The organism is Kitasatospora sp. NPDC004745, assembly GCF_042873275.1.
Taxonomy (GTDB): Bacteria; Actinomycetota; Actinomycetes; order Streptomycetales; family Streptomycetaceae; genus Kitasatospora.
In genome coordinates, this window is sequence record NZ_JBIALK010000014.1 from 1 (window position 1) to 54967 (window position 54967).

Sequence of the window (54967 nt, forward strand, 5' to 3'; positions counted from 1 at the left end):
GGCCGGCCTCACCAAGTAACACCCCCCCAAGCACCACCGCCACGGCGCCGCCGCACCCCCACCACGAGGGGCGCGACGGCGCCGTTCGCACGCCCGCCCGCGGGGGCTCAGCGCGGGGCGCTGGTGATGACCGCGAACGGGGCTCCGAACGGGTCGAGCAGCATCGCGATGCGCCCCACGCCCGGGGCGTCCATGACCGGGATGATCACGGTGGCGCCCGCCCCGACGGCGCGGGCGACGGTGCCGTCGCAGTCCTCCACCTCGACGTAGGGGTGCCACTCGGAGCCGGATCCGGCGTCCAGCTGCTCCTGTCCCAGCTGCAGCATGCCGCCGTGCATGGTCCGCTCGCCGCCGCCGGCGGGCCCGGCGATGGTGTAGGCGACGCCGCCCCCCATCGGCATGTCCCGGGTCTCCCACGCCAGGACGCTGCGGTAGAAGGCCTTCGCCGCCGGGCCGTCGGTGGTGTACAGCTCGATCCAGCTGACGCTGCCGGGTTCGTTGAAGAGCTCCAGGCCGTCGGTGTCCCGCGGCTCCCACACGGCGAACTCGGCGCCCGTCGGATCGGTGAAACCGGCCATCCGGCCGGCCGTGAACACCTCCACCGGCGGGAAGCGGACGGTGCCGCCGGCCTGCTCCACGGCCCGGGCGGTGGCGTCGGCGTCGACGCTGCGGAAGTACACCGTCCACGCGGAGCTCGCGCCCTCCTCGGTCAGCGGGCCGACGGCGGCGACCGTCCGGCCGTCCTTGCGGAGGAACCCGTAGCCCCCGGCCCCGGGCCCAGCGGAGGCGAACTCCCAGCCGAACACGGCCCCGTAGAAGGCGACGGCGGCATCGACGTCGGGCGTTCCCAGGTCGAGCCAGTTCAGCCCGCCCGGGGTCTGCGTGGAGGTCAGCATCAGGTGCTCCTGTCGCGTGTGGTCCTGCTCCCGGGCCGGCGGGGCCCGGGAGTCCGGACCCAGCCTGGCAGCGGGCGGCGGCCGGGGGCGTGTACCGGACGCCCCCGGTCATCCGTTCGGCCGGTTCCCCGGCGGGAGCCCGGCCGACCGGGAGCGCCCGTCGCCGCGGTCAGGGCGACGGCGGCCGCTGCAGCCCCCGGAGGAGCAGCTCGACCAGGCGTCGGGGGTCGTAGCGCGGGTCGTCGTCGCGGCCGATGCAGAGGTTGCCGATGCCGCGCATCAGTTCGTACGGCTCGATGCCGCGGTCGATCTCGCCGGCCTCGGCCGCGGCGTCGAGTAGCCGTCCGCAGACCGGGACCAGACGGTCGAGGAAGTAGGCGTGGAGGGCCTCGAACCCGCTGCTGTCCGACTGCAGCGCGCCGGCGAGCCCGTGCTTCGTGACCAGGAAGTCGACGAAGAGGTCGGCCCACCGGCGGAGGGCTGCGAACGGGGAGTCGGCGGCGGTCAGCAGCTCCGGACCGGCTTCGGCGCAGGCCTCGACCTGGTGGCGGTAGACGCCGACGACGAGATCCGCCCGGGTGGGGAAGTGGCGGTAGATCGTCCCGGTCCCGACGCCCGCCCTGGCCGCGATCTGGCGGATCGGCGCGTCGACGCCGGAGGTGACGAAGACCTCGGCGGCGGCCGCCAGCAGTGCCTGCTGGTTGCGCAGCGCGTCGGCCCGCTTGCCGCGGGCCGGCACCTCCCCGGACTGGCCTGTCGTGGGCACTCCGCTCTCCTTCCGGCGGTCGTTGACTAAGCGGAACGATGTTCCGTATCGTAAGTGGAACAGCGTCCCGCTTAAGCCTAGTCGAAGCGGACGCCCCTGCCTTCCCCTGCCCTCCCGGCGTTCTGCCCCCCTGCCATGCCCCTGCCTGACTGCCTGACTGACTGCCCTGACTGCCTTCCCGCCCTCCCGCCGCCGACCGAACGGGGCCGACGGCCGAGGCCACCGAACGGAGACCCGCACGATGAGTGAACCGACCCTCCCGACCCGCACCCCCGCCCCGCCCACCCCGGTCCTCTCGGTCAGTCCGGTGCTGCTGCCGGCGCCCGACCGGGCCGTCGACCTGGAACTGCGGGTCTCCGCGCCCGTGACCGGGAACGACCTGCCGGTCATCCTCCTCTCCCACGGCCAGGGCTACTCGAACCACCTCTCCTCACTCAACGGCTACGCGCCCCTCGCCCATGACTGGGCGGCACACGGGTTCGTCGTGATCCAGCCCACCCACCTCAGCTCGACGACGCTGAGCCTCGACCCGGACGCCCCCGGGGCACCCCTGTACTGGCGCTCGCGCGCCGAGGACATGACCTTCGTCCTCGACCGGGCCGACGCGATCGAGGCCGCGGTCCCGCAGCTCCTCGGGCGCGTGGACTGGACCAGGGTCGCCGTGGCCGGCCACTCGATGGGCGGCCACACCGCGAGCCTGCTGCTCGGCGCCCGGCTCACCGATCCCCAGACCGGTGCGGAGGTGGACCTCGCCGAGCCCCGGATCACGGCGGGCGTACTGCTCGCCGCGCCCGGCCGGGGCGGTGACGCCCTCACCGCACCCATCGCCGAGAACCTCCCCTTCCTCCTGACCACGGACTTCTCCACGATGACGACGCCCGCCCTCGTGGTCGCCGGCGACAAGGACGACTCCGCCCACCTGACCGTCCGGGGCGCGGACTGGCACGCCGATCCGTACGAGCTCGCCCCGGGCCCCAAGGCCCTGCTCACCCTGTACGGCGCGGAGCACGGGCTCGGCGGGATCTCCGGGTACGACGTCGCCGAGACCACCGACGAGAACCCGGGGCGGGTCGCGGCGGTCCAGCGGCTCACCCGGGCCTACCTCCGCACCGCGCTCCACCCCGGGGACCCCGCCTGGCAGGAAGCGCGTGACGCCCTGGCGGCCGGGCCCGGGGAGCCGCTCGGGCGGGTCGACGTCAAGTAGCGGCTCCCCGCGGCGCACCGGGTCGGGCGGGTGGGCCGACCCGGTGCACAGCCCGTCCCGGCCCTCCGCCGCGGCCGGAAGGCGGCGGTCGGGACTCTCTGGAATCCTGGCGGTGACACGCCCACCCGGCCCACCCTGAGGAGCCGACATGTCCGGACTGTTCGAGGCGAGCGTCGAGGTCGACCGGCCCGTGGAGGAGGTCTTCGCGTACCTCGCCGACGGCCGCCACGACCCCGAGTTCAGCCCCCGGGTCCTGGAGATCACGAGGACCCCGGACGGCCCGACCGCCGTCGGGACGGTCTTCCGCAGCAGGGTGAAGGACGCCGGGGTGAAGACCTCCCGGGAGTTCCGCATCACCGGCCTGGAGGCGCCGCACACGATCCGCTGGAGCGAGCAGAGCACCAACCTCATCACCGCCGAGGGCGGCTACGACCTCGAGCCCTTGCCGGACGGCCGGACCAAGGTCCGCGTCTTCAACGTGCTCGAAGGCCACGGACTCGGCAAGGTCCTGCTCGGCCCGGCACTCCACGCGGCCCGCAAGGACGCCCCCGACTTCGGCCGCCGGATCAAGGAGGCCGTCGAGCGGTCCTGACCCGGCCACGTCCGCTCACCGGCTGATCCGTCGACCTGCTCGGCCGCTCGGCCGATCACCTGTTCAGCCGCTGAGCGGCCCGGCGCCCTCCGGGAAGCTGAGCAGACCGACGAGGTGACCGTCGTGGTCCACCACCGGCCACGCGTCCAGGCCACGGGAGCGCATGGCGGCGGCGGCCGCGCCGGCGGGCATGTCGACGGTGGCGAACGGGGCGCGGTCGAGGACGATGTCGCGGACCGGCGTGCGTTCGGTGTACCAGGACCGGGCCTGGAACGGCGCGAGGTGCAGCCGGGTCAGCAGCCCGGCGCAGCGCCCGTCGTCGTCGCGGACGAGCAGGTGGTCCGCGCCGGAGCTCTGCAGGATGTCCATCGCGGTGTCGACCATGACGTCGTCGCTGATCTGCAGTTCCGGGCGCTGCATGAGGTCGCCGACCGTTGCGCCGGTCGAGGGCTGTTCGAGGGTGTCGGTCACGGGCGAAGTCCTTCGTGTCGGGTCCGCCGGCGTCGGCGGTGATCGGGGCACGGACGGCGGGACGGCTGACGGCGTTCGACGGACCCTAGGGGTACCGGCTGCCGCCGCCGTCGGAACCGGGCACGGCCGCCGGGCGGCGGACCGAGCGGGCCCGGTCGCCGCGGCGACCGGGCCCGTCGGCGCGCTACGCGGTGCGGGTGGCGCGCTCGGGTGCCCGGCGGCGGCCCCCGGAGCCCTGGGCCTCCCGGGTGTCGCGGCCGGCGGCGGCCCGGGGGCTGCGTCCGGTGCCGGCGGGGCGTCCGCGGTGGCCGCGGCTCGTGGCCGCGTTGCGGCGGGGGCGTTCGACGACCGGGTCGGGGATGACGACGGGCACGCCGGTGGGCACGCGGGCGCCGGTGATGCGGGCGAGCTCCTCGTCGCCGGCGGTGACCCTGGTGGTGACGGGGGTGATGCCGGCGGTGGCCATCAGGCGGGCCGTCGCGCGGCGCTGGTTGGGCAGGACGAGGGTGACGACGGTGCCGGACTCGCCGGCCCGGGCGGTGCGGCCGCCGCGGTGCAGGTAGTCCTTGTGGTCGCTCGGCGGGTCGAGGTTGACGACGAGGTCGAGTCCGTCGACGTGGATGCCGCGTGCGGCGACGTTGGTGGCGATCAGCGCGGTCACCTGGCCGGTGCGGAACTGTTCCAGGGTGCGGGTGCGCTGGGGCTGGGACTTGCCGCCGTGCAGGGCCGCGGCCTTGACCCCGTTCGCGAGCAGGTCCTCGACCAGGCTGTCCGCGCCGTGCTTGGTGTCGGTGAACATGATCACCCCGCCCTCGCGGGAGGCGATGTGGGCGATCGTCGCGTTCTTGTCGAAGTTCTGCACCTGCAGCACGTGGTGCTCCATGGTGCTGACCGCAGCCGCGGACGGGTCCACCGAGTGCGTGACCGGGTCCTTCAGGAAGCGCCGCACCAGCCGGTCGACGTTGCGGTCCAGGGTGGCGGAGAAGAGCATCGTCTGCCCGTCGGCGGCGACCTGTTCGAGGAGTTCGGTGACCTGGGGCAGGAAGCCCATGTCGGCCATCTGGTCGGCCTCGTCGAGCACCGTGATGCCGACCTCGTCGAGTCGGCAGTCGCCGCGCTGGATCAGGTCCTTGAGCCGGCCGGGGGTGGCCACCACGACCTCCGCCCCGCGGTTCAGCAGCCAGGCCTGGCGGCTCATCGACGTCCCGCCGACCACGGTCGCCAGCCGCAGGTGGACGGCCCGGGCGAACGGGCCGAGGGCGTCGGTGACCTGCTGCGCGAGCTCGCGGGTGGGCACCAGCACCAGGGCCAGCGGGCGGCCCGGTTCGGCCTTCCGGCCGGCCGTGCGGGCCAGGACGGCGAGGCCGAACGCGATGGTCTTGCCGGACCCGGTGCGGCCGCGGCCCAGCACGTCGCGTCCGGCCAGCGAGTTCGGGAGCGTCGCGGCCTGGATCGGGAACGGCGCCGTGACGCCCTGCCGGGTCAGGGTGGAGAGCAGGGCCTTGGGCATCTCCAGCTCGTCGAACGCCTCGACGGCCGGGAGCGCCGGAGTGGTGCTCACCGGCATCGAGAACTCGCCCTGGGGGGAGCCACCTTGACGGCTGCTCCGGCCGCCGCCGGACGGCCGGTCCCCGTAGAAGGAGCTGCCGCGGGAGCGGGAGTCGGCGTTCTGGTACGAGGAACGGGTGGAGCGGGTGGGACGGCCGGAGCGATTCATGCGGTTCATGCGGAACCTTCCTCAGGGCGGCGCGTCACGAGGAAGGCTCCGTGGCGCGGGGCGCCGGTGGAGACCGCAAGGGAACGGGCCGGGAGTGTGACGGGCTGGGCCTGGACGGTGGAACCGTGCGGCACGTCACCTGCGATCGGCGCCCGCCGAAAGGAGCGGGAACGGAGAACCCGGACCGTGGACCGCCGCGACGGGGCGCCGACCCGGGCGCGGAGCCGTGCGGCTCGCGAGGGGATGGCGGCGGGTGACGGAGTCAAGGGCTTGAATGGCCGGGATGCGTCGTGACGCGAATGCCGAGGGGCCCGCACCGGGCATCGTGTACGCGGTGCGGGCCCCTCGCTGCTGGGCGGGTGCCGTGGCAGAAGTACTACAGCGGGCGGATGTTCTCGGCCTGCGGGCCCTTCTGGCCCTGCGTGACGTCGAACTCGACCTTCTGGCCCTCGAGCAGCTCGCGGAAGCCGCTGGCGTTGATGTTCGAGTAGTGGGCGAAGACGTCCGGGCCGCCACCCTCCTGCTCGATGAAGCCGAAGCCCTTTTCCGCGTTGAACCACTTCACAGTGCCATTAGCCATAGAGAAATCTCCTTAGAGGGGCTGTCCGGAGCACGCACGGCGCGTGCTCCGAGTCGCCGCGATGAGCGCCCACCCGGGGAAGAGCCGGGACACAAAAATGCGCCTGCGAAATACATCAGCAGGCGCACACAAAGTTCATGGGAACCACTACTGCAACTGATAACGACTCTAGCAGGCCCGGGCCCGGAACGCGTGAACATTCCACCCCGGGTTCCCGGGAGCCCTCCCCGGCCCGGCCCTCGTCCCGGCCGTCAGGGACCACCCGTCCGTGCCGGCCGGGACGGCGGGGTGGCCGACGCCGATCCGCGAGCGGTCGGCCTGCCGCGCGACCGGGCTCTCCGGGCCGAGCTGCCCCCGGTCACGAACGGACGAGGATCTTGACGGCGCCGTGACGTCAACACGCTGCTGTTGCACCAGGTCTTGGCCGAGCCGAAGTGGGCGGAGAAGCTCGGCGCGGAGGAGCGGCGCGGCCTGACTGCGCTGTTCGGGTCCAACGTCAACCCGTACGGCACATTCCGCCTCGACATGGACAAGCGGATCGACTTCGGCCTACCGCTCTCCGTGCCGCACCCCCGTACCCCTGCGGACGCCGGCGACCGGCCCCGGGCGGAGAAGCGATGAGTGCCAGCGCCGCCCGGGTGAGGAACCCGTTCACCACGATCACGTCACTCAGGCCGCGGCGCGTTCAGCGAGTGGGCGGCGCCGCAAGGCGGTGTCGGTCAGTGATCGCGGAGGGAGGGAGGCGTACGGGTTGTACAGGTTCACCCCGGGCGGCACGATCTCGTCAATCCGGTCGAGCGTCGCGTCGTCGAGGGTCAGCGTGGCGCCCTTGAGGAGACCCTCCAGCTGCTCCATGGTCCGCGGCCCGATGATCGCCGAAGTGACGGCCGGGTGGGCCACGGTGAAGGCCACGGCGAGCTCCGGAAGGGTGCAGCCGATGCTCGTCGCGAGTTCGACGAGCTGCTCGACTGCGTCGAGCTTGGCGGCGTTCGCCGCAATCGCGGGATCGAAGAGTGCCGGCCGGATCGCGGCACGGCCGGTTTCCAGGTCGATCGGCTGGTTCTTGCGGTGCTTGCCGGTGAGGAACCCGAAGGCGAGCGGACTCCAGACGAGTGCGCCCATGCCATGGCGCGCGACGGCGGGCAGAAGCGAGGCCTCGATCCCGCGGGCCAGAATCGAGTAGGGCGGCTGGGTGGTGCGGAAGCGCCCGAGGCCGCGCCGCTCGGAAACGTGGTGTGCTTCGACGATCTCATCGGCCGGGAAGTTCGAGCAGCCAAAGGAGCGGATCTTCCCCTGGTGCACGAGGTCGCTGAGCACGGACAGCGTCTCCTCGATGTCCGTGGTGTGGTCGGGGAAGTGGACCTGGTAGAGGTCGATCCAGTCGGTGTTCAGACGCCTCAGGCTGTCCTCGACCGCCTTGAGTATCCACCGCCGCGAGTTGCCACTGCGGTTACGGCCCTCGCCCATCGAGAAGTGCACCTTGGTGGCGAGCACGATGTCGTCACGGCGCCCCCGCAGCGCCTTCCCCACGATTTCCTCCGACTCGCCCTGTCCGTACATATCGGCGGTGTCGACGAAGTTGATCCCCTGGTCGAGGGCGGCGTGGATGATGCGGACACAGTCGTCGTGGTCGGAGTTACAGCCGTCCTGGAACATCATCGTCCCGAGGCAGTGGACGCTGACCTCGATACCAGTTCTGCCGAGGGTGCGGTAGCGCATGGTGATGCTTCCTTACTGGGTCAACCGATGAGGCGGACCGACAGAGCGTCGATCGCACGAGGCACCCTAGGAACTAGAGTCCCCTCTAGATCAACCCCCGATCCCCCCGGATACCCTGGTGGCATGGTTGCGGTCACAACAACTCTGAGCATCGGAGAGGTCTCCGAGCGCACCGGCTTGAGCGTGCACGCGCTGCGCTTCTACGAGCACGAGGGCCTCTTCATCAACACCGTGCGACGCGGACCTGGCGGGCGCCGCGTCTACGGCCAGGAAGACGTGGCCTGGCTGAACGTCTGCATCATTCTCCGCGCCTCAGGCATGCCCTTGACCGCGCTCCGCCGGTACGCCGACCTCGTCAGAGACGGCGCAGGCAATGAGGAACAGCGACTCGCGCTCATGCGCGAGCACCAGGAGCGCGTCACCACCGAGATCGGCAGGCTCACTGAGTCCCTGGACCTGATCAGGTTCAAAGTCGGAGTGTATGAGGACCTTGTCGACCAAGGCAGCGCCGCCGCCCACCGATGTCACGCCCCATCCCCTTCGGCTCACGAAGAACGCACGCCATTGCTTCGCCACAAAGCAGTGGTCCAGTAAGGGGTCTCAGTAGGAACGGACCGGAGAGTTCGGGTTGATGTCAGAACTTTTGACGCTCCGTCATCCCGTCGGCCAGGATGCCATGGTGAGCGATGACCCGACGATCGGTTCCTGAAGGGGGACGTGGCCCGGTCCTGCGCCGGCCTGGACGAGCTGGCTCCGGCGGGCAGCGCGAAGCCGTAGCGGCCGTGGAAGTTGATGTGGGCGAACTTCAGCGGGGACAGGCGGGCGATGTCGACGTCGCTGACGTGCAGGCCCTCGGCGCGCATCTCCCGGCGGATCCGGGTGGCCGCCGCCTTGTCCCGGGCGCGGGTCGCCTCTCGCAGGAGCACCCGCAGGTCCGCCAACCGCGCTTCGAGCTCATCGATGGTCTCGGCCATGGGGGAAGCCAGCGCACCAAGTCCCAGGAATTCCAGAGTAATCCAAACTTGCCCGAGATTGGGAGGCGGCCGCTGCAATCCGCGCGCTGCCACCGCCGCCTCTCCCCGGGCGGACACCTCTGTCCAGAGCCGCCCGGGTGCGGCCGGTCGGTCGGCGACGCGAGCTGTCGAGGGGGACGTGGGCGGCGGACTGGGGCCACCACCGCTGACCGACCCTGACCGCCCGGGGTTCCGGGGGCCGGAGCCCCCGGAACCGCGGCCCTTCACCCGGCGGCCGAGGCCCGGTCCGCCCCGAGGCCCGCGCCCGCACCCACACCCGGTGCGCCGAACCAGTGCGCGAGGGAGCGGCGCAGGCTCTCCGGGCTGCCCGCCACCCAGCAGGCGTACCCGTCCGGACGGACGAGCAGTGGTTCGGTGCCCGCGGCCCGCTCCACGACGTCCACCCGGTCCCGCCAGGGGGCGGCGGCCCCGGCGAGGGTGCCGTCCGGGTCGAGCAGGAGGCCGCGGCCGGTCCGCAGGAGTTCGTACAACCGGGCCAGGCCGAGGTCGGCGTCCGGCACGGGCAGGCCGAGCAGGGGGTGGGAGCCGGTGTCGGGCATCGGGTAGCGGGTGGCCGTGCCGGCCAGCCGGTCGCCCAGGAACCGCTGTACGGAGGGGAGTTCGGCGAGGGCCGCAAAGAGCTCCCGGGTGGCGGCCACGTCCGGGTCGCCGCTGCCCGTCCAGTCCATCAGCAGGCTCTGCGCCTGGACGTCGCGGAGTACGGCGGCCCCGGCCAGGTGACGCTCGGTGTGGTACGTGTCGAGCAGGTGCCGGGGCGCCCGGCCGCGCACGACGGCGGCCAGCTTCCAGCCGAGGTTGAAGGCGTCCTGCATCCCGGTGTTCATCCCCTGGGCGCCGAACGGCAGGTGGACGTGGGCGGCGTCACCGGCCAGCAGGACCCGCCCGTGCCGGTACCGGGCCACCTGCCGGGCCGCGTTGGTGATCCGGCGGGCGTAGCACAGCTCCAGCAGTGCGACCGCGTCGCCGAACACCGCACGCAGGCCCTCGCGGACCTCCTCCTCGGTGACCGGGACATCCCTGGGCAGCGACCGGCCGGGCCCGCCCAGGGCGAGCCGGCGCAGCGGCCTCCCCAGTCCGTCGGTACCGAGGGGGAACACCGCCGCCCAGTGGCCGTCCGCCCCGCGGGTGTGCGGGGCCGGGAGGTCCGCGCCGCTCAGCCGTACGTCGGCGGCGACGGCGGTCGCGGTGCCGGCCCGGCCGGGGAAGGCGGCCTTCAGCAGCGACCGCACGGTGCTGTGGCCGCCGTCCGCGGCGACGAGGTAACGCGCCCGTACGGTACGGCCGTCGGCGAACGTCGCGGTGACCGCGTCGGCGTCCTGGGCGAGGCCGACCAGTTCGTGGCCGCGCCGCACGACCAGCCCGCGCGAGGCCAGGTGCTCCTCGAGGAAGCCCTCCAGCACGGCCTGCGGCACGGCGCGCCAGGGCTGCCGGGCGTGCGCCGAGAAACCGGTCGGCGCGGGGATCCCGGCGAAGTGGCCGGTCCCCGCCGGGTGGTCCCCGCTCGCCAGCAGTGGCTCCAGCAGGCCGCGCTGGTCGAGCGCCTCCAGGGTGCGGGTCTGCACGCCACCGGCCCTGGAGAGCGGGCTGCGCTCCGGCAGCCGGTCGACGAGCACCGTCGCCACCCCCGCCAGCAGCAGTTCGTTGGCGGCCGTCAACCCGGTCGGTCCGGCGCCGACGACGAGTACCTCGGTGTCCATGCTTCTTCTCCCCGGTGGTTCGGTTCGACGGCGCCGCAGGGCGGTCGGCCGCAGGGCCGGCTCCCGGCCCCGGGACCAACGCTCCGGCCGCCGCGGGCTGCGGACCACTGAGCGGCCCGGTCCTGTCGAGATCCGACGCCGACTACCCTCGACGGAGTGGAATCCGACTTCGACCTGTTGGACCGTCAGCTCGTGCACGCCCTCGCCGTCGACGGCAGGGCCCCGTTCAGCACCATCGCCCGGGTCCTCGGGGTTTCGGACCGCACCATCGCCCGCCGGTACGCCAGACTGCGCTCGACCGGCGCGGTCCGGGTGGTCGGCGGCGTCGACCCCACGGCGCTGGGCGCGGTGCTATGGCTGCTGCGGGTGCGGTGCGCCCCGTCCGCGGCGGTCGCCGTCGCCGAGGCGCTCGCCCGGAGGCCCGACACCGCCTGGGTGAACCTCACCTCCGGCGGCGCCGAGATCACCTGCACGGTGCGCACCGAGAGCCCGGCCGACACCGAGGCGCTGCTACTGGCCCGGCTCCCGCACACCCCGCGGGTGGAGGGGGTGAGCGCGTACTCCGTCCTGCACACCTTCTACGGCGGCCCGGACAGTGTGATCGGCAAGCTCGGCCCACTGGCCCCGGAGGCCGTCGCGGCCCTGCGGCCGCGCCGGCTCCCGCACCGTCCCGGCCCGGTGCGGCTCGACGACCACGACCGCAGGCTGCTCGCCGCGCTCGCCGCCGACGGACGCGCCGACTACGAGCAACTGGCCGCCGCGACCGGCTGGTCACCGCCGACGGTCCGCCGACGGATGACCGAACTGCGCGAGCGCGGCCTGCTCTACCTGGACATCGACTGCGACGGCCGCCTGCTCGGCATCGGCCCGCGCACCCAGCTCTGGTTCACGGTCGCGCCCGCCCGGCTGGCGGAGGTCGGGGAGGCGCTCGCCACCCACCCCGAGATCGCCTTCGCCGCCGCGACCACCGGTCCGACCAACCTCTACGCCAGCGCGCTCTGCCCCGACCAGCGCACCCTGTACCGGTACCTGACCACCCGGGTGGCCGCCCTGCCGGGCGTCACCCAACTGGAGACGGGACAGATCATCCGGACCGTCAAGCAGACGGCGAACCGGCCGCCGGGGCCGCCGCGTCGGCCGTAGGGGCCCGGGCCCGGGCGCGGACGGCGGCGGCGCGCCCGCAGCCCCAGCCGTCGGCCGCCGGTGCTGCGCTACCGCTGCTCGGCGGACGCTCCCGCCCCGGTCAGCTCGTTCGCCGGCTTCCTCCGCCAGGACCTCGAAGCCGTCACCGCGGGCCTCACCCTCGAATGGAGCTCCGGCAGGGTCGAAGGCAACGTCAACCGGATCAGAACGTTCAAGAGAGCCCCGGAGGTCGCTATCTCGTCTGCACCCGGACATCGCACGACGGGCCTGCCTCAGAGCAACTCGAAACCACCAGTGCTGACGAAGCGGCCGCCATGGCAGAACGACTGGTGCACGCCGGCGGCTGACCTCAGCGGCCGAGCCGTGGCATTACGCCCGTTCACGGAACAGCGGTCAGAACCTCGAATTCCCCCGGCCTCGCTCTCAACTCCTCAGACAGTCGCCCGTCGAAGCGAGTGAGGACTTCAGCGAGCAAGGGTGCAGGCGCTCGGCTCGCACCACAGCGGGGGCGACGAGCTCGGCCTGATTGCGGGTAGCAGGGGCGACGTCACTATGCTGCGGCTTTCAGGAATGATCACTGTTCCCTCGCCGAAAAGGACCCTGATGCCCGCCACCGCCCACCCGGCCACCGCCAACGAGCGTCTGGACCCACAAGAGATGGTCGTCCTGCACCGGGTCTTCCGCCGCGAGATACCGCTCCTGGCCGGCCTGATCGAGGCTGCCGTCCCCGGCGACCGGCGACGCACCGCTGTGCTCGCCGACCACCTCGACCTGGTCCTCGGCGCCCTGGGCGAGCACCACGAGGGCGAGGACGACCTGCTGTGGCCCAGACTGCGCGAGCGCGCCGCTCCCGGCGACGACGTGGTCGCGCGGATGGCCGACCAGCACGAGGCCATCGCCGGCGCGCTCGACACGGCTGCCGAGCTGTCGCGCCGCTGGCGCGCCCGGGCCGACCGTGACACCGCCCTGCGCCTCGCCGAGGCCCTGCGCGTGCTCGACCGGCACGCCGCCGACCACATGGACGACGAGGAGGAGCACCTCCTGCCCCTGATGGCCGACCACATCACACCCGGCGAGTGGTCCGAGGTCGGTGAACGCGGACGTCGCAGCGTGCCCAAGGCCAAGCTCCTGATCTTCCTCGGCGCGATCCTCGAGGACGCGACCGCGCAGGAACGCCGGCTGTTCCTGTCGCAGATGCCCGCCCCGGCCCGCGTGCTGTGGCGCACCGTCGGCACCCGTCTCTACGACCGCACCACCACCCGCGTCCGCCGGAGCGACGCCTTGGCCCCGCAGGTGTAGCGCCGATCCCACGGGTGGGAGGGCGGGGTTCGAGGCCCTCCCATCAGCACGGCGGGGAATCGCGCGGGCAGCTCTGAGGAACACCCGAGCGTGGGGTGGGGATCCTCGACACCGCCCGCACCAACCGGCTCACTGAAGAACCGCGGAAGAGGCCTGCCGGCCGGCGGGGGTTGACGGGGTGGAGGTGCTCGTGCGGTGGCACTGGCTCCGCGCCGAGCGGGCGCGGGGCCGCGCGCTCAGACGGTGTCGTCGCGCATTCGGCACGCCGGGCGACGGACGGGAGACCGCGGGGCGTCGGCCCCGTCCCCGCGGAGCATGAGCAGCGCGGCGACCGGGTGCTCGCGGACACATACAGGGCGAGATCAGCGGCCGTCGGGCCCTCGTGCAGGGAGGTGCGAAAGCTGCAGCACACCCGCGACGACGACGAGGTCGAAGAAGAGTTCGGTCCAGGAGGCGTGCCGCTCCACGCCACCTGCCGACTCGGCGGAGTTCATCAATGTTATGAGGTGATCATCGGTCATGCTCGGCCGCGAACGGGCCGTCGGCGTGGCCTGCTTGACCTGCGGGGTCGGTCCCCGCAGAGTCGGAGCGCGGTGACGTGAGGGCGCGGTGGTCCGCCGCCGCGTCCGTCGAAGCCGCTCCGGGCTTGCCGGGCGGGGTATCGACGTGAGGGAGCGGGTGGTCCGGTGGTTGCCGACTTGCTCGTGATCGGTACGGCCATCACCCTCGGACCGCTGCACAACACCGCCTTCATCCTTCTGCTCTCGTCACGGCGCGGCGTCCGCAAGGGCCTCGCCTTCCTGCTGTCCTGGCTGGCCAACCTGGTGGCGGTCATCGCCTGCGTTCTGCTGCTGACCGGTGGGACACCACCTGTCCACCACAGCTCGCCATCGAGTGCGGCCCTCGCCGCGAAGCTCGTGATCGGCGTCGGCCTGGTCCTGTTCGGCGGCTACCGGAGTCGGCAGCCTCCCCACCCCTACCGGCCGCCGAGCTGGACGGGACGCGTTGACAACGCCGGGCTCGGGACCGCCGCCGGACTCGCCTGGCTGCTCCAACCCTGGGCCCTGGTCGGAGCCGGCGCCGCCACGGTCGTCGATGCCGACCTCTCCTCCCTCTCCACCTGGCTCGACCTGACCGGCTACTGCGTGCTGGCCACCCTCAGCCTCCTCGTGATGGAGTTGTACTCCGTCTGGGCCCCGGAAACCTCCCACGCCCGGCTGAGCGCCCTGCGGACCTGGCTCGAGCAGCGCCAGGACCAGCTGATCATCACCCTCTCCCTCCTGGCCGGCCTCTGGCTCACCGCCAGCAGCATCTACTACCTCGTCGCCTGAGCGGCGGACCCGTCAGGCGGCCTCGAGTTCGTCAAAGGCCGACTGACGCAGCCCAGTCCACCCCCGCCGAGCACATGGCTGCGGCACGTCACGCTGAGCTGCGAGATCAAATCCGTTCATTCGCAGCTGAGTTGCTCCCCTCAGGGCGTCTCGCCGCAGCGTGGGTCCGACGGCCGCCGTTCCGGTCCCTACGTGGCCCCCGGCTCGCGCGCTTCGATCAGGAACCGCAGCGCGGCGGGGCACCGGACGGAGGAGCGACGCAGGTGCCGACCGGACGTCTCGACGGCCGCGACTTCGCGCACGTTCTCCAGCGAACCGACGGCGAAGGACCGTCCAATCGTCACTCTGAAACGATCAGGCAGTCGCGTCGGGGGTACGCCACGTCCAACAGGCCCTGGATGAACCGGTCCAGATCGTCGAGGCCCGCGCTGGCGAGGGTGGCTGGGCCGGCGTCCAGCAGGTGGGGGATGGCGGCGTGCAGGGCGAGGGTGACGGTGGCGGCCCGAAGCGGGGTTACGGGCAGTCCAGCGGCTCGCTGGGCGTGCTGGAGGCCGGCGAAGTCGGCGGCGGCGATCTGGTCGAGGACGGCCGACAGCCAGGGCCGGCGGGCTGCCTCGGCCTGCAGCTCGAGGTAGGCGAGCATTCTGGTCCGGCCTGGTCCGGAGACGTTCTCCAGTAGCCCTCGGAGCATGGCTGCCAGGCCTTCGCGGTCGGTGGGGCGGGCTCCGGAGGCTGCCAATTGCGCCGCGACCGCGCGGTACTGTTCCGCACATCGCTCGGCGACCGCGCCGAGTAGGGCGTCGCGGGTCGGGTAGTAGTTCTTCGTGGTGCCCAGCGGCACCCCGGCCTCGGAATCGACGGCCCGGTGGGTCAAGCCGCGCCCGCCCGCCCCGGCCAGTACCTCGATGGCCGCGTCGCGAAGTCGATCTCTTCGGTGCTGATTCACAGTCAGTTCTCCCTGCATGAAAGCTACTTGTCCATTCTACCCCGGCCGTGGTACCACATCTGTGGTGGCCCGAGCGGCGGGGGCGGGCAGTCCGGGGAGGTGCTGTGGCCGGAGTCGTCGCCAGCGGCGGACCGGGGGCGGCGCAGCGGTCAGGCCGCGGGCAGCGGTGCGCTCGAGTTGCCGGCGTGCTGCTCCAGCGGGCGGCGAAGGGGAAGCGGTGGACACACGTCTCGGCGGTCGCCGGAGAATCGGCCGGCCGACCCTGCCCGAGCATGACGGTATGTCAGCACGTGGTCTCGAGGGAGTGCTCGGGTGGCAGCTTCGCGGTGCAGTGATCGACCAGGGGTGAGGCGATGATCCGCATGGGGGTGGGCGAGCCGAAGCGGCTGGGGCCGTACCGGCTGGTGGGGCGGTTGCCCGACGGCCCGCTGGGCGGCCCGGTCTACCTGGGCCGACGTCAGGGAGGCGTCCAGGCGTCCGTCATGGTGGTGCCGGTGGCGCTGGCGCGGGACCTGCGGTTCCGAGCGGACGTGGGTTCGGCCCTGGCGCTCACCGGCGCGGGCCTTGCGCCGCTGCTGGGCGCCGATCTGGACGGTCCCGTGCCATGGCTTGCCGATACCTTCCTCCCGGCGGTGACGCTTCGTCAGGCGGTCGAGCAGTACGGCCCGTTGCCGTGGTCGAGCCTTTCGGTGCTGGCACCGGGGCTCCTGGAGGCACTCGCGACCGTGCACTCGGCCGGGTTCGCGTACGGCCTGCTCACTCCTGGCACGGTCCTGCTCGGGGTACGCGCGCCGGTCCTGGCGGCCCGGGTGTCGGGGGCGGCGGCGCAGGCGGACGACGTGCCGGACCTGGCGGCCGTTCTGGAGTTCGCGGCCGGTGGGTACGTCGCACCGGCGAGCGTCCTGCTGCCGCTGCTGGAGGAAGCCGTCGACGAGCTCCGGTCCCATTCCGGTCCGGAACCGCTCGAGCGGGCCGCCGTCGGGCGCCTGGTCGACCTGCTCGGCGGTCCCGTCGCCGCTCCGGGTGGCGACTGGCTGCCGGCGCCCGTCGCCGCGGCGGCTGCAGCTGTCGCGAGGGTCCCCGGGCCAAGCCGTCGTACGTTGCTCGTGGGTGCGGTGGGCGGGGCCCTGGCCGTGGGCGGCCTGGCGACCGCGCTCGCCTGGCCGAGCGGCTCCGGGGACGGTGCACCGGCGCCCGCACCCGTCGACGCGTCCTCGGGAGGCTCACCTTCGGGCGCGTCGCCTTCTCGCGGCTCACCTTCGGGAGGCTCACCTTCGGGCGGGTCGCCGGTAGGGTCGCCGTCCACGGCCAGGGAGGTCCGGGTCGACCTGGCGGGCGTGCAGCCGGCCACGGCCTGGCAGGTCGTCCTCCAGGACGAGCCCAGCGACCTGGCGGCCTCGGACACGGTCGTCGCCCTCGCCTCGCAGAAGTCGACCCTGTTCGTCGACCGTGACGGCAGGCAGGTGTTCAGCCCGCACTCCCTGACCGTGTTCCCGACGTCATCCGGACTGTCGCGGATGACGTCCGCCGACGGGGTGTTCTACGTCCTGGGCGACGTCCGCGGCCGAGGATCGGCCCTGGCCGCGCTGGACGCGGGCACCGGAGACCCGAAGTGGGCGATGTCGCTGCCGGCCCTGCTGGGCGCCGAGAACCGGCCGGCCGCCGTAGCGGTGGAGGGAAGGACGGTGTACGTGGCCGCGGGCAAGCTCTCGCTGGGCGCCGACATCAACACCCCGTCCACCTACACCGGGGTGCTCGCCGCGTTCGACGTCGCCGACGGCACGATGCGGTGGAAGACCACCGGCACCGATCTGAGCAACATCCTGGTGCCGCCGAGCGGGAACCTGCTCCTGGCGGCCAGCGCCGTCGACAAGCCCGACGGACAGGTCGTCATGCTCGACGCGGGGGCGAGCGGTGCCCGCGGCTGGAAACAGACCGTGCCGAACGGCCGGTGGTACTACCAGCCTGGCCCCGCGATGACCTGCTACGCGGGCGGTCTGTTCGTGTTCGGCGCCGACCGGATCGTCGCGGCCGACCCGGCGACCGGAAAGCAGGTCTGGGACCTGCGGGCCGACGAGCAGCCCGACGTCCGCTTCGGCACTCCCTTCGCCAGCCCGGACGGCAGGAGCGTCTACGTCCCGGTCGGCCAGGACCTGGTCGCCCTCGATGCCGCGAACGGCAAGGCCAGATGGGTGGCCACCCTCCCCAAGCACGTCCTGTGGACGGCCGGCCTCTCCCTCAACGGCGTCCACGCCCGGTGTTCGGCCGACACCGTCATCGCCACCGACTCCCAGCGGAACCTGTGGGCGATCGACGCGGACACCGGACGGGCCCGGTGGAAGTACAACGACCCGGCCGCCCCGCCGGTCGGGTTCCGCTGGACCGTCGCAGGCGACCGGGTCTACGTCTCCTCCAACCTCACCCTCACCGCGATCGCCACCCACGGCTGAAGCTCGGCCGAAGGCGCCCGCACCACCCACTCGGAAGGGACACCGCACATGGTCGACCTCGCACTGGCCGCACTGGCCGCAGCGGCTGCCGGCAAGCTCGTCGAGCTGCTGACCACGGACGGCTGGGAAGCAGCCAAGGCGTCGGTCCCCGCGCTGTGGCGGCACGCGCGTGCCGAGCAGGTGCACTCGGACCTCACCGACACCCGGCTTGCCCTGACCCAGGCCACGGACGAGGGCACCGCGGTGCAGCTGCGGGTCCAGCTGGCGCAGGAATGGCAGGACAGGTTCGCCCGCCTGCTCGCCGACCGGCCGGAGGCCGCCGAGGAGGTGCGCCGGGTCGTCGACGCGCTGAACGCACCGGCCGCGCCGCAGGTCACCATGCGCATGGACGTCTCCGGCGGGGGCGACGGCTACATGGCCGCCCGAGACATCACGGTCAACCGGCGCGACCAGACGTGAGCGACCCGGACCGACCGACACCGGATCCCCCGCCCGGCGGCCCCGCGGCCGACGGCGGGGAAGGGCCTGCCACACCGCCGGCCGGCCTGCACCTGGAGGTCACGCACGGACGCGACGGCTACCTCGCAGGCCACGACATCGTCGTTCAACACTTCGGCACGGGGGCCCGTCCTGCGTTCCGGACGGGCCGGGACTCACCCGTGTGCCCCTACCCGGGCCTGGCGCCGTTCGGCGAGCAGGACGCACGGTGGTTCCACGGCCGGGCCCACGCGGTGGAAGCCGTCTGCGCCCGGCTGGAGGCCCGGACCGGCACCGCCACCGGCCCGCTCGTCGTGATCGGCCCGTCGGGCGCGGGCAAGTCCTCCCTGCTCGCCGCCGGCGTCCTGCCCGCGCTGGCGGCCGGCCGGCTCGCCCGTACCGGGTCACGCGACTGGGCGCACGCCACGCTGACGCCGACCGCGTCCCCCGCGCTCGCCCTGGCCGCCGCCGCCGGGCTGGACCCGGAGGAGGCCCGGTCGGAGGCAGCCGACTGGCGCGGCGACGCCGAGCGGTGCGCCCGCGAGTTCACCGCGCGCGCCGGCTCGACCGGTCCGACGGCGCCGGGCGGCCTCGTGGTCGTGGTGGACCAGCTGGAGGAGCTGTTCACCCTGGGCGCGGACTACCCGGAACGCCAGTGGTTCATCGACGTGCTGGACCTGCTGTCCCGGCCCGCCGCCGGCCGGCCCCGGGTCCTGGTGCTGCTGGCCGTACGGGCGGACTTCTTCGCGGCCTGCACCGACCACCGGCAGCTACGCACCGCTCTGCGCGCCGACCCCGTCCTGCTGGACCCCATGACGACGGACGAACTGGCCGAGGCCATCCGCAGACCCGCCGCGGACGTCGGGCTCGCCGTCGAGGACGGCCTCGTCGACGTCATCCTCGCCGAACTCGACGGCGCAGCGGCCCCGCGCGACCCGAACAGCACCTGGAACACCGCGGCCCGGACCAGCCGACTGCCGCTGCTCGCCCACGCGCTCTGGGCCACCTGGTTCGCCCGCGACGGGGACGTGCTGACGATCGGCGGCTACCGGCGCACCGGAGGGATCACCGGAGCCATCCGCGACACCGCCGACGCACACTACCTGGGGCTGTCGCCGAAGGCGCGGGACATCGCCCGCCTGGTGTTCCGGCAGTTGGTCATCGTCCGGATGGACGCCGATGACGCCCGGCGGAGGATGCGCTACCAGGACCTGCTGGACGTCCTCCCGGACCCCGAAGCCGGCGCCGAGGTCATCGAACTCTTCACCAACGCCAGGCTGCTGACCCAGGACCGGGACTACGTCGTCCTGACCCACGAGGCCCTGATGCGGGCCTGGCCGACCCTGCGCCAATGGATCGAGGACGACCGGGCGGGCGCACTGGTCCGCCAGGACCTGGAGGAGTCCGCCGCCGCCTGGGCGCGTGAGGGACGGGAACGCGCGGCTCTGCTCCGGGGCACCCGGCTGGAGGCGGCCGGCACCTGGTCGACCGCACACCCGAACGAGCTGAGCCCGGGCGCGCTCGCCTACCTGAACACGGCCCGGCGGCAGGAGCGCCGCGCCCGAACCGTGCGGCACGCCGCGGTGGCCGTGATCACCGCACTGGCCGTCCTCGCCTCCACAGCAGCCGTCGTCGCCATCCGGCAGGACGCCGGCGCCCGAGCGGCCGCCGCCCGCGCCCTCAGCGAGCGGAACCGGGCTGTCGAAGCCCAACTGGCCGCCGAGACCCTCCAGTACGCCGCCACCGACACCGCACAGTCCTCGCGACTCGCACTCACCGCCTACCGGCTCTTCCCCACGGCGCAGAGCGCGTCGAGGCTGCTGAGCACGCAGAACACGCCGACGTCCACCAGGGCACGGGCGCCCGGGGCGAGGGACTCCGTCAAGACGGTCGCCTACAGCCCGGACGGCCGGACGATGGCGGCCGGGAACCTCACGGAGCCGACGGTGCGGCTGTGGGACGTCACCGACCCGGGCCGGGCCGTGCAACTGGGGGAGCCGCTGCCCGAGGATCCCGGCGTGGACTCGATCCGATCGGTGGCCTTCAGCCCCGACGGCCGCACCCTCGCCGTCGGCGGCCACAGCGGCGACCACACACGCGACGGCATCACCGGCGAGGGCGTCCTCGACCTGTGGGACGTGAGCAACGCCGCGCACCCCCATGCCCTCGGCACGGTCCAGCAACTGCCCTGGGGGGCCGTCGAGTCGGTGGCGTTCAGTCCGGACGGGCGCGTGCTGGCCGCGGCGGACTCCGGCGGACAGGTCCGGCTCTGGAACCTCACCGGCCCCGGCCGACCCGAGCCGGTGGGGACCCCCCTGTCCGGCCCGGAGCATCCGGTCCGGTCCGTGGCGTTCGGTCCGGACGGGCGCGTGCTGGCCGCGGCGGACTCCGGCGGACAGGTCCGGCTCTGGAACGTCGCCGATCCCGGCCGACCCGCACCGGTCGGCGTTCCCCTGGCCGGCCCGGAGTCCGCGGCGACCACCGTGGCGTTCAGCCCGGACGGGCGCACCCTCGCCATCGGCGGCACGGACGCCGCCGTCCGGCTCTGGGACGTCACGGACCCCGGCCGAGCCGCGCAGATCGGCGCACCCCTGACCGGCCCGGCGAACGCGGTCCTGGCGGTCGCGTTCAGCCGCGACGGGCGCACCCTGGCCGCCGCGAGCGCCGACCACGCCGTCTACCGGTGGAACGTGGCCGCGCCCAAGCGGGCTCTCCCGCTCGGACAGCCGCTGGCCGGCCCCGGCGGCGCCGTCCTCTCGCTCGCATTCAGTCCGGACGGACACACCCTGGCGGCCGGCAACATCGACGGCGCGGTCGACCTGTGGCACCTCCCGCCGACCCTGCTGGCCGGTGCGGGCGGCAACGTCAACGCCGCGGCGTTCAGCCCCGACGGCCGACTGCTCGCGGTGGGCAGCCAGAGCGGGACCGTCAACCTCTGGAGCCTGGCCGACCGGGAACGCCCGGCTCCGCACGGCAAGCCGCTGACCGGTACCACCTCGGCCGTGGACTCGCTGGCGTTCAGCCCCGACGGGCGCCTCCTGGCCGCCGGCGACGGCGACGGCACGGTACACCTCTGGGACATGTCCGACGAAGCCGGGCCCACCGCGATCGGAACCCCGTTGTCCAACCCCGGCGGACGAGCGATGTCGCTCGCCTTCACCCCTGACGGCCACACCCTCGCGGTCGCGGCCAACGGCACCTCGCTCACCGGCGTCAGCCTCTGGAACCTGTCCGACCCCCGCAAGCCCATCTCCTCCGGCGGTATCACCACCGACGGCACCCGGAGCGTCTTCACCGTCGCGTTCGCCTCCGACGGACACACCCTGGCCACGGGCGGCGACAGCAGCAGCAGCCAGATCGGGCTGTGGCGGGTCCGCGACAGCGAGTCCGTCCGCCTCGGGCAGCCCCTCCAACAGCCCGCCGGATCGGCGCTGTGGGCGAGCTTCAGCCCCGACGGCCGCACCCTCGCCGTAGGCAGCAGCCAAGGTGTCGTCACCCTCTGGAACACCGCCGACCCCGACCACCCGGTCCCGCTCGCCAGCCCCCTCACCACGACCGGACCCGTCTGGGCCGTCGCATTCAGCCCCGACGGCCGCACCCTGGCGGCCACCCTGCACGCCGCGACCGGCGCCCTCCTCCGCTGGGACATCAGCGACCGGACCCGGCCCACCCCGATCGGCGATCCCCTCACCACCAGCACCGGGCCACTCACGGTCACCGCCTTCAGCCCGGACGGCCGCACCCTCGCCGCCACCACCGACGGCGGCGCGGTAGGTCTGTGGAGCCTCGACGCCGAGCAGGTCGCTGCGCAGGTCTGCGCGACCTCCGGCCCCCTGGACGACCAGCAGTGGGCGCACCTGGTGGCCTCCCTGCCGTACACCAGCACGTGCTGATTCATCGGGTCCCGCCGTGGCCGGAGTGGACAGTCCGGAGCGGCCTCGGAGATCCCAGGGGCGCGGGCGGGTACGACCTCGACGTGGTCAGGGGTGTCCCACTGCTGTTCGACCCGGACCGGCCGGATGCCGGCCAGGATGAGGCCCGCGATCACCGCCTTTGCGCGTCCCGGCCTACCAGCAGCTTCTCGTGCGGTCCGGCGACGGCCAGCATCGCGGCCTTGACGGACAGGGAGCTGCCGCAGGTGGAGAAGAACGTGTGGTCGGCGCCGACGGCCTCCGCCATCAGCTCCTGCGCGTGCCGGAGGATGCCGCGGGAGTCGGTTCGGTCGTCCAGTCCGCCGGTGGCCAGCACGTCTGCGCGGAAGACGTCCGCGCCGAGCGTCCGCAGGACGCGGGGATCGCTGCCCCGGCCCTGCTTGTGGCCCGGTGGGGTGAACACCGTCAGCGGGTCGGCGTGGAAGGCCGCGAGGGCTTCGAGTGCCGGTGCCTGGGACTGGTCCGTGCCGGCCGCGTCTGCCCGGCGGCCCGAGCAGGAAACGGCGGTAGCGGCGGCCCTCGCCGTCTCCTGCCTGCCGAGCCCGCGGGCTCAGGAACCGGGCTCCGGCTCGGGCTCGTCGGACGTGTTCGGGCGGACCGTCGGCCGAGGCGCCCCGGCGCCGCAGCGCGGTGCCCGCTGCCGTACCGCTCCCACCTGCGTCGATGCCGGTGAGGGCGGGGGCGCGTTCACGCACGAGGATCCGCCGCTGTGTCCGGGTGTTCCCGCGGGCCGGGGGGAAAGACGCCTCAGCGGGCGGCAGCAGCGGGGAGAGGAGTGCGGTGGGTGATGGCCGGCAGGCGGAGGACACGTGGCCCGAGGCGGCACTCGCGGCCGCCGGGGATGGACGACGCGACGGTGGCGGCCCTGGGGCTGCTGTCCGAGGCACTGGAGACGACGGAGCGGGCACGCGGGCGCCTGTACGACTTCCACCAGCTGACCGGCGGCGCGGACAAGGCGGTCGGAGAGACGGTCCGGCTCCTGCGGCAGGCCGGCCACGGCACGGAGGCCGACCTGGTCGAACGCGAGGTGCGGGGCGCCGACGTCCTGCCGGGGATGTGGACGTTCGAGATCGTGGAAGCCTACGACGACGGCTACCACCAGCGGTTCCTCGAGGTCGAGCAGCAGGTCCGCGAAGCCCTCGCGGGGGACCGCGACCACATCGCGGAGGCCGAGATGAAGCAGCGCCGCGAGACGACCTGAGGGGCCCGCCGGCTCGGCTCTGCGGCGAGGCATGGAGCTCCGAACGTGGGCGCGCTGAGGCCGACCGCGTGCGGGCGGACGTCACCTCCGGGCGGTTGCCGCCGGTGTCCGGCGCTGCCGGCGCCCGGCGCCGGCGGTACGGCGTCCTACCGGGCCGCCCGAGAGCCGTCGCCGCAGCCGGCGCAGGGCCCACGTGGCCAGCACGGCGCTCCACGGGCCCGGGACGAGCCCGAACGGCCTGAGCGCGATGGTTGCGAGTCTCACGACGCCGGCCTCCCTTCGGTACGAGGCGAGCACGAGTCCGCTGCTCGGCGCGTGCCCGGCAGTCGGAGCGGCAAACCGCTGGGTCCCGTTCGGCCTCCGGCGCCGAGGTCACGCCGTCGGTGCCGTACGTGGCGACGCTGACCGGCCGCACCTCGACCACGGCGTGCGTCGGGTCGCGGAACACGGGTACACGCGTGGGCCCGGCGGTGCGGTGGAGGGCGGACGCAGCCGCCGGCACCGCCGGTGGCCGCGCACCACAGGGCCGGCCGAGTCGAGGGAAGGGAGCCCCACCATGAGCGTGTTCCTGGCGTTGACCTTGATCGCCGTCGTCCTCGGGCTGGTAGGTGTCGTCGTCCACGGAGCGCTGTACCTGCTGTTCATCGGCATCGCGGTGTTCGTGGCCGGCGTGGTCTACCTCGGCTTCGCGGCCTCGCGCGGGCGCTCTGCCCGGTGACTGTGCGATGACCGTCCGGCCGGCCCCGGCCGGTGGTAGGGCGGTGGAACGGTGGGGCAGCCGGGGCGGCGTCCCGCGCGCTGATCGATGCCGGGCGACCCGCGGGACGGGCGGCCCGGGCAGCGGGTCGGTCCGCGCTCGCGGAGGCTGCCCGGTGCGACGGCCACCGTCGTCCCCGCTCAGACGATGACCGCCTTGCTGCCGGGGCGGCCGGTACCGGTGGCGACAGGGGGAGCCGCGACGGTACCCGGGTCGGCGGTGCGCTGGGCGAGGTCGTCGACGACGTCGGTCAGCGCGCGACGGCGGGCGAAGACGGCGCGCTGCCGGTCGGCGCCCGTGCCGGCGGTCAGGCGCGCGTGGACGAGCGGGCGGGCGAGTTCGAGGTCGCCCGAGCCGGCCAGGGCGGGTGTGGCCAGGTCCAGCAGGTCGCCGACGAGCACGGGCATCGGCAGGCGGCATCCGGTGGACGGGTGCGTGCCGGTGCCGGTGAGCCCGCCGAGCGCGGCCTGCCGGTGGGCCTCGCGCAGGACCGCGCCGGGCATCCGCGGCGGAGGTTCGCCGTGCCGGTGCGCGGACAGGAACGTGCGGGCGAGGGCGCGGAGCAGGACGGCGAGCAGGAGGGGGGTCGTCACGTCGGCGTTCGTGTCGGCGATCCGTACCTCCAGGGTGGGCAGGTGTTCGGAGGGCCGGGCGTACCAGTACAGCATTCTGCGGTCGAGGATGACGCGCCGCGCGAGCAGTCGCTCCACCGTGCGCTCGTAGCCGTCCGGGTCGAGGGCGGGTGCGGGTCCGCAGGTCGGCCAGGCCAGGTAGCGGCCGGCGCGGGCGCTCGCGGCGCCGTTGTCCCGGCCTTCGCAGAACGGCGAGTTGACGCTGAGCGCCTGAAGGACGGGCAGCCAGGGTCTCAGGTGCGCGCTGATCGCCAGGGCCTCGGTGCGGTCCAGGTCGCCGAGGTGGACGTGGCAGCCGCAGATCTCGCCGCCCCGTTGGTCCGCGGCCCGGTTCACGTGGAGGGCGACGCGCTGGTAGCGGTCGGTGGGAGTGACCGACAGCGGGTGGCGGCTGGGTAGGACGGGGGTGCCGGTGGCCACCAGGCGGCACCCGGCGTACTCGGCCGCCGCCCCCATGGCCCGGCGTGCGGCGACCAGCTCCGCGAGGAGACCGGCGGCGCTGGTGACGGGCCGGGTGCACGCCTCGACCTGCGTGGCCAGGAACTCGTGCTGGGCCCGGGCGCCGAGCGTCCGGGCGGCGTGGGGCACCACGAGGTGCGCGCGGGGTGAGGTGGTCCGGGTGGCCGGGTCGACCAGCAGGAACTCCTCCTCGACGCCGAACTTGAGGACGGGGGCCGCGGCGCCGTCCGACCGGGCCGTGCCGTGGGCGGAGCAGGTGTGCGTCATGAAGCTGCGCTCCCGGGACAGGGGCTGTCGCCCCCGCGTATGTCCTGCGGGGGCGAGCGGAAACCGCCGGAGCCCGGCCGGGGCGTCGTCGCTGCGCCGTTCGCCCGCGTCCGGCGGCGCGGGCGGGCGCCGCGGCGTAGGTTGCGGGCATGACCAGTGACGAGACGGCGGCCCCGGTCGTCGGGGTCCGCCCGCTGGACGAGGTGTTCGAAGCGATCGAGGCCGCCAACGGCTCACCGCAGCCCTGGTCCGGTTTCGAGCACGGCGTCCTCGGCGCCTACCGCTGGGCCGTGGGGGCCCAGGTCGCGGCGCCGGCCACCGCCGCCACGGCGCTCGGGGCGACCGGGCCGTGCCGGGCGCAGCTGCTGGCCGAGTGCCAGGCCGTCGCCCTCCGTCTGCGGGAAGCCGTGAGGACCGGTGCGGACACCGCATGCACCCTGGGCGCCTACCAGGCGCTGGCCTGGCTGTGCGGCCACCACGAAGAACGCCCCTGATCCCGACCGACCCCGGGGGGTATCACTCCGTGCCCAGCCCCGACAGCCGGCCCGCCGCCCGTAGCCGGGAGGATCCGTGATGAACGACGACGGTGGCCCCGGCCGGGACGAGACGCCCCAGGAGCGCGCCGACCGCCTGTGGACCGACATGCTCCAGGAAGTGCGCGTGTGCCAGACCGGCGCGCAGATCCTCTTCGGCTTCCTGATCGGCGTCGCCTTCACCCCGCGCTTCGCCGCCCTGCCCGCCTTCGACACGAACCTCTACACCGCCACCGTGGTCCTGGGCGCGGTCGCCACCGGCGCCCTCGTCGCCCCGGTGGCCTTCCACCGCCTCTTCGCCGGCCACGACATGAAGCCCGAACTCATCCACGTGGCGGGCCGTCTCATCGCCACCGGACTCGTCACCCTGGCTCTGACCATCGCCGCCGCGCTCCTGCTCCTGCTGCGCACCGCGACGGGCAACCCGACCGCTTCGTGGATCATCAGCGCCGCCGTGCTGCTGTGGTTCACCACCACGTGGCTCGTCCTGCCGCAGGTGGTGCTGCGGCGTACGGCCGCCCGCCAGGCGGCCGCGCGCGGCCGCGGAGAGGTGGGCGGCGACCCTCGGTGACAGCCTGCCGGACACCGCCGCAGGACGGGTGCCCCGTGCTGCTACCCGGCGTCCTGGGCCAGGTAGCTGCGGTAGGCCGCGGACACGTTGTCGAGGTAGCGCTTGGCGGCCGCGCGCTCGTCCTCGGTGAGGTCCGTGGACGCCTCGTGGAGGAGGCCCAGCAGCGGGGCGAGTTCGCCCATCACGTGGGTGAGGCCGCTGTCGGTGACGTCCAGGACCTGGCGGCGGCGGTCGCTCGGGTGGGGGCCGCGGGTCATGTGCCCCTCGGCGACGAGCCGGTTGACGGACTGCGTCCCGGCGGCGCTGGTGACGCCGAGGCGGCGGGACAGCTCGACCGGGCCGATCGGCTCGTCCGCGCCCCTGGCCATGACCACGTGCTCGACCGCCTCGACGTTGGTGAGCGGCATGCCGAGGCGCTCGGCCAGGACCGCGCGGGCGAGCTGGGTCAGGGTGAGCACGTCGCGCAGCGCCCGGGAGAGGTCGTCGCCGGGCGGGGCACCGTGCGGGCGTGCGGTTCCGCGCAGGCCGGAATCCGAATCCGGTGCGGCTCCGAAGGGCTGGTGTTGCGCCATGCGCATCAGTCTGACACGGTAAGGATCGCTAAGTTACTTAACGACTTCGAGGGTGCGTTCCCGTGTCCCCTTCCCTGACCCGGCACGCCGGGCCGCCGTCCACCGATCGCCCGGCTCCGACCGGCCGTCCGCTCCGGAGGCCGCGGGCAACCGCCTGGCTGATCCTCCTCCTCACACTCGTCGGGCTCGGCGCCGCGTTCGCGCTCGGCCCCCGAGACGCCACCACCACCAAGGCGACCGGGACGGGCCTGCCCGCCTCCTCGCAGTCCGCCCGGGTCGCCGAGATCCTCAAGGGCTTCCCCTCCGGTGCCGCCGCCCCGGCGATCGTGGTCTTCAGCACCACCGACGGCAGCCCCCTGACCGACGCCCAGCGAGCCGTGATCGACCGACGCGCCACGCCGCTGGGCACCCTGGGCCTCGCCCCGGAGGCCGCGACGCCCCGACTCGTCGACGGCAAGGTCGCCACCGTCGCCGTGCTGCTGCCCACCGCCGCCGGGGACGCCGCCAACACCGCCGCGATCGACCGGATCCGCAGCACCGCCACGCAGGACCTGCCCGCGCCCCTACGCGCGGAGGTCACCGGAGGACCCGCGTTCCGCGCGGACATCGGCAAGGTCTTCGCCGGCGCCGACACCGACCTCCTGATCGCCACCGCCTCGGTGGTCACCGTGCTCCTCCTGCTCACCTACCGCAGCCCGATCCTGTGGCTCGTCCCGCTCCTCGTGGTCGGTGCCGGCGACCGCGTGGCCGGCATCCTCGTCGGCGTCCTCGCCCCGCACGCCGGCGTCCAGGTCGACGCCTCCGCCGCCGGGATCCTGTCCGTGCTGGTCTTCGGCGCCGGCACCGACTACGCCCTCCTGCTGGTCTCCCGCTACCGCGACGAGCTCCACCTCACGGACGACCGGTTCACCGCGATGGCCCGTGCCTGGCGCGGCACCGCCCCGGCCGTGCTGGCCAGCGGAACCACCGTCGTCCTGAGCCTGCTCACGCTGCTCGCCGCCGAACTCACCGGCAACCGCGGACTCGGCTTCGCCGGCGCCGTCGGCATCCTCACCGCGATGCTCTTCGGCCTGGTCGTCCTGCCCGCGGCCCTGGTCCTGCCCGGACGCCGGATCTTCTGGCCGCTCGTGCCCCAGGTCGGTGACCCGGTCACCGCCGACCGGCGCGGACCGTGGTCGCGCATCGGGCGGACCGTCGCCGGGCGCCCCGGCCGGGTCGCCGTCGGCGGCACCGCCGTCCTGCTGCTCCTCGCCTCCGGCGCGCTCGGCATCACCACCGGACTGGCCCAGGCCGACTCCTTCCGCAGGACCCCGGAGGCCGTCCTCGGACAGCGCACGCTGGCCGCCGTCCAGCCCGCCGGCACCGCCGACCCCCTCACCCTCCTGTCCACCACCACCGCGGCCGACCAGGTCGCCACCGCCGCGCGGCAGGTGCCCGGCGTCGCCGCCGTCACCCCGGCCGGCCGCACCGAGCACTGGGCGCGCGCCGACGTCGTCCTCGACGCCGCCCCCGGCACCGCCGCCTCCGACCACGCCGTCGAACAGCTGCGCCGCACCGTCGCCGAGGTGCCCGGCGCCGACGCGCTCGTCGGCGGCGCCACCGCCGAGGCCTACGACACCGCCCGGGCCAACGCCCACGACACCCGCGTCGTCGTCCCGTTGGTCCTCGCGATCGTCCTGGTCGTCCTCATCGCCCTGCTCCGCGCGCTGGTGGCCCCGCTGCTGCTGGTCGCCACCGTCGTCGCGTCCTACTTCGCGGCGCTGGGCGCGAGTTGGACGATCTTCCGCACCGTGTACGACTTCCCGGCCCTGGACACCAACGTCCCCCTGCTGTCCTTCCTGTTCCTCGTCGCCCTCGGCGTCGACTACAACATCTTCCTCATCGCCCGCACCCGCGAGGACACCGTCGCGGGCCACGACACCCGTACCGCCGTGCTGCGCGCCCTCGCCTCCACCGGCGGGGTGATCACCAGCGCCGGCATCCTGCTCGCCGCCGTGTTCGCCGTCCTCGGGGTCCTGCCGCTGATCACCCTCACCCAGATCGGCGTCATCGTCGGCATCGGCGTGCTCCTGGACACCCTGCTGGTGCGCACCGTCCTCGTCCCCGCGCTGGTCCTGCTGACCGGCCGCCGCTTCTGGTGGCCCGGCCGGCCCGAAGGAGCAGGGCCCGACGTCCGGAGCCGCTCCGCGTGAACCACGCGCCGGGGCGTGCCCAGACGGCGCGTCCCGGGAGCCGCGCGCGTCCTGACGCGCCGTCGGGGTCGTGGGGTTGGCGCCTCACGGCCGGCGCCCGCGCGAAGGCGCTCCGGGCGGTCGGCCGGGCCGCGGCTTCGCGACGCGTGCGGCCCGCGCCCCGACCGCGCGGGCGGCACCCCGCGCCGGGCGAGCCCTCGGGGTGGCCGGGCTCATCGCCTCGGTCAGCCGCTGCAGCATGGCCCCGTCGGCGACCACCTCCAGGACCGTCAGCAGCACCTCGACCAAGGCGCCGTCCCCCGCGGCCACCGCGCGGCGGATCAGCTCCACCAGATCGGCGGAGCCCTGCCGCCGGGCACGGGCGGAACTCATCGGACGCCCCCGACGGGGTGCGCGACCCCCGAGGTCGCCGGCAGGACCGTGGGACGGCCGTCCGCGGCGTCGGCCCCGAGGACGAAGGCCCCGTGGAGCAGGGCGTCCAGCAGCGCCGACACCCAGGTGTCCAGGTCCGCACCGGGCGGCAGGGGCGGCGGCACCCCGCTGACGGCGCGTCGCGCGAATCCGGTGTCCAGATGCGGCAGGCGGGCGTCGAGAACGGTGATCCGCTCCCGGCGGCACTCCGCCCGGACCGACTCGAGCCATGCCGACAGCGCGGTCTTGGACGCCCGGTACGCGGAGGTCAGCGGGAAGGGGCGGTCGACGACGGCGCCGGTGACCGCAGCGAGCGCACCGCCCGGCCCGACGACGGGAAGAGCTCCTTCGAGGACGGCCATGGGGGCAAGGGCGTTCACCGTCATCAGGTGCTCCTGGACCGCGAGCGGCACCTGTCCGGTGCGGCCGAACGCGATCGCCCCGAAGGCGAGGAGCACCGCGTCCAGGCCGCCGGATCCTTCGGCCGCCCGTGCCGCGAGCGCCCGGCAGGACTCCAGGTCGTAGGCGTCGAACAGCTGCCCCGGCGCGGCGCCCGCGCGGTCGGCCGCGCGGGCCAGGCGCTCACGGTCCCGGCCGGCCACCGCCACCCGGGCCCCACGGGCGGCTGCGGCCGCCGCCACCTCACCGCCGATCACCCCGGTGGCCCCGACCACCAGCAGGCGCAGCCCCTTGATGTCCACCATCGTCTTCTCCCCTGGCAGAGCGCGTCCGGCGGCGCTGCGCAGCAGCGGCGGAGGCAGGGAGCCGGCTCCGCGGGCCGGCCGCAGCGACCGCCGGGCGGCACGATGATCAGGTCACCCGGCGTTCTCGCCCGGGTGGTCCGGCCAGGCGCCGCGAGGACTCCTCACCTGGCCCCGGGCTTCCCTCTCGTACCCGGCGAGGGCCAGGCCGAGCCCGAAGAACGTGGGTGCCCATTCGCCGACGAAGATGCCCCACCGGTCGGCCCGTTCGACGCCGGCCTGTTCGGCCTTCATCGACGCGAGCCAGCTGAGCAGGGACAGGCCGACGGATCCGAAGGCCGCCGTGTAGGCGTGTTCGCTGGTGATTCCGGCTTCGTGGAGCCGACGGACGATGTTCATGGTCTCTCCGGTGGTCCGTGCCGTGATCGTTCCTGTTCCTCCAGCCTGCGAGCGGCACGCGCGAAGCGGCAGTCGCAGCGTTGCCGCATCGGATCGGCGGGTGGGGGGCTCGTCGCGGGGACCGACCGCACGCGACAGACGCTCGCGCGCACCGCGGGCGGGTACCCGCTCGGCACGTGGTCCGTCTGGATCCCGCACGTGAGGGGGCCGCCGACCCCCACCGGGTCGGCGGCCCCCTCGTCGCGTCAGCGGCTACCAGCGGTACCAGCGTCCGCGGCTCCCGGCGGCGGTGTTGCCACGGGCGATGAAGCCGAGGAGCCAGATGACGAGGACAGCGAGTGCGATCCACCAGAGCACTTTGACGGCGAAGCCGAGTCCGAACAGGAGGACGGCGAGCAGCAGGACCAGGACCAGAGCGAGCACGGTGCGGACTCCTCACGTACGGCGACGGGTACGGGTCTGCTGCTGCCCCGGTTTCGCCGGGTCATGCCAGCCCGTTCTCGTGCCGCCGGGTCCGCCGTGCGGGCGGGCCGCGGGGTGCGGAGGGTCAGGGCACGATGACCAGCTTTCCGCGGGTGTGGCCGGTCCGACTGGCGTCGAAGGCCTCGGCCGTACGTTCCAACGGGAAGGTGCCGGCGACCTCGACGGTCAGCGCGCCCCGGTCGGCGGCGGCCGCCAGCTCGGCCAGCTCGGCGCCGTCCGGGCGCACCCAGATCCAGTGGCCGCCGTGCTGCTCCACCCGCGGATCGGCCACGGAGACGTGGCGCCCGCCGTCGGCGAGCACGGCGAGTGTCGTCTCCAGCTGGCCACCGACGAAGTCCGCGACCCCCGACACCCCGTCGGGCGCGAGCGCGCGCACCCGCTCGACGAGGCCGTCCCCGTAGCTCACCGGTTCGCCGCCCAGCTCGCGGACGAACGCGTGGTTGCGCTCCGACGCGGTGCCGATCACCCGGGCCCCGCGGTCGCGGCCGAGCTGGACGGCGAGGCTGCCGACGCCGCCCGCGGCGCCGTGCACCAGCAGCAGGTCGCCGGGGCCGACCGCGAGCCGGTTCAGGCTGCGCAGTGCGGTCAGGCCGGCCAGGGGGAGTCCGGCGGCCTGCGCCCAGTCGAGCGAGGCGGGTTTGCGGGCCACCGCGGGGGCGGCGACCGTGACGTACTCGGCGAACGTTCCGGCCTGCACCACGTCCTTGCGGGCGTAGGCCATCACCTCGTCGCCGGGCGTGAACTCGGGCGTGTCGGGGCCGACGGCGGTGACCACGCCGGCCACGTCCCAGCCGGGGACGACCGGGAAGACCGTGTCCATCATGCCGTCCAGGCCGCCCGCCATGACCTTCCAGTCCACCGGGTTGACGGCCGCCGCGCGGACCTGGATCAGCACCTGGCCGGGCCCCACCTTCGGGTCGGGCACCTCGCCGTACTGAAGCCGGGAGTTGTCCCCGGCGTACGAGTCGTAGGTCACCGCGCGCATGAGCCACCTCCGGGGAGCCACCGTCGACGTCGCGCGCCCTGCACCGGACGGACCGGACGGGCACTGCCGGCCACGCTATGCCGGGGGCCGGCGCTCGGCCCCCGCACCGACCCGTCGGAGTGACGGCCGTCCGGCCCGCACCCGGCCGGGCCCGTGCCGGCCCGCACCGCCCTGCCGGCGCGCCTACGCGTCGATGCCGGTGAGGGCGGTGAGGTGGGTCCACAGTTCCCGGCGGGTGGCGGGGCTGTCCGCCGCGGCGCCGAGGGTGTGGGTGGTGGGCCGGGGCCGGCGGTCGTGCCAGAACAAGCCGGTGCACCGCACGGCTTCGGGGGCCGCGCCGAGCCAGACCACGGTGTCCGCGCCCTGTTCCGGGGTGCGGATGACCGGGCGGGTCAGCGCGCGGAAGACGGGCAGCCACTGCCGCACGCCCTCGGTGTCCGCCCACCCGGGGTGCATCGCGTGGACGTGGACTCCGGTGCCGTCGAGCCGGCGCGCCCACTCCTCGGTGATCACCAGCTCCTGGCGCTTGGTGCGGGCGTAAACCTTCTTCGGCCCGTACGGGGTCTGCCGGGACTCGAGGTCGCCCGCGGGGATCCGCTGGCCGTACTGGCCGCCGGAGGTGACGTTGACGACGCGGCTCGGCGCGGACCGCCACAGCAGGGGCGCGAGCACGGCGGTGAGGATCCACGGGGCGAGGACGTGCGTGGCGAAGCACAGCTCGACGCCGTCCGCGGTGGTCCGCCTCTCCGGCGGCATCACACCGGCCGGCCCGGGGCCCGGTGCGGAACGGCTGCCCGTCGGTGGCGCTCCGTGCGGCGACGGCCACCCGGATCCGGGCCGGCACCGGCCGGTGTGCCCGGCGGCGGTTTCAGCACGACCGGAGCGGTTAGCCGTGCTGCGGGCCCGTGAACGTCCGGCGGCCCCGTACCCGGTGTGGAGGAGTGCGGTGATGAAGGTTTCCGACTACGTGCTGGAGCGGCTTCGCGACTGGGAGGTCGAGCACGTCTTCGCCTACCCCGGCGACGGCATCAACGGGCTGCTCGCCGCGTGGGGCCGTGCCGAGGACCGGCCGCGGTTCGTCCAGGCCCGGCACGAGGAGATGGCAGCCTTCGCGGCCGTCGGGTACGCGAAGTTCTCCGGCCGTACCGGCGTGTGCGCGGCCACCTCCGGGCCCGGGGCGATCCATCTGCTCAACGGTCTGTACGACGCGAAGCTGGACCACGTGCCGGTGGTGGCGATCGTCGGTCAGACCGACCGCAGTGCCATGGGCGGCTCCTACCAGCAGGAGGTCGACCTGCTCTCCCTGTACAAGGACGTGGCCTCGGAGTTCTGCGAGATGGTCACCGTCCCGGCGCAGCTGCCGAACGTGCTGGACCGCGCCATGAGGATCGCCACCACGCGGCGCACGGTCACCGCGCTGATCATCCCGGCGGACGTGCAGGAACTCGACTACGAGCCGCCGGCGCACGCGTTCAAGCAGGTTCCCTCCAGCCTCGGTGTGCCGCACTACGCCCCGGTCCCGGCCGAGGAGGACCTCGCGAGGGCCGCGGCGGTGCTCAACGCGGGTGAGAAGGTCGCCATGCTGATCGGGCAGGGCGCCCGCGGTGCCCGCGCCGAGGTCGAGCAGGTCGCCGACCTGCTGGGCGCCGGCGTCGCGAAGGCCCTGCTCGGCAAGGACGCCCTCCCGGACACCCTGCCGTACGTGACCGGCTCGATCGGCCTGCTCGGCACCCGGGCGTCCTACGAGATGATGCGCGACTGCGACACCCTGCTCGTGGTGGGCTCCAGCTTCCCCTACACCCAGTTCCTGCCCGAATTCGGCCGGGCCCGCGCCGTGCAGATCGACCTCGATCCGTCCATGGTCGGGCTGCGCTACCCCTTCGAGGTCAACCTGGTGGGCGACGCGGGTGAGGCGCTGCGCCGGCTCGTCCCGCTGCTGGAGCCCAAGGAGGACCGCACCTGGCGCAAGACGGTCGAGGACAACGCCGCCCGGTGGTGGGAGGTGATGGAGCGGCGCGCCGAGGTGAGCGCCGATCCGGTCAACCCCGAGTACGTGGTCCACGCCCTGGACGCACTGCTGCCCGACAACGCGATCGTCGCCGCCGACTCCGGGTCGGCGGCCAACTGGTACGCCCGCCACCTGCGCTTCCGCGGCGGTGCACGCGGTTCGTTGTCCGGCACGCTCGCGACCATGGGGCCGGGGGTGCCGTACGCGATCGGCGCGAAGTTCGCCCACCCGGACCGCCCGGCGATCGCGATCGTCGGCGACGGCGCGATGCAGATGAACGGCCTCGCGGAGCTGATCACCGCCGCGAAGTACTACCGGGAGTGGTCGGATCCGCGCCTGGTGGTGGCGGTGCTGAACAACCACGACCTGAACCAGGTCACCTGGGAGATGCGGGCGATGCAGGGCGCCCCGCAGTTCGAGGCCTCGCAGAGCCTGCCCGACGTCCGGTACGCCGACGTCGCCCAGCTGTTCGGCCTGTACGGGGCCCGGGTGGAGCGGCCCGAGGACGTGGAGGTGGTGTGGCGTCAGGCACTGGCGGCGGACCGGCCGTTCGTCATCGACTTCCGCACCGACCCGGCCGTGCCGCCGATCCCGCCGCACGCCTCCTGGGACCAGATCAAGGCCGCCGCCCGGTCGGTGCTCAAGGGCGACAGCGACCGCGGGGCCGTCGTCCGGCAGGGAGTGAAGGCCAAGATCCAGGAGTTCCTGCCCGGCAGCGGAGGGAAGTGACCGATGGGGGAGAGCCGGAAGACGGCCCTGGCCGAGCACCAGCAGCACGACGACGTGGAGGCCGCGCGCTGGTTCGAACGCAACCGCGCCGCGTGCGGGCCACCGGGCCTGTACGCCGAGGAGTTCGACGTCGCCCAGCGCCAGCTCCGCGGAAACCTCCCCCAGGCGTTCGTCCACGCCGTGATGCTCGAAACCGCCGCCCGGCTCGCGTCCGGCCCCGCGGAACCTTGACGGCGCCGCCGGGACGGACGCCGTCGCGAGATCTGTACGGCTTCGTCCTGTTTGGGCGCCGCGGGGCCGGGCAGCCGACCGTCGGCGGGCGCCCGCAGACCGGCCTCCGCCCCGTCGACCGTCGCTGGAAGGAGCACACGGCATGACCGCCAACCCCGGCCCGCCCGAAGGCCGCCCCCACACGCCCCCGGTCACCGGCGCCCCGGACCCGGGCGCCAACCCCGGCCCGCCCGCCCACCACGGGCGCGACGCCAAGGACACCGCGCTCGACGCCGCCAGGGCCCCCGATCAGGACGGGCCGCTCACCACCGACCAGGGCGTGCGCGTCGACGACACCGACAACTCCCTGACCGTCGGCGAGCGGGGCCCCACCCTGCTGGAGGACTTCCAGCTGCGCGAGAAGCTCACCCACTTCGACCACGAGCGCATCCCCGAGCGGGTGGTGCACGCCCGGGGCGCCGGCGCCTACGGATTCTTCGAGCCGTACGCGTCACTGGCCGAGTTCACCTGCGCCGACTTCCTCCAGGAGGCCGGCCGGCGCACGCCCGTCTTCGTCCGCTTCTCGACCGTCCAGGGCCCGCGCGGCTCCGCCGACACGGTGCGCGACGTACGTGGCTTCGCCACGAAGTTCTACACCCGGCACGGCAACTACGACCTGGTCGGCAACAACATGCCCGTGTTCTTCATCCAGGACGCGATCAAGTTCCCCGACTTCGTCCACGCGGTGAAGATGGAGCCCCACAACGAGATCCCCACCGGAGGTTCCGCGCACGACACCTTCTGGGACTTCTGCTCCCTGCAACCCGAGTCCACCCACATGCTGATGTGGGTGATGTCGGACCGGGCGATCCCGCGCAGCTACCGGATGATGCAGGGATTCGGCGTGCACACCTTCCGCCTGGTGGACGCCGAGGGCCGGGGCACCTTCGTCAAGTTCCACTGGAAGCCGAAGCTCGGCACCTGTTCCCAGGTCTGGGACGAGGCCCAGATCACCGCGGGCCGCGACCCGGACTTCCACCGCCGCGACCTGTGGGAGGCGATCGGGGCCGGTGACTTCCCGGAGTGGGAACTGGGCGTGCAGCTGGTCCCCGAGGCCGACGAGTCCTCCTTCCCCTTCGACCTGCTGGACCCGACCAAGCTCGTCCCCGAGGAACTCGTGCCGGTGCGGCCGGTGGGGCGGATGGTGCTGGACCGCAACCCGGAGAACTTCTTCGCGGAGACCGAGCAGGTCGCCTTCCACACCGCCAACATCGTGCCGGGCATCGACTTCACCAACGACCCGCTCCTGCAGGGCCGCAACTTCTCCTACCTGGACACCCAGCTGATCCGCCTGGGCGGCCCCAACTTCGCCCAGCTGCCCGTCAACCGGCCGCTCGCCGAGGTGCGCACCAACCACCGCGACGGCCACGGCCAGCACACCGTCCACTCCGGTACGAGCTACGCGCCGAACTCGGTGGGCGGCGGCTGCCCGTTCGGCCTGGGCGGTGGCCGCCTGCCGGACGGGGTGTTCGAGCACTACCAGGAGCGCGTCGACGGCGCCGCGATCCGCCGCCGCAGCCCGAGCTTCGCCGACCACTACAGCCAGGCCGCGCTGTTCTGGCGCAGCATGGCCGGCTGGGAGCAGGAGCACATCACCGCGGCGTTCTCCTTCGAGCTCGGCAAGGTCGGCGACCGGGCGGTGCGGCGCCGGATGCTGGCGAACCTGACCCGGGTGGACCAGGAGCTGGCCGCCGAGGTCGCCCGGCGCATCGGCGAGCCCGTGCCCGAACCGTCGCCCGTGGACGGCGCGGGCGACGGGGGCGAGGGCGGCGGCCGCGGGGCCGGGGTGCGGGTCTCGCCCGCGCTGAGCCTGGAGAACCAGCGCGGCGAGGGCGTCGGCACCCGCAAGGTCGCCGTCCTGGTGACGGACGGTGTGGACACCGCCCAGGTGCAGGCTGCGCGGGCCCGGCTGCAGGCCGAGGGCGCCACGGCCGAGACCCTCGCCCCGCACGGCGGAACCGTGACCGGCCGCGACACCGTCGACGTCGCGGTCGACCGGGCGATGCCGACCACCGCCTCCGTGCTCTACGACGCCGTGGTCGTGCCCGACGGCACGGACGCGCTCGCCGACGATCCCGACGCCGTACGGTTCGTCACCGAGGCCCTGCGCCACGGCAAGCCGATGGCCGTCCTCGGATCCGGCACCGCCCTGGGCGAGGCCGCCGGCAGCGGCCGCCCGGAAGCGGTGGCAGGCATCGCGGTCCGCGGGAGCGACGCGCAGGCCGACGCCGCGTTCTGGGACGAGTTCGTCGCGCTGGTCGGCCGGCACCGGTTCCCGGACCGCTGACGTCGCCGTCCGCTCCGCGCCGGCCCTGCTGCCTCCCGCACGCCATCCGGTCGTCCGTGCGGTGCGGGGCCGCGCGCAGTGCCTTCCGTTCCGGCGGGCGGTGGTCTGCCGCAGGACCGTCGATCCGCCGGACTCCTCTGTCGCACTCCGCCGGGGGCGCGGGTGGCCCCAGCGTCCGGACGATCATGGAGAATGCCGGTTCCGCCGCCGCAGTGACGCGGTTCACAGGGAACCGGGCGGGGTGAGCGGACAGGGGTGGGCATGGAACTGTCACAACGGGCGCGGCTGCGCGCCGGGGACGAGCACGCCCTCGGGGAGCTCTACGACGCCAACGCCCAGGCGGTGTACGGCTACGCGCTGCGGACCCTGGGGGACTGGGCGGCCGCCGAGGAGGTGGTGTCGCTGACCTTCCTCGACGCCTGGCGCCTGCGCGGAAAGCTGCACGAGGGGGACGGCGACCTCCGGCCCTGGGTGTTCGGGATCGCCACCAACGTGCTGCGCAACACCGCGCGGGCGACCCGTCGGCACCGGGCGGCGATGGCGCGGCTCGGCGAGCGGGAGGCCGCGCCGGACTTCGCCGAGGAGTTGGTGGCGCGGCTCGACGACGGTGCTCAACTGGCCGCGGTGCGAAGGGCGTTGCCCGGCCTGCGCCGGGCGGAGCGCGAGGTCTTCCGGCTCTGCGTCTGGGTGGGGCTGGACTACGCCTCGGCCGCCGAGGCCCTCGGCGTCCCGGTCGGCACCGTCCGCTCCCGACTGTCCCGCGCCCGCACCCGGCTGCGCTCGCTCGCCGAGCAGGAGCTTCGGAACGGCCGGGAACACCGGGAACGCCGGGAAGCTCGGGAATCCTCCGAAAGCCGGGAAAGCCGGGAAAGCCGGGAGAGTCAGGAAAGTCAGGAAAGTCGGGAACTCGCGCCCGTGGCCGGACAGGTACGGGGTGGCGGCCACGAGGCCGCCCGGTCGATGCAGGGGGACGTCCGATGACCAACACGCCCGAGCTCCTCCCCGCCGACCGCCAACGGTTGCTGAAGGAACACCTGATGAGTGAGATCGCCCTGGGGGAGAAGGCGCCGCGCCCGCGGCGCAGGCTGGTCTGGCTGGTCGCGTCGCCGCTGGCGGTCGGCGCGCTGGCGGCGGTGACCCTGGCCGTGCCGTCGGGCCGGGACGGCGGTGCCGCCCCGGCCGCCCCCACCACGGCGCCGCCCACCACCTCGGCCACCTCCGCCCCGGCCACACCGGCGCCCGCGGCGACGGACGCCGCCGCTCTGCTGTCCCGGGCGGCCAAGGCCGCCGCGGGCCGTCCGACCCCGGACGCCGGCAACCACCGCTTCACCTACCAGCGCATGATCGAGGACGGCGACCTGGAGTCCCGGCACGAACGCTCGATGTGGTTCCCGGTCGACGGCCGATCCGCCGGCATGATCGCGGACCCGACGATGTCCGGCGCGGACGCGAACGGTCGGATCAGCTGGCCCGCCACCATCGGCGCGGGCCACGGCGCCCCGCAGCACGCGGACTTCTCCTCGCCGACCTACGAGTTCGTCGCGGGGCTGCCCACCGACCCGGACCGGCTGCTGCAGCAGCTGATCTCCGCCGACCGCTCCAAGTCGGTCGTGGGGATGCCGGTGACGCCGAAGCTGAGCAGCCAGCTCGCCTTCGGCGACGTCCAGAAGATCTTCATGAACGTCACGGCGCCGCCGGCCGTCGCCGGAGCGCTGATGACGGCGGCCGCGAAACTGCCCGGCACGGCCGTGGTCGCCGACGAGGCGGACGCCGCCGGGCGGCACGGGGTCGCGGTGGTCGGCACGAACGGCACGCAGCGGGTGTCGCTGGTCTTCGACCCGGCGACCGGCGCCTTCCTCGGGGTGCGGGAGGTGCTGCTGACGGACCTCCCCGCCGGCGGCCCGGGCGACCTCCCGCCCACCGGCAACCCCGGCCCGGGCGCCGGGAACGGCAAGGGGTACACCTTCGTCACCGCCGTCCTGGAGAGCGGCGTCGTCGACCGTGCGGGGGACAGGCCGAAGGGCTGAACCCCCGGGGGACGGCCGGGCCCTGGCGCCGGGCCCGGCCGTCCCCCGCCCCGGCGGCGGCGGTTCGCTACAGTCGCCCCGTGAGCGACGACGACGTGACCCCGCCCTTCGGGACCTTCCCCCTCGTCCGCCCGGCCCTGGACGTCGGCGAGGAGCTCGCCGCCCCCGTGGCCCGCGCACTGGAGAAGTGGGCCGACACCGAGGCCGCCCGATCCGTCCTGTACGTCGACACGGACCCGGACAAGGCCGACACCGCGGTCTTCTGCGCGGCCTACGACGTGCCGCCGGAGCTGTCCGCGAACTGCGTCGTGGTCGCCGCCAAGCGCGGCGGTGACGTCACCCTGGCCGCCTGCCTCGTGCTCGCCACCACCCGCCTCGACGTCAACCAGGCCGTCCGCAAGCACCTCGGGGCGCGCAAGGCGTCCTTCGCGCCGATGGACACCGCCGTCGACGCCACGGGCATGGAGTACGGCGGCATCACCCCCGTCGGCCTCCCCGCCGACTGGCCCCTGCTGATCGACGCGGCGGTCGTCGCCGCCCCGCACGTCCTCGTCGGCAGCGGACGGCGCCGCGGCAAGCTCATCCTGCCCGGCACCGCCCTGGCCCGGCTCCCGGAAGCCGAGGTCCTCCAGGGCCTGGCCGGCTGAACCGGCCCGGCTTCCGGGCCGGACCGGCCCCTGCCGGCGCAGCAGAGTCACCCGTGATGCCTCAGCTCACTGCCGATCGGCTGCTCGCCGGTGTCGGGGCCGCGCCCCCCGCCCGCACCGGGTCTCCGGGTGCGGGCGGGGGCTGGCAGCGGCGGTTGACGGGCGGTCGGGGGCCCGCCGTCATGTGCGCGCCCGGTGGGGCTCAGCCGCCCTGGAGGTGCAGCGCGGTGCTGCGGATGTCGGGGAGCTTGGCGTAGAGCGCGTTGCCGGGGCACTCGGTGGCGAAGCCGTCGCGGTGGCCGGAGACGGTGTTGAAGTCGACGACGGTGCCCTTGGGGTAGAGGCTGGCGTCGGAGCCGGAGGTGAGCTGGTTCGTGTCGCCCGCCGTCTGGCCGGTGAGGCCGAGCTTCCAGGCCGAGATCTTCGCCAGGCCGTCCTGCAGGGCCTGCGGCGGCGTGGTCGAGCCGTAGGTGCCGATGGCGGCGATGCCCGAGGAGTTGGTGTTGAAGCCGAGGGTGTGGGCGCCCAGGACGGGCTGGTCGACGCCGCCGGCGCGGCCCTCGTAGATGGTGCCGCAGCGGTCGACCAGGAAGTTGTAGCCGATGTCGCGCCAGCCGTTGCTCTGGACGTGGTAGGCGTAGATCGACCGGATGATCCCGGGGGCGTCGCTGCAGGCGTAGTCGGTCGAGGTCGCCGTGTGGTGGATGAAAGTCACCTTCACGGTGCCGGTGTAGACGAATCCGGACTCGCGGATGGACTCGTCGGCCCCCCAGCCGGCGCGGGTGACGATGCCGGGGCGCGGAGCGGTGCTGGTGGATCCGGCCGGACGCTCGGGCAGGGTCGTGCTCTCCCGGGTGGTCGCCCCCCGCCCGGGGTCGACGAGTTCGACCCGCAGTCCGCGGGGGAGACCGGCGGGGCCTGGGCGCACGTCCACCGCGACGCCGTCGCTGCGGCCGGTCCACAGCGGGGCGGTGGCGCCGCGGGACGCGTCGTCGGGGGCGTCGGTGGCATCGGCCTCCAGCTGCTGCCAGTCGCTCCACCGGCCGGTGGCGTGGTCACGGGTGCGGACCCGCACGGATCCCTGGGCGAGGGCGTCGGGGGCGCCGTCCCAGACGACGCCGAGGAGTTGGAACGGACGCGTGGCCCGGGGCGCGACGGCACCGCCGGAACCGAGGGCCAGCGAGGTGACGGAGCCGCCTCCGGCGGAGGTGCGCACCGAGGCGGAGGGGCTGCTCGAACCGTCCACGGCGGTTGCCACGGGCTGGAAGAGCAGCGCGGTGGTGCAGCCGGCGAGGACGGCTGTCGGGATCGAAAGGCTCATGGAACGGATGGTCACCATGATTCAGCGGCCCCGCATGCCGCCCGGCGGTCGCGCACCGTGACGGATGGCCTCCGGGCTGCGAGGACGAGGCCGAGGAGATCCCCGACCGGATTCACCCGGTCAGGCGGTGGGCGCCCGCTGGTGGCGGGCTCCGGACCGGTCGCGCACCGGCTCCGCGGGGCGGCTCCGCGCGGCGGCGGAGGGTGGTCGGTCCGGGTGACGGCCGGGGCGGGTCGCGGGCCCGCCGCACGTGCGTGAGCGCCGGCTCGGGCCCACCGGGCGGTATGCGCCCGTTAGCCGTACTTCGTTGGGCCGTCGCGGTGACCCTTGCCGCGATGCTCGTCCCCTGCGGGTGGCGGGACCCTGTAGACGGAAGATCCGTTTTGCGGATCATCTGGGAGCACTATGCGTACTCGAATCACCGCCATGGTCCTGTCCGGGCTGACCTCGGCCGCCCTCGTGTGGGGCACGGGCGGCGTCGCCTACGCCTCGCCCGTCGCCGACCAGGGCCCGGCGGCGGCCCAGGGCGAATGGGTCGCCAGCCTGCTGCGCATGGCCGAGGAGGGCGGCACGTCGGCGGGCGGCGCCTGGGGCTTCACCGGCCGCAGCGACCTCAGGGCGGAGCCGGTCGTCCGCACGGCCGACGGGGGCGACGAGGCGGAGGCGGCGACCGCCGACGGGACGGAGACCGAGCGGATGCAGGCGGACGGGGCCGCCGGGTCCGGCCAGCAGGCCGAGGAGGGGGAGCGGACCGCTGAGCAGGCGCCGTCCACGCTCTCCTCGGAGAAGGGGGCGGGTGAGGGCGAGAACTGCGCCGGCCCCGGCCACGAGGGCCACGGGCACATCGGCGGCCCCGGCCCCGGTGAGTGCCACTGCCTCCCGGACGTCCCGCCCGGACACGGGGACCACGGTGACCACGGCGAGCACGGTGACCACGGGGACCATGGCGACCACGGTGACCACGGGGACCATGGCGACCACGGGGACCACGGTGACCATGGCGACCACGGGGACCACGGCGAGCACGGGGACCACGGGGACCATGGCGAGCACGGGGACCACGGGGACCATGGCGAGCACGGGGACCACGGGGACCATGGCGACCACGGCGAGCATGGTGACCACGGCGACCACGGTGGTCAGGAGCAGGGCCAGGGCCAGAGTGGCCAGCAGAACCAGAACCAGGGGCAGGGCCAGAACCAGAACCAGGGTCAAGGCCAGGACCAGGGCCAGAACTCCAGCCAGAACCAGGGCCAGGACCAGCACGTCGACGTGAACGTCATCGTGCAGAACTTCGTGGCCAACTACCTCAACAACAGTGCCAACAACAGCGCGAACAACAGCGCGAACAACAGCGCCACCAGCAACTCGAACAACTCCGCGCAGAACAGCGCCCAGAACACGGCGCTCAACCACCAGTCCGCCAAGCAGAACAACAACCTCTCCAACCAGCAGAACGCGCTCAACCTGAACAAGATCAAGCTCGTCGCGCAGGAGGAGGGTTCGGGCCGCCCGCCCCACAAGCAGCCCCACGGCGGCGGCCACGAGTCGACGCCCGGCCATCACGGCTCGGGGCACGAGGAGCACGCCGGGCACCACCACGGCGAGCTGGCCGAGACCGGCACCTCGTCGAGGACCCCCGTCCTGCTCGGCCTCTCCGCCGCGTTCCTCGCGGCCGGTGCGGCCGCCGTACGACTCAGCCGGCGCCGCGCCTGACCGGTGCCGCGCCGCGGTCCGCGTAGCGGGCCGAGGGCGAGCGTGACGACGGGCCCCGCCGGGCAGCTGTCCCCGGCGGGGCCCTGTCGTGCGCGGTCGACTCTCCGGCCCGTCGAAGCCGACCTCCTGACGGAACGTCCGTCCCGGCGGTTGACCTGGCGGACGGACGACACCGCCCTGGTGGGCCGTGCGCAGGACCGGTGGCGGCTCACGACCTCCTGGCCGAACTCCCTTACGCCGGTGGGGCTCCGGTGCCGTCGGAGACGCCGGGATCCGCGCGCCCGGGCCGGTGGGGCGGGCGGCGTGCGGATCCCGTGGGTGGCGCCCTCAGGAGGCGTCGAGGAGGGCGGTGATCTTGGCGGCCATGGCGGCCTGGGCCGGGTTGGGGCGGGGGCGGGCCTGCCGGGCGGCGTCGATCGCGGTGGTGAGGACGGCGCGGAAGTTGTCGGTCTCGTCGGGGGCCTTGGCGTCCAACAGGGCGAGGGAGCGGCGGACGGCGTCGAAGACCTGGTCGGCGATGTCGGCGGTCGACCTGCCGTCGAACTTCAGGCCCTTGGGCTTCGCGGCCAGGACGCGTCCGACCAGGCCGGTCGCGGAGGTGATGGCCTTGCCCGCCGCCATGCCGGCCCTGGTGGAGGAGATCGCGCCCGGGTCGGAGGCGGCCATCAGGCAGACGACGCCGTGGGCGGCGGTCTGCAGGGTGAGTTCGTCGTCGGCGGTCAGGATGCCGGGGGTCTTGTCCATGGTGGTCTGCCTTCTGTGGGTGCTGTTGCGTGCTGTGGGCGAGGGGTCAGTGAGCGGCGGTCAGGGTGTCGGCCACTGCCTCGTCCCCGTCGTCGGGGGCGTCGTGGTGGGCCAGTCGGCTCGCGGGCAGGAACAGGCCGGCGAGGGCGGCCAGCAGGTAGCCGGCGGTGCAGACCAGGGCGCCCGCGAGCAGGGCGGTCCGTAGGGCGGTGGGGTCGAAGCCGTCGTGGGCCCGGCCGAAGAACACCACACCGGTGACGGCGACCCCGAGGGCGGCGCCGAACTGCTGGAAGGTGCTGTAGACGCCGGAGGCGGCGCCCGCGTCGGGCACGGCGACGGTGGCGAGCGCGAGGTCCACGAGCGGGACGACGAGGAAGCCGAGGCCCAGGCCGGCCAGCGCGAGCGGCCCCAGCAGGTCCCAGCCCGACAGGCCCGCGCCGTGGGAGTCGATCACCTGGCGTGCCCAGAGGATTCCACCGGCCTGCATCAGCGCGCCGACGACCACCAGCGGCTTGCCCACCGTCCGGGCCAGCGGCACGGAGGCGCCGGAGCCGAGGAAGGCGCCCGCCGTGAAGGGCAGCAGCGTCAGCCCGGAGGCGATGGCGGAGAAGTGCAGGCCGAGCTGCAGGTACAGGGCGAGGACCAGGAAGAAGCCGGCCATGGCGCCGGAGAAGCACAGCTGGACGATGCTGCCGGCGGTGAAGCCGCGGTCGGCGAACAGGTGCATCGGGGCGAGCGGCGAGCCGTCGCGGCGCATGCGGCGCCGCTGGTTGGCCACGAACACGGCGAGCACCGGCGGGGCGGCGGCGAGCATGGCCGTGATCCAGCCGGGCCAGCCGGCCTCGCGGCCCTCGACCAGCGGGAAGACCAGCAGGAAGAGGCCCGAGGAGGCCAGCAGCAGCCCGGGGACGTCCAGCCGCAGCGGGTGCGCGGAGCGGGTGTCGGGCACCCAGAGGAGTGCGGCCACCAGCAGGGCGAGGCCGATCGGGACGTTGATCGCGAAGATGCCGCGCCACCCGATGCCGAAGGCGTCGGCGGAGACGAGCCAGCCGCCGAGGAGGGGGCCGGCGACGGCGGCCATGCCGGAGACGGCGCCGATGATGCCGAGGACGGCGGCGCGTTCCCGGGGCTTGAAGAGGGCCTGCACCGAGGCCAGGACCTGGGGGACCATGAGCGCTGCGAAGGCGCCCTGGACGACGCGGGCCGCGACGAGGGTGTCGCCGCTGGTGGCGAGGCCGGCCGCCAGCGAGGAGGCGGTGAAGCCGGCCACGCCGGTGACGAACACCCTCCTGCGGCCCAGGATGTCGCCCAGGCGCCCGCCGGTGATCAGGACCACGGCGAAGGCGAGGGTGTAGCCGCCGACGACCCATTCGAGGTGGCCGGGCGTCGCGTGGACGTCCTCCTGGATGGCGGGCAGGCCGACGTTGACGATGGTGGCGTCCAGCAGGTCCATGAAGGAGGCGACGATCAGGACGAGCATCGCCAGGGCGCGGCGGCGGTGGCCGGGCGGGGTGGACGCGGGGGTGGTCACGGGCGGGGCGTCAGTGGGTAGGGGGGTGCGGTGTTCGGACACGGTTCTTCCTCGATCCCTGCGGTGAACGGTGACTGGACGCGGCTGGGCGGCGGTCGGGCGGTGGCCGGTCCGGGTGGCGCCGGACCGGCGTGGGTACCGGCGCGGGCGGACGGGCCTCGGTGTGAAGGCGGGCGTCCGGGCGTGTGGAGGTGGAGGGTCCGGCGGCGGGCATGCCGGGGCCGGCGTCACGAAGTATTTCGTTCGGACGAAAGAAGCATAGCAACTGCTTCGGCGCGCCGAAACAGTTTGCTAGTCTGGGATCATGACCTCCACCGACCGGCCCTCGCGCGGCGAGCTGATGGCCCGGCTGCACACGGCCGGCCGGGAACTCAGCACCGCCGCGGTGATGTTCCACACCGCCCTCGCGCAGCTGCACGGGCTGAGCGCCACCGAGGAGAAGGCCATCGACCTGCTCCAGCGCCTCGGCCCGTTGACCGCGCGCCAGCTCGGCGAACAGTCCGGGCTGGCCCCCGCCTCCGTCACCGGACTCGTCGACCGGCTCCAGCGCAAGGGCTTCGCCCGCCGGGTGCCGAACCCCTCCGACGGCCGGAGCGTCCTCATCGAGGCCGCCGAGGGCCCGACCGAGGCCCTGGCCCCCCACTTCGCGGACTGGACGGTCGCCCTCGACGGGCTGTGCGCGCGCTACGACGACACCGAACTGGCCGCCATCGTGGACTTCCTCGGCTCGGCCGCCGCCCTCCAGCGCGAGGCGACCACCCGGATGACCGCCGCGAGCCCGGGGCGGGCCGCACCCGTGGCCGAGACGGCCCTCGGCCGCGGCGAGAAGCTGACGCTGCAGACGGCGGCCCACGGCGTGGTCGCCCTGATGGCCGCCGCCGACCCCGGGGCGTTCTCCTCCGCCCGGGCGGGCATCGCCGGCGGCAAGGCGCTGTCCGCCGCCACCGGGCTGGTCGGCCGCGTCCTCGCCGAGAAGCCCAAGGGCATGAAGCTCGGCGGGAAGTCCACCGCAGACCTGGCCGACCAGGTCTTCCCCGCCCTCGCGGCCTCCGTCGCGCTGCTCCGGGACGTCGACCCCGCGGAGGCCGAGAACTTCCGTGCCGTCATGCGGATCGCCGTCGAGGCCGCGCTGCAGACCCGCGACGGCCGGAGCCCCGCCATGGCGGCCATGGCCGCCAAGATCGCCGCCGCCCTCGACGACGGCGTCTGACACCGGCGAGGGGCGGGCGACACCGTCGACCTCCGCACTCCCGGAGCTTCACGACACCGTGGGGCTCCGGGCCGGGAGGCTGCCGCGGCTGCTCACAGCGGCCGGGTCGGACCCGTCGAGTCGTGCCCGGACGGTGCTAAGGGGCCGAGCCGGCGCGGGTCAGGACCGGATCGCCCACGGCGATGAGGGCCTGCCCGCAGTAGCCGTCGGACGTGTAGGCGATGCGGAGTCTGAGCACGCCCGTCACGTCCACGGAGATCGGCACGCTGTCGCCCAACGTGAGATTCTGGCGGCTGAGTTCGTGGTCGTCGCCGTAGACGGTGACGCTTCCGCTCCGGCCCTTCGAGCTGTCCTCGATTCCGACCGTGGTGGTGAGCTTCGACCACTCCTTGCTGAGGTTGAACTCGATCCCCCCACCGGACTTGCAGTACACGTCCCCGGTGACCAGCGAGTTCTGGTAGGTCTTCCCCGCTATCGCGACCTTCGCCCGGGAGAGGTCGCAGTAGCAGTTGATCGGGGGGAGGACCATGAGGGACTGGTCCGTCGCGGATGGTCGTTGCGGCGCAGGCCCGGTGCCGGACGGAGTGTCCGGCAGCGCGGGGGCCGTCACCGTCCGCGTGACCGTGACCGTCGGGCCCGGCACGGTCTCGGTGGCCACCGCGCTGGATGCGGTGGGGGAGTGCACCACCGCCGGCAGGCCGAGGAACCCGATGGCCAGCCCGGCCACGCCCGTCAGCGCCGTGACGACGGCGGCGAACTCGCTCCACCGCCCGCCGGAGGCCGCCGGGGGCCGAGGCGGATGCGGGGGAGCCGGTGGAACCCTGCCGCTCTCGTGAGCGTCGCCTGACGGAATGCTGCTCATCGGCCCCCCGGTTGAGTCGAAGAGATGATGACACGGCCCGTGGGGCGGGGAAAGGGTGCCGTCGGCCTCCTCCTGGCGCCTGCGGGTCGCGGGGCTTGGGGGGAGCCGGGCCGTCAAGCCCCCATCCGATCTAACCCGTACGGGTGAAATGACGGGCCGTTCGGGTCCGGTGACCAAGCCGGTGAGGGGAGGGCGCCGAAGGTCGGACGGAAGTGCCCGGCAACCGGCCGGGCGGACGAGCCGAGACGGGACCTGATGGCCAGCGAGCACATCGACACCCGGCTGCTGGAAGAACTCACCGAGCAGTCACAGGACTTGAACAGCGACGCGATGCGGATCACCTGCGGGTCGCTGACCGACTTCGAACAGGGCGCGCAGCCCGCACGCCGGTGGTGGCAGCGCGGGAGCGCGCTCGCCGGCCTGGTCGGGGCCGCGGGGCTGGCCAGCGTGGCGCGGGCGGTGGCGGCCTCCCCGTCCGCGACGGCGTCGGCGGACGACATCATGGCGCTGCAGACCGCCGCGTCGATCGAGAACCTGGCCGTGAGCGTCTACCAGACCGCCGCCGGACTGCCGTTCATCAAGGACGGCAACAAGACGGTCGCGGCGTTCATCGCCAAGACCACCGAGCAGCACCAGGCCCACGCCAAGGCCTTCAACGCCGCCGCGACCGCCGCCGGCGGCCAGGCCCAGAACAACCCCGACCCGAAGTACAAGGCCGTCGTCGACCAGGCGCTGCCCACCATCAAGACCCCGGCCGACGTGGTGAAGCTCGCCATCACGCTGGAGGACGTCGCCGCCCAGACGTACACCAAGAACGTCGGCCAGGTGAGCAACGCCGACCTGCGCAAGCTCTTCGCCTCCGTCGCCCCGGTCGAGGCCCAGCACCGGGCCGTGCTGCTGGCCGTCCAGGCGCTGCTGGCGGGCAACGCCGCCGACCTGATCACCATCCCCGTCGACCCGGCGAAGCTGCCCGCCGCCGCCGGGAGCGTCGGCTTCCCCGACGCGTTCTACAAGACCGACAACGCCTCCCCGATCACCGAAGGGGCCGTCCAGTGACCGCCGACCGCACCTGGCAGCCCGCCATCGGCGAGGCCGAACTCGCCCGCCTGACGCGGGACATGGACGACGCCCACCGCGCAACCCTCCCGCTGATGCACGCGACCGGTGCCGACCTGACGGAGGAGCTCCGCGCCGCGGGGCAGGCCGACGCGGGGCGGCGCCGCTTCCTCGTCGGCGCGGGCGGGGCCGCCGCCGCCCTTGTCCTGGCGGCCTGCTCCAGCAGTAAGAGCGTCACCAGCCCGGCACCCACCAGCCCCGCCTCCCCGACGCCCAGCTCGCCCTCGGCGTCCGGGCAGTACACGGGGGACCTGAAGGTGGTGGCGCTGGCCACCGCGCTGGAGAACCAGGCCGTCGTCGCCTACCAGGCGGCGCTGGACGCGGCCAAGGCCGGCAAGCTCGGGACCGTCCCCCCGGCGGTGGCGAACTTCATCACCACCGCGCAGTCCCAGCACGCCGACCACGCGAAGGCCTGGAACGCCGTCCTCACCGGTGCCGGACTGCCCGCCATCACCGGCGTCCCGCTGTCCAACCAGCCCGACACCCTCGCCGCGCTCGGCAAGGCCGCCTCCGTCGGCGACGTCGCCGAGCTGGCCCTCCAGCTGGAGAACCAGGCCGCCCAGACCTACCTCTTCGCGACCTACAACGTCACCAGCCCCGCTGGCATCGCCACCGCGGCCAGCATCGCCCCCGTCGAGGCCATGCACGCGGCGATCCTCAACTACGTCCTCGGCCAGTACCCCGTCCCCGACGACTTCCTGCCCACCGACAAGGCCGCCAGCCCCACCCTCCTCACCGTCTGACCCACCTCCCCCGAGCAGGCGCGCGCCCGGACCCACCGGAACCGACACCCCCCGGCCACCCCGGGCGCGCGCCCCTTCCAGTGGGTGAACTCGACGCCTCCGCCGGCTGGTTCGCCCGCGACGACGGACCTCGGCCCACCCGCCCCGAGCCTTCGGCGCCGGGTGGGCCCGCGCTGTGCTAGGGGGTGCGGCGGCGGAGGGTGGCGGCGCCGAGGGCGAGGGCGAGGAGGGCGGAGCCGGTGACGACGGCGAGGTCGCGGGCGACGGCGGGGTCGGCGGTGGCGGTGGTGGTGAGGCGGGTCATCGCGTCGACGGCGTAGGAGAGCGGCAGGACGTCGGAGATCCAGCGCAGGGCGGTGGCCATGCCGTCGCGCGGGACGAAGAGCCCGCACAGGAGCAGCTGGGGGAGGAGGACCGCGGGCAGGAACTGGACGGCCTGGAACTCCGTCGAGGCGAACGCCGACACCAGCAGGCCCAGCGCCATGCCGAGCAGGCCGTCGGCGACGGCGACGGCGAAGACCAGCCAGGTGGGGCCGGCGATGTGCAGGCCGAGCGGGCCGAGGGCGAGCGCGGTGGCGAGCGTCGCCTGGAGCAGGGCGACGAGGCCGAAGGCCACGGCGTACCCGAGCAGGAGGTCGAGCCTGCCCAGCGGCATGGTGAGCAGCCGTTCCAGGGTGCCCGTGGTCCGCTCGCGGAGCATGGCGACGGAGGTGACCAGGAACATCACGAGCAGCGGGAAGACGCCGAGCAGGGCGGGGCCGATCCGGTCGAAGGTGGCCGGCTGGGCGTCGAACATGTACTTGAGCAGGACGAGCAGCAGGCAGGGGACGACCAGGAGCAGCGCGACGGTGCGCGGGTCGTGGCGCAGCTGGGTGAGGACGCGGCGGGCGGTGGCGAGGGTGCGCCGCAGGGCGGGTGCCGCCGGGGGCAGGGGCTGTCGGGTGCTCATCGGGCGGCCTCCACGAGCTCCAGGAACGCGCTGTCGATGTCGGGTGCGCCGGTGGCGCGGAGCAGTTCGTCCGGGGTGTCGTGGGCGAGCAGACGGCCCTCGCGCATCAGGAGCAGGCGGTCGCAGCGGGTGGCCTCGTCCATGACGTGGCTGGACACCAGCATGGTGGTGCCGGCGTCGGCGAGGCGGCGGAAGAGCTGCCAGAGGTCCGCGCGGAGCACCGGGTCGAGGCCGACGGTGGGTTCGTCGAGGATCAGCAGCTCGGGGGCGCCGAGGAGGGCGGCGGCGAGCGAGACGCGGGCGCGCTGCCCACCGGAGAGGCGGTCGGTGACGTGCTGCTCGTGGCCGGTCAGGCCGACCAGGGCGATCACCCGGGCGGGGTCGGTGGCAGGTGCGCCGAGGACGGCGGCGAAGTAGGCGAGGTTCTCGGCGACGGTGAGGTCGCCGTAGACGGAGGGGGCCTGGGTGACGTACCCGACGCGGTGGCGCAGGGCGGGGCTCCCGGCCTCCAGGCCGAGCACCTCGACCCGGCCGGCGGCGGTGCGCTGCACGCCGACGACGGAGCGCAGCAGGGTCGTCTTGCCGCAGCCGCTCGGGCCGAGCAGGCCGGTGATGGTGCCGCGGGCGAGGTCGAGGTCGAGGGAGTGGAGGACGGTCCGGCCGCCTCGTTCGACGGTCAGGCCGGTGATCCGGATGGCGGGGGCGTCCGGCCCCGCCGAGGAATTCATCATGTGATGAGTTTTGCGCCGGGGGAGGGTGCCGGTCAAGTGCCGCGCGCCCGCTCCGGGGACAATGGCCCGGTGAGTGGCGAGGGGAAAGAGCGGAAGCGGGTCGGCCGGCGCCCGGGCGGCGAGGACACCCGGGGCGCGGTGCTGGCGGCCGCGCGGGCGGAGTTCGGGGCGCGTGGGTACCAGAAGGCGAGCATGCGGGCGATCGCCCGGGCGGCCGGGGTGGACGCGGCGCTGCTGCACCACTACTTCGGCACCAAGGACCGCCTGTTCCTGGCGGCGCTGGACTTCCCGGTGGACCCGCGGGTCGTCGTGGAGCAGGTGCTCGCGGGGGAGCGGGACCGCGTCGGCGAGCGGGTGGCCGCCTTCGTCCTGGGGCTCTGGGAACAGCCGGCCGTGCGGGACCGGCTGCTGGCACTGCTGCGCACGGCGGCCGCCAGCGAGGAGGTCGCGGCGCTGGTGCGGGGCTTCATGGTCACCGAGCTGGTGGGTCGACTGGCCGGTGAACTCGACCTGGAGAATCCGGAGTTGAGGGTGGAGCTGGTGCTGTCGCAGATCGTCGGACTGGCGATGGCGCGCTATGTGATCCAGGTGGAACCGCTCGCCTCCGCGCCCGTGGACCAAGTCGCCCCGCTCCTGGCCAGGACCGTCCAGGGATACCTGGCCGTGCCCTGAGGGGCCTCGGCCGGAACCAGCCGCGCCCACCGCGCCCACCGCGACCGCCGCGGTCGCGGCGGTCGCGGCGGTCCCGGTCCCGTCAACCGGTGCGGGGGTGGCGCGTCGCCGTGCTCCCGGCCGCGCGGAGGATGCGGTCGCGCGAGACGGCGGCCTCGGCGCGCAGCAGCGGCAGGTCGACGTCGAGGACGCGGCCCGCCCACTTGCGGACCTGCCCGCCGACGAGGACGGTGTCGATGTTCCGGGCGTCGCAGCCCAGGACGACGGTGCCGGTGGCGTCGTTCAGCGGGAGGTTGTTGATCTCGTCGGTGGTGATCATCAGCAGGTCCGCCTGCTTGCCGGGCGTGAGCGTGCCGGTGACGTCGGCCAGGCCGCAGGTCCGGGCGCCCTGCCGGGTGGCGAAGTCCAGGACGTCGTGGGTGTCGATGCGGTGCGGCTCGCGGTCGGTGCCGTAGGTGCCGTTGACGGCGCGCATGCGCTGGACGGTGTGCAGGGCGCGCATCTGGGTGAACATGTCGCCGGCCAGGGCGACTTCGACGTCGATGCTCAGGCCCGGCCGCACCCCGACCGCCAGCGCCTCGTCGACGGCGGGTACGGCGTTCTCCAGCCCGATCTGGGCGTCCGAGGTGGGCGCGAGGGACACCGTGGTGCCGCTGGCCCCGATGGCGCGCCACGCGTCGGGGCTCAGCCCGGTGGCGTGGATCAGCGTCAGGTGTTCCCCGAGCAGCCCCTGGCGTTCCCAGCGGAGGATCGCCTCCGAGGACTCGGGCCCGAAGACCGCGTCCACGCTCACGCCGATGCCCAGGTCGGCCGCCCGGCGGGCGAGTTCCGGCCCGTAGGCCAGGCCGGGGCCCGCGATCCGGTCGGTGGCGAGGGCGGCGAGGCGGACGGTCGTCCGGCTGCCGGTGTACTGCGTGTGCAGGCGGGCCAGATCGGCGGGCCACTGCCCGTCCCAGGCGCCGAAGTGCGGGCCCATCGCGGCGTGCACGCCCCGGATGCCGCTGTCGACCAGGGCCCGGACGGCGGCGTCGGAGTGGGCGGCGCTGCGCGAGTTGTGCGAGAAGTCCAGCATCGTGGTGATGCCCGCGTCGACGGCGGCCAGCGCGGCCAGCCTGGTGCCGACGTACATGTCGTGGGGCCGGTAGACCGGGGCGAACTCGGCGAGCGTGGTGGAGACGTACCCGGCGAGGTCGTTCACGTCGGGCATGGTCCGGCGCAACTGGGCCTGCCAGGCGTGGCGGTGGGTGTCCACGAAGCCGGGCGCGAGGATCGTCCCGGTGGCGTCGACCACGATCGCGTCCGTCGCGGCCCCGCGGGCCCGGAGGTCGGTGCCGACGGCGCTGATGGTGCTGCCCGACACCAGCAGGTCGCCGACGTCGAGGGTGCCCAGCGCCGGGTCCATGGTGAGGACGGTGGCGCCGGTGAAGAGGATGCGGCGCCGCGGGTCGGCGGCGGTCCGGCGGAGCCGCTCCAGGAGGGGGCGGCGGGCGGTGTCGGTGGGGCGGTGGACGGCACGCGCGCCGTCGGCGCCGACCGACGGGCCGGCGTACGGGTCGGCGTGCGGGGGGAACTGATCGCTGCTCATGACGACTCAACCTGGCAGCCTCCGGGGAGGGCCTCCAGGCTGCGCCGTTCCTGGGTGCGCCACACCGTGGATCAGGGCTTCGGCCCGGCCGCACGCGGATCAGTGGTTCCCCTGGCTAGTGCTATGGCCGGGAACGTTCACCGGGGTGGGGCCGATGTCGCGGGCCACTTCGAAAATCGATGGCGCTCTTCGGGGTGGTCGGCGAGCATCTGCAGGTGACAGACGAAGCCGATCACAAGAGACCGTTCACCCGGAGCCCGAAACGCGTCCGTTTTGTCGAGCTGTCCGGCGGGGCGATGTCCGCCTTGCTCGACGGAGACCTGTCAGCAGCCAGTAGGACGGCCGGGGTCTCGCTGACAGAGTACTTTCTGACCGACGGGGCCCGGTGGCTGTGGCAGTTCCGGCTTGGTCAGATGGCCGACGATCCCAGCCATGCGCGGTGGATGGTGCGCCAAGCAGTCGTCGGCGACAAGGGTCTCGTCGTTGGGCATGCCGGGTTCCACGGACCGCCCGACGAGGTCGGCATGGTCGAGATCGGCTACTCCGTTGCTCCGGAGTTCCGCCGCCAGGGATACGCCCGATCCACGCTGGTCGAGTTGCTTCGCCGGGCAGCGGCCGAACCAGCGGTCACGACCGTACGGGCGACGATCAGCCCCGACAACATGGCCTCCTTGGCCACGATCGCAGGCTTCGGTTTCGTTGAGGTCGGAGAGCAATGGGATGAGGAGGACGGTCTCGAACTGATATTCGAGGTCCCTGCCCGCCAGGTTCTACCCGCTTGATGAGAAGGTTCGCGGCAGAACGCCGGCTGTGATCGCGGCGTCCGGCATGCTGGTCAGGCCGCAGCATCGAATGGGTGTCCACCCCAGCGGATGCCTTTCTCGCTGCGGATTCGGGCGCGTTCGCGCGCCACTCCGCGGATCCCCGTTCCGGGGTCACCGCCGCCGCGGTGACCCCGGAACGGGGGCGTCTGCCGGCCTTCCCGGGCCGACAGGTCACTGTGCCCTACTCGGCGGCCAGCCGCGGGGTGCGGGTCGGCTCCGTCCGGCGGTCGCCCGTCGCCTCGAAGGCCGCGGCGAGGGTGAGCAGGGCGTTGTCGTCGTAGGCGCGCCCGGCGAAGGTGAGCCCGACGGGCATGCCGGTGTCCGGCATGGTGCCCATGGGCACGGTCACGGTCGGGATGCCGAGGTGACGGGGCACCAGGTTGCCGTTGGCGACCCAGACGCCGTTGCGCCAGCCGAGGTCGGCGGAGGCCTCGGACACGTCCATGTCGGCGGGGCCCACGTCGGCGACCGCGGGGAACACCACGGCGTCCAGGCGCAGGTCGTCCATCCACAGCTCCAGGTCGACCCGGCGGGTCTCCTCGAGGCCCCGCAGCCCCTCCTCGAGGTGCGGCATGTCG

The 54967-nt window shown here is 73.9% G+C and carries 52 protein-coding genes and 2 pseudogenes (1 of these 54 cut by a window edge); 27 read left to right on the forward strand and 27 right to left on the reverse strand.

What is annotated here, in order from left to right; all coding sequences use genetic code 11:
* Positions 1-107: 107 nt before the first annotated feature.
* A complete protein-coding gene (locus ACFYUY_RS22265; RefSeq protein WP_387902796.1) occupies positions 108-896 on the reverse strand; it encodes a VOC family protein in 789 nt (262 codons plus the stop codon).
* 169 nt (positions 897-1065) lie between these two features.
* Positions 1066-1662 carry a TetR/AcrR family transcriptional regulator gene (locus ACFYUY_RS22270; RefSeq protein WP_360223162.1) on the reverse strand — a complete coding sequence of 199 codons (597 nt, stop codon included), beginning with the start codon at positions 1660-1662 and terminating at the stop codon, positions 1066-1068.
* A 241-nt stretch (positions 1663-1903) separates the two neighbouring features.
* Between ACFYUY_RS22270 and ACFYUY_RS22275 the strand changes: the two genes are divergently transcribed.
* Together ACFYUY_RS22275 and ACFYUY_RS22280 are read left to right on the forward strand one after the other, a co-directional pair.
* Positions 1904-2866 (forward strand): alpha/beta hydrolase family protein, encoded by a 963-nt coding sequence (locus ACFYUY_RS22275; RefSeq protein WP_387902798.1) that lies wholly within the window; start codon positions 1904-1906, stop codon positions 2864-2866.
* 148 nt (positions 2867-3014) lie between these two features.
* A complete protein-coding gene (locus ACFYUY_RS22280; RefSeq protein ID WP_387902801.1) occupies positions 3015-3458 on the forward strand; it encodes an SRPBCC family protein in 444 nt (147 codons plus the stop codon).
* 63 nt (positions 3459-3521) lie between these two features.
* On the opposite strand, the gene ACFYUY_RS22285 is transcribed toward ACFYUY_RS22280, so the two are convergent.
* From ACFYUY_RS22285 to ACFYUY_RS22295, 3 genes are all read right to left on the reverse strand, one after another.
* Positions 3522-3929, reverse strand: coding sequence for a CBS domain-containing protein (locus ACFYUY_RS22285; RefSeq protein WP_360223171.1), 408 nt, complete (start codon positions 3927-3929; stop codon positions 3522-3524).
* Between the two features lie 184 nt (positions 3930-4113).
* Positions 4114-5646, reverse strand: coding sequence for a DEAD/DEAH box helicase (locus ACFYUY_RS22290; RefSeq protein WP_387903122.1), 1533 nt, complete (start codon positions 5644-5646; stop codon positions 4114-4116).
* A 376-nt stretch (positions 5647-6022) separates the two neighbouring features.
* A complete protein-coding gene (locus ACFYUY_RS22295; protein WP_030916923.1) occupies positions 6023-6226 on the reverse strand; it encodes a cold-shock protein in 204 nt (67 codons plus the stop codon).
* Between the two features lie 408 nt (positions 6227-6634).
* On the opposite strand from ACFYUY_RS22295, the gene ACFYUY_RS22300 reads away from it, so the two are divergent.
* Complete coding sequence (locus ACFYUY_RS22300; RefSeq protein WP_387902804.1) at positions 6635-6847, forward strand: hypothetical protein; 213 nt, start codon at positions 6635-6637, stop codon at positions 6845-6847.
* 48 nt (positions 6848-6895) lie between these two features.
* Here the strand turns inward: ACFYUY_RS22300 and ACFYUY_RS22305 are convergent, their stop codons facing one another.
* Positions 6896-7945: an aldo/keto reductase gene (locus ACFYUY_RS22305; RefSeq protein ID WP_387902806.1), complete on the reverse strand. Its 1050-nt coding sequence runs from the start codon at positions 7943-7945 to the stop codon at positions 6896-6898.
* Positions 7946-8068: 123 nt separating this feature from the next.
* Here ACFYUY_RS22305 and ACFYUY_RS22310 point away from each other — a divergent pair, with 123 nt between their 5' ends.
* On the forward strand, positions 8069-8539 hold the full coding sequence (locus tag ACFYUY_RS22310) for a MerR family transcriptional regulator (protein ID WP_387902808.1): 471 nt from the start codon (positions 8069-8071) through the stop codon (positions 8537-8539).
* A gap of 643 nt (positions 8540-9182) precedes the next feature.
* Here the strand turns inward: ACFYUY_RS22310 and ACFYUY_RS22315 are convergent.
* Positions 9183-10676: an FAD-dependent monooxygenase gene (locus ACFYUY_RS22315; RefSeq protein WP_387902811.1), complete on the reverse strand. Its 1494-nt coding sequence runs from the start codon at positions 10674-10676 to the stop codon at positions 9183-9185.
* A 156-nt stretch (positions 10677-10832) separates the two neighbouring features.
* Between ACFYUY_RS22315 and ACFYUY_RS22320 the strand changes: the two genes are divergently transcribed.
* On the forward strand, positions 10833-11819 hold the full coding sequence (locus tag ACFYUY_RS22320; RefSeq protein ID WP_387902813.1) for an Lrp/AsnC family transcriptional regulator: 987 nt from the start codon (positions 10833-10835) through the stop codon (positions 11817-11819).
* 603 nt (positions 11820-12422) lie between these two features.
* Positions 12423-13118: a hemerythrin domain-containing protein gene (locus ACFYUY_RS22325; protein ID WP_360218787.1), complete on the forward strand. Its 696-nt coding sequence runs from the start codon at positions 12423-12425 to the stop codon at positions 13116-13118.
* Positions 13119-13480: 362 nt separating this feature from the next.
* Here the strand turns inward: ACFYUY_RS22325 and ACFYUY_RS22330 are convergent, their stop codons facing one another.
* Positions 13481-13639: a hypothetical protein gene (locus ACFYUY_RS22330; RefSeq protein ID WP_387902815.1), complete on the reverse strand. Its 159-nt coding sequence runs from the start codon at positions 13637-13639 to the stop codon at positions 13481-13483.
* Between the two features lie 165 nt (positions 13640-13804).
* On the opposite strand from ACFYUY_RS22330, the gene ACFYUY_RS22335 reads away from it, so the two are divergent.
* Entirely contained in the window at positions 13805-14449 is a 645-nt protein-coding gene (locus ACFYUY_RS22335) for a GAP family protein (protein WP_360218784.1), read from the forward strand.
* A 188-nt stretch (positions 14450-14637) separates the two neighbouring features.
* Here ACFYUY_RS22335 and ACFYUY_RS22340 read toward each other — a convergent pair whose 3' ends face one another.
* On the reverse strand, positions 14638-14793 hold the full coding sequence (locus ACFYUY_RS22340; protein WP_387902818.1) for a hypothetical protein: 156 nt from the start codon (positions 14791-14793) through the stop codon (positions 14638-14640).
* Positions 14790-15395: a TetR/AcrR family transcriptional regulator gene (locus ACFYUY_RS22345; RefSeq protein ID WP_360218778.1), complete on the reverse strand. Its 606-nt coding sequence runs from the start codon at positions 15393-15395 to the stop codon at positions 14790-14792. Before ACFYUY_RS22345 ends, ACFYUY_RS22340 begins: the two co-directional genes overlap by 4 nt.
* Positions 15396-15748: 353 nt before the next feature.
* On the opposite strand from ACFYUY_RS22345, the gene ACFYUY_RS22350 reads away from it, so the two are divergent.
* From ACFYUY_RS22350 to ACFYUY_RS22360, 3 genes are all read left to right on the forward strand, one after another.
* On the forward strand, positions 15749-17845 hold the full coding sequence (locus ACFYUY_RS22350) for a PQQ-binding-like beta-propeller repeat protein (RefSeq protein ID WP_387902821.1): 2097 nt from the start codon (positions 15749-15751) through the stop codon (positions 17843-17845).
* Between the two features lie 48 nt (positions 17846-17893).
* The gene (locus ACFYUY_RS22355; RefSeq protein WP_360218772.1) at positions 17894-18304 is read left to right on the forward strand and encodes a hypothetical protein; all 411 of its coding nucleotides are present in this window, start codon (positions 17894-17896) and stop codon (positions 18302-18304) included.
* Between the two features lie 200 nt (positions 18305-18504).
* A complete protein-coding gene (locus tag ACFYUY_RS22360) occupies positions 18505-22215 on the forward strand; it encodes a hypothetical protein (RefSeq protein ID WP_387902824.1) in 3711 nt (1236 codons plus the stop codon).
* A gap of 65 nt (positions 22216-22280) precedes the next feature.
* On the opposite strand, the pseudogene ACFYUY_RS22365 reads toward ACFYUY_RS22360, so the two are convergent.
* Positions 22281-22663, reverse strand: a pseudogene (locus ACFYUY_RS22365) (ornithine decarboxylase); the annotation flags it as partial.
* Between the two features lie 432 nt (positions 22664-23095).
* Here ACFYUY_RS22365 and ACFYUY_RS22370 point away from each other — a divergent pair.
* Both ACFYUY_RS22370 and ACFYUY_RS22375 read left to right on the forward strand, forming a co-directional pair.
* Positions 23096-23455 (forward strand): hypothetical protein, encoded by a 360-nt coding sequence (locus tag ACFYUY_RS22370; RefSeq protein WP_387902827.1) that lies wholly within the window; start codon positions 23096-23098, stop codon positions 23453-23455.
* Positions 23456-24011: 556 nt separating this feature from the next.
* Positions 24012-24173: a hypothetical protein gene (locus tag ACFYUY_RS22375; RefSeq protein WP_360218763.1), complete on the forward strand. Its 162-nt coding sequence runs from the start codon at positions 24012-24014 to the stop codon at positions 24171-24173.
* Between the two features lie 179 nt (positions 24174-24352).
* On the opposite strand, the gene ACFYUY_RS22380 is transcribed toward ACFYUY_RS22375, so the two are convergent.
* Positions 24353-25570, reverse strand: a complete 1218-nt coding sequence (locus ACFYUY_RS22380; protein ID WP_387902828.1) for a YbdK family carboxylate-amine ligase — start codon at positions 25568-25570, stop codon at positions 24353-24355.
* Between the two features lie 149 nt (positions 25571-25719).
* Between ACFYUY_RS22380 and ACFYUY_RS22385 the strand changes: the two genes are divergently transcribed.
* Both ACFYUY_RS22385 and ACFYUY_RS22390 read left to right on the forward strand, forming a co-directional pair.
* The gene (locus ACFYUY_RS22385) at positions 25720-26064 is read left to right on the forward strand and encodes a hypothetical protein (RefSeq protein WP_360218759.1); all 345 of its coding nucleotides are present in this window, start codon (positions 25720-25722) and stop codon (positions 26062-26064) included.
* A gap of 79 nt (positions 26065-26143) precedes the next feature.
* Positions 26144-26674 carry a DUF6328 family protein gene (locus tag ACFYUY_RS22390; RefSeq protein WP_387902831.1) on the forward strand — a complete coding sequence of 177 codons (531 nt, stop codon included), beginning with the start codon at positions 26144-26146 and terminating at the stop codon, positions 26672-26674.
* 41 nt (positions 26675-26715) lie between these two features.
* Here the strand turns inward: ACFYUY_RS22390 and ACFYUY_RS22395 are convergent, their stop codons facing one another.
* Positions 26716-27246 (reverse strand): MarR family winged helix-turn-helix transcriptional regulator, encoded by a 531-nt coding sequence (locus ACFYUY_RS22395; RefSeq protein ID WP_360218754.1) that lies wholly within the window; start codon positions 27244-27246, stop codon positions 26716-26718.
* Positions 27247-27308: 62 nt separating this feature from the next.
* Between ACFYUY_RS22395 and ACFYUY_RS22400 the strand changes: the two genes are divergently transcribed.
* Positions 27309-29438, forward strand: coding sequence for an MMPL family transporter (locus tag ACFYUY_RS22400; protein WP_387902834.1), 2130 nt, complete (start codon positions 27309-27311; stop codon positions 29436-29438).
* 84 nt (positions 29439-29522) lie between these two features.
* Here ACFYUY_RS22400 and ACFYUY_RS22405 read toward each other — a convergent pair whose 3' ends face one another.
* The 6 genes from ACFYUY_RS22405 to ACFYUY_RS22430 all read right to left on the reverse strand — a co-directional run bounded on the left by ACFYUY_RS22405 (position 29523) and on the right by ACFYUY_RS22430 (position 33173).
* Complete coding sequence (locus ACFYUY_RS22405) at positions 29523-29810, reverse strand: hypothetical protein (RefSeq protein ID WP_387902837.1); 288 nt, start codon at positions 29808-29810, stop codon at positions 29523-29525.
* Positions 29807-30553, reverse strand: coding sequence for an SDR family NAD(P)-dependent oxidoreductase (locus ACFYUY_RS22410; RefSeq protein WP_387902840.1), 747 nt, complete (start codon positions 30551-30553; stop codon positions 29807-29809). The genes ACFYUY_RS22405 and ACFYUY_RS22410 overlap by 4 nt, the downstream gene beginning before the upstream one ends.
* 111 nt (positions 30554-30664) lie before the next feature.
* Positions 30665-30949, reverse strand: coding sequence for a hypothetical protein (locus tag ACFYUY_RS22415; protein WP_360218742.1), 285 nt, complete (start codon positions 30947-30949; stop codon positions 30665-30667).
* A 252-nt stretch (positions 30950-31201) separates the two neighbouring features.
* A complete protein-coding gene (locus tag ACFYUY_RS22420; protein WP_360218739.1) occupies positions 31202-31372 on the reverse strand; it encodes a hydrophobic protein in 171 nt (56 codons plus the stop codon).
* A gap of 124 nt (positions 31373-31496) precedes the next feature.
* A complete protein-coding gene (locus ACFYUY_RS22425) occupies positions 31497-32417 on the reverse strand; it encodes an NADP-dependent oxidoreductase (RefSeq protein WP_387902843.1) in 921 nt (306 codons plus the stop codon).
* 183 nt (positions 32418-32600) lie between these two features.
* Positions 32601-33173 (reverse strand): hypothetical protein, encoded by a 573-nt coding sequence (locus tag ACFYUY_RS22430; RefSeq protein WP_387902846.1) that lies wholly within the window; start codon positions 33171-33173, stop codon positions 32601-32603.
* A gap of 193 nt (positions 33174-33366) precedes the next feature.
* Between ACFYUY_RS22430 and ACFYUY_RS22435 the strand changes: the two genes are divergently transcribed.
* From ACFYUY_RS22435 to ACFYUY_RS22460, 6 genes and pseudogenes are all read left to right on the forward strand, one after another.
* Positions 33367-35154: a thiamine pyrophosphate-requiring protein gene (locus ACFYUY_RS22435; RefSeq protein WP_387902848.1), complete on the forward strand. Its 1788-nt coding sequence runs from the start codon at positions 33367-33369 to the stop codon at positions 35152-35154.
* A gap of 24 nt (positions 35155-35178) precedes the next feature.
* A pseudogene (locus ACFYUY_RS22440) lies at positions 35179-35385 on the forward strand (glycoside hydrolase family 15 protein); the annotation flags it as partial.
* Between the two features lie 142 nt (positions 35386-35527).
* Positions 35528-37711: a catalase gene (locus ACFYUY_RS22445; RefSeq protein WP_360218730.1), complete on the forward strand. Its 2184-nt coding sequence runs from the start codon at positions 35528-35530 to the stop codon at positions 37709-37711.
* Between the two features lie 261 nt (positions 37712-37972).
* Positions 37973-38692 (forward strand): RNA polymerase sigma factor, encoded by a 720-nt coding sequence (locus ACFYUY_RS22450; RefSeq protein ID WP_387902850.1) that lies wholly within the window; start codon positions 37973-37975, stop codon positions 38690-38692.
* Positions 38689-39738 carry a CU044_5270 family protein gene (locus tag ACFYUY_RS22455; protein ID WP_387902852.1) on the forward strand — a complete coding sequence of 350 codons (1050 nt, stop codon included), beginning with the start codon at positions 38689-38691 and terminating at the stop codon, positions 39736-39738. The genes ACFYUY_RS22450 and ACFYUY_RS22455 overlap by 4 nt, the downstream gene beginning before the upstream one ends.
* A 95-nt stretch (positions 39739-39833) precedes the next feature.
* Positions 39834-40385, forward strand: coding sequence for a YbaK/EbsC family protein (locus ACFYUY_RS22460; RefSeq protein ID WP_387903124.1), 552 nt, complete (start codon positions 39834-39836; stop codon positions 40383-40385).
* A gap of 202 nt (positions 40386-40587) precedes the next feature.
* Here ACFYUY_RS22460 and ACFYUY_RS22465 read toward each other — a convergent pair whose 3' ends face one another.
* Positions 40588-41706 carry a peptidoglycan recognition protein gene (locus tag ACFYUY_RS22465; RefSeq protein ID WP_387902855.1) on the reverse strand — a complete coding sequence of 373 codons (1119 nt, stop codon included), beginning with the start codon at positions 41704-41706 and terminating at the stop codon, positions 40588-40590.
* 405 nt (positions 41707-42111) lie between these two features.
* Between ACFYUY_RS22465 and ACFYUY_RS22470 the strand changes: the two genes are divergently transcribed.
* A complete protein-coding gene (locus ACFYUY_RS22470) occupies positions 42112-43422 on the forward strand; it encodes an LAETG motif-containing sortase-dependent surface protein (RefSeq protein WP_387902857.1) in 1311 nt (436 codons plus the stop codon).
* 327 nt (positions 43423-43749) lie between these two features.
* Here ACFYUY_RS22470 and ACFYUY_RS22475 read toward each other — a convergent pair whose 3' ends face one another.
* Positions 43750-44166 (reverse strand): hypothetical protein, encoded by a 417-nt coding sequence (locus tag ACFYUY_RS22475; RefSeq protein WP_387902859.1) that lies wholly within the window; start codon positions 44164-44166, stop codon positions 43750-43752.
* A gap of 46 nt (positions 44167-44212) precedes the next feature.
* Positions 44213-45697, reverse strand: a complete 1485-nt coding sequence (locus ACFYUY_RS22480) for an MFS transporter (protein WP_387902862.1) — start codon at positions 45695-45697, stop codon at positions 44213-44215.
* Positions 45698-46001: 304 nt separating this feature from the next.
* Between ACFYUY_RS22480 and ACFYUY_RS22485 the strand changes: the two genes are divergently transcribed.
* Positions 46002-46907 carry a MarR family transcriptional regulator gene (locus ACFYUY_RS22485; protein WP_360216701.1) on the forward strand — a complete coding sequence of 302 codons (906 nt, stop codon included), beginning with the start codon at positions 46002-46004 and terminating at the stop codon, positions 46905-46907.
* Between the two features lie 136 nt (positions 46908-47043).
* Here the strand turns inward: ACFYUY_RS22485 and ACFYUY_RS22490 are convergent, their stop codons facing one another.
* A complete protein-coding gene (locus ACFYUY_RS22490; protein WP_387902866.1) occupies positions 47044-47436 on the reverse strand; it encodes an NPCBM/NEW2 domain-containing protein in 393 nt (130 codons plus the stop codon).
* 588 nt (positions 47437-48024) lie between these two features.
* On the opposite strand from ACFYUY_RS22490, the gene ACFYUY_RS22495 reads away from it, so the two are divergent.
* Positions 48025-48825, forward strand: coding sequence for a ferritin-like domain-containing protein (locus ACFYUY_RS22495; RefSeq protein WP_387902869.1), 801 nt, complete (start codon positions 48025-48027; stop codon positions 48823-48825).
* On the forward strand, positions 48822-49628 hold the full coding sequence (locus tag ACFYUY_RS22500; RefSeq protein ID WP_387902871.1) for a ferritin-like domain-containing protein: 807 nt from the start codon (positions 48822-48824) through the stop codon (positions 49626-49628). The genes ACFYUY_RS22495 and ACFYUY_RS22500 overlap by 4 nt, the downstream gene beginning before the upstream one ends.
* Positions 49629-49806: 178 nt before the next feature.
* Here ACFYUY_RS22500 and ACFYUY_RS22505 read toward each other — a convergent pair whose 3' ends face one another.
* Entirely contained in the window at positions 49807-50577 is a 771-nt protein-coding gene (locus ACFYUY_RS22505) for an ABC transporter permease (protein ID WP_387902873.1), read from the reverse strand.
* Positions 50574-51308 carry an ABC transporter ATP-binding protein gene (locus tag ACFYUY_RS22510; RefSeq protein ID WP_360216716.1) on the reverse strand — a complete coding sequence of 245 codons (735 nt, stop codon included), beginning with the start codon at positions 51306-51308 and terminating at the stop codon, positions 50574-50576. Before ACFYUY_RS22510 ends, ACFYUY_RS22505 begins: the two co-directional genes overlap by 4 nt.
* A gap of 69 nt (positions 51309-51377) precedes the next feature.
* Here ACFYUY_RS22510 and ACFYUY_RS22515 point away from each other — a divergent pair, with 69 nt between their 5' ends.
* Positions 51378-51980, forward strand: a complete 603-nt coding sequence (locus tag ACFYUY_RS22515; RefSeq protein WP_387902875.1) for a TetR family transcriptional regulator — start codon at positions 51378-51380, stop codon at positions 51978-51980.
* An 82-nt stretch (positions 51981-52062) separates the two neighbouring features.
* Here the strand turns inward: ACFYUY_RS22515 and ACFYUY_RS22520 are convergent, their stop codons facing one another.
* Positions 52063-53565: an amidohydrolase family protein gene (locus tag ACFYUY_RS22520; protein ID WP_387902878.1), complete on the reverse strand. Its 1503-nt coding sequence runs from the start codon at positions 53563-53565 to the stop codon at positions 52063-52065.
* 296 nt (positions 53566-53861) lie between these two features.
* Here ACFYUY_RS22520 and ACFYUY_RS22525 point away from each other — a divergent pair, with 296 nt between their 5' ends.
* A complete protein-coding gene (locus ACFYUY_RS22525) occupies positions 53862-54347 on the forward strand; it encodes a GNAT family N-acetyltransferase (RefSeq protein WP_387903127.1) in 486 nt (161 codons plus the stop codon).
* Between the two features lie 223 nt (positions 54348-54570).
* On the opposite strand, the gene ACFYUY_RS22530 is transcribed toward ACFYUY_RS22525, so the two are convergent.
* Positions 54571-54967: the final stretch of an amidase gene (locus ACFYUY_RS22530; RefSeq protein ID WP_387902881.1), read on the reverse strand. It continues 1340 nt past the right edge of the window; only the last 397 of its 1737 coding nucleotides appear in the window; its start codon lies off the right edge, out of view; the stop codon is at positions 54571-54573.

Bases quoted from the DNA above. Each gene is read 5' to 3' on its own strand.
- ACFYUY_RS22275 (WP_387902798.1), top strand. From the start codon at position 1,904: ATGAGTGAACCGACCCTCCCGACCCGCACCCCCGCCCCGCCCACCCCG.
- ACFYUY_RS22470 (WP_387902857.1), top strand. From the start codon at position 42,112: ATGCGTACTCGAATCACCGCCATGGTCCTGTCCGGGCTGACCTCGGCC.
- ACFYUY_RS22280 (WP_387902801.1), top strand. From the start codon at position 3,015: ATGTCCGGACTGTTCGAGGCGAGCGTCGAGGTCGACCGGCCCGTGGAG.
- ACFYUY_RS22485 (WP_360216701.1), top strand. From the start codon at position 46,002: ATGACCTCCACCGACCGGCCCTCGCGCGGCGAGCTGATGGCCCGGCTG.
- ACFYUY_RS22380 (WP_387902828.1), bottom strand. From the start codon at position 25,570: ATGACGCACACCTGCTCCGCCCACGGCACGGCCCGGTCGGACGGCGCC.
- ACFYUY_RS22265 (WP_387902796.1), bottom strand. From the start codon at position 896: ATGCTGACCTCCACGCAGACCCCGGGCGGGCTGAACTGGCTCGACCTG.
- ACFYUY_RS22465 (WP_387902855.1), bottom strand. From the start codon at position 41,706: ATGAGCCTTTCGATCCCGACAGCCGTCCTCGCCGGCTGCACCACCGCG.
- ACFYUY_RS22455 (WP_387902852.1), top strand. From the start codon at position 38,689: ATGACCAACACGCCCGAGCTCCTCCCCGCCGACCGCCAACGGTTGCTG.
- ACFYUY_RS22415 (WP_360218742.1), bottom strand. From the start codon at position 30,949: ATGAACATCGTCCGTCGGCTCCACGAAGCCGGAATCACCAGCGAACAC.
- ACFYUY_RS22430 (WP_387902846.1), bottom strand. From the start codon at position 33,173: ATGCCGCCGGAGAGGCGGACCACCGCGGACGGCGTCGAGCTGTGCTTC.
- ACFYUY_RS22305 (WP_387902806.1), bottom strand. From the start codon at position 7,945: ATGCGCTACCGCACCCTCGGCAGAACTGGTATCGAGGTCAGCGTCCAC.
- ACFYUY_RS22315 (WP_387902811.1), bottom strand. From the start codon at position 10,676: ATGGACACCGAGGTACTCGTCGTCGGCGCCGGACCGACCGGGTTGACG.
- ACFYUY_RS22290 (WP_387903122.1), bottom strand. From the start codon at position 5,646: ATGAATCGCTCCGGCCGTCCCACCCGCTCCACCCGTTCCTCGTACCAG.
- ACFYUY_RS22350 (WP_387902821.1), top strand. From the start codon at position 15,749: ATGATCCGCATGGGGGTGGGCGAGCCGAAGCGGCTGGGGCCGTACCGG.
- ACFYUY_RS22445 (WP_360218730.1), top strand. From the start codon at position 35,528: ATGACCGCCAACCCCGGCCCGCCCGAAGGCCGCCCCCACACGCCCCCG.
- ACFYUY_RS22410 (WP_387902840.1), bottom strand. From the start codon at position 30,553: ATGGTGGACATCAAGGGGCTGCGCCTGCTGGTGGTCGGGGCCACCGGG.
- ACFYUY_RS22510 (WP_360216716.1), bottom strand. From the start codon at position 51,308: ATGATGAATTCCTCGGCGGGGCCGGACGCCCCCGCCATCCGGATCACC.
- ACFYUY_RS22325 (WP_360218787.1), top strand. From the start codon at position 12,423: ATGCCCGCCACCGCCCACCCGGCCACCGCCAACGAGCGTCTGGACCCA.
- ACFYUY_RS22330 (WP_387902815.1), bottom strand. From the start codon at position 13,639: ATGACCGATGATCACCTCATAACATTGATGAACTCCGCCGAGTCGGCA.
- ACFYUY_RS22450 (WP_387902850.1), top strand. From the start codon at position 37,973: ATGGAACTGTCACAACGGGCGCGGCTGCGCGCCGGGGACGAGCACGCC.
- ACFYUY_RS22505 (WP_387902873.1), bottom strand. From the start codon at position 50,577: ATGAGCACCCGACAGCCCCTGCCCCCGGCGGCACCCGCCCTGCGGCGC.
- ACFYUY_RS22370 (WP_387902827.1), top strand. From the start codon at position 23,096: ATGGACGACGCGACGGTGGCGGCCCTGGGGCTGCTGTCCGAGGCACTG.
- ACFYUY_RS22310 (WP_387902808.1), top strand. From the start codon at position 8,069: ATGGTTGCGGTCACAACAACTCTGAGCATCGGAGAGGTCTCCGAGCGC.
- ACFYUY_RS22405 (WP_387902837.1), bottom strand. From the start codon at position 29,810: ATGAGTTCCGCCCGTGCCCGGCGGCAGGGCTCCGCCGATCTGGTGGAG.
- ACFYUY_RS22425 (WP_387902843.1), bottom strand. From the start codon at position 32,417: ATGCGCGCGGTGACCTACGACTCGTACGCCGGGGACAACTCCCGGCTT.
- ACFYUY_RS22355 (WP_360218772.1), top strand. From the start codon at position 17,894: ATGGTCGACCTCGCACTGGCCGCACTGGCCGCAGCGGCTGCCGGCAAG.
- ACFYUY_RS22525 (WP_387903127.1), top strand. From the start codon at position 53,862: ATGTCCGCCTTGCTCGACGGAGACCTGTCAGCAGCCAGTAGGACGGCC.
- ACFYUY_RS22490 (WP_387902866.1), bottom strand. From the start codon at position 47,436: ATGGTCCTCCCCCCGATCAACTGCTACTGCGACCTCTCCCGGGCGAAG.
- ACFYUY_RS22520 (WP_387902878.1), bottom strand. From the start codon at position 53,565: ATGAGCAGCGATCAGTTCCCCCCGCACGCCGACCCGTACGCCGGCCCG.
- ACFYUY_RS22295 (WP_030916923.1), bottom strand. From the start codon at position 6,226: ATGGCTAATGGCACTGTGAAGTGGTTCAACGCGGAAAAGGGCTTCGGC.
- ACFYUY_RS22375 (WP_360218763.1), top strand. From the start codon at position 24,012: ATGAGCGTGTTCCTGGCGTTGACCTTGATCGCCGTCGTCCTCGGGCTG.
- ACFYUY_RS22475 (WP_387902859.1), bottom strand. From the start codon at position 44,166: ATGGACAAGACCCCCGGCATCCTGACCGCCGACGACGAACTCACCCTG.
- ACFYUY_RS22395 (WP_360218754.1), bottom strand. From the start codon at position 27,246: ATGGCGCAACACCAGCCCTTCGGAGCCGCACCGGATTCGGATTCCGGC.
- ACFYUY_RS22385 (WP_360218759.1), top strand. From the start codon at position 25,720: ATGACCAGTGACGAGACGGCGGCCCCGGTCGTCGGGGTCCGCCCGCTG.
- ACFYUY_RS22390 (WP_387902831.1), top strand. From the start codon at position 26,144: ATGAACGACGACGGTGGCCCCGGCCGGGACGAGACGCCCCAGGAGCGC.
- ACFYUY_RS22495 (WP_387902869.1), top strand. From the start codon at position 48,025: ATGGCCAGCGAGCACATCGACACCCGGCTGCTGGAAGAACTCACCGAG.
- ACFYUY_RS22435 (WP_387902848.1), top strand. From the start codon at position 33,367: ATGAAGGTTTCCGACTACGTGCTGGAGCGGCTTCGCGACTGGGAGGTC.